Here is a 56627-nt window from a genome sequence, read left to right as displayed (position 1 = left end):
CGTAACCTGCCTTATATCCTGCTGATCCCGCTGGCGGTGATCGGCCTGCTTGAGCGTCACGGGCTGAAAGAGCGCGCCCAGGCGTGGATCGCGAAGATCCGCAGCGCCACCTCGGGCCGCCTGCTGATCGTCTACCTCTTTGTGCGCGAAGCCTCTGCCGCGATGGGATTGACCAGCCTTGGCGGTCATCCACAAATGGTGCGACCGCTGCTGGCGCCGATGGCGGAAGGAGCGGCTGAGCAGAAGTACGGCGAGCTGCCGGGTGCCGTGCGTTATCGTCTGCGCGCCATGTCGGCCGCGACTGACAACGTCGGGCTGTTCTTCGGAGAAGACATTTTTGTCGCCTTCGGGGCCATCATCTTTATGCACAACTTTATGCTGGAGTCCGGAGGGATTCAGACCGAGCCGCTGCACATTGCCTTGTGGGGGATCCCGACCGCGATCTGCGCCTTTGTGATCCATGCTACCCGTCTGTGGCGTCTGGATAAACACCTTGAGCGCGAGCTGGCAAAAACCCTCCGCACGCCGGGAGGTGCCAAATGAATTTCCAGCAAAGCTATCTTTACTGGCTTGCCGGCCTGGTGCTGATTATCGTCGCCTTGATGTCATTTCGCGATAAAGCCAACCCACGCCGTATCACTACCGGGTTGTTCTGGGGCATCTATGGCCTGATGTTCCTGCTCGGTGACTGGACCTATCAGCTGGTGGGCGACAAACGCACGGTGCACATTGCCGTGGGGGCAGCGGTGGTGGCGTTGGCGCTGATTGCCGGCTTCGGTGGCGTGCGTCTGGGAAGCTATCATCAGCGTAAACCGGAAGAGCGCGAAGCCAGCGCCAAACGACTCGGCAACCGGCTCTTCTATCCGGCACTGGCGATCCCGGTGGTGACGGTGGTAGGCGTGCTGATGTTTAACCATATTCCGGGCCTTCAGGAAGCGCTGTTCGGGCCTGGCAACCACTCCACGCTGGTGACGCTCTTCTCGATGACCGTCGGTTCGCTGATTGGCCTGGGCATGGCGGTTAAAATGACCCATGAGAAGGTGCATCAGCCGATTCAGGAGGCGCGCCGTCTGCTGGACTCCATCGGCTGGGCCTTTATTTTGCCGCAAATCCTCGCCACGCTGGGGCTGCTGTTCACCGCGGCGGGCGTTGGGGAGGGGATCTCCTGGCTTACCCAGACCTATCTGGCTGTCGATAGCCGCTTTATCGCCGTGGCGGTCTACGCCATCGGGATGGCGCTGCTGACCATGGTCATGGGCAATGCCTTTGCCGCCTTCCCGATCGTGACGGCAGGGATTGGTATTCCGATCCTGGTACTGCAGCACGGCGGTAACCCGGCGGTAATGGCGGCGATCGGGATGTTCTCTGGCTACTGCGGTACTCTGATGACGCCGATGGCGGCAAACTTCAATATCGTGCCGGCGGCGCTGCTGGAGTTGCCAGATAAAAATGCGGTGATTAAGGCGCAGGTGCCGACAGGCGTGCTGCTGTTGATTGCCAACGTTTTCTTACTCTACTTCCTGATGTTCTTGTAAGGAGAGACCATGCAAACCGTATTAGTGACCGGTTTCGAACCCTTTGGCGGCGAGACCGTAAACCCTTCCTGGGAAGTGGTAAAACAGCTTGAAGGGATGACCATTGAGCACTGTCGCGTGGTGACGCGGCAGTTGCCGTGCGTGTTTGGCGAGTCGCTGGCGGTGCTGAACGCGGCCATTGATGAACTGCAACCGTCGGTGATTCTGGCGATAGGGCAGGCGGGTGGCCGCGTGGACATTACCGTAGAACGGGTGGCGATCAACGTCGATGACGCGCGCATTCCTGATAATAAAGGTCAGCAGCCCGTTGACGTGGCGATTGTGCCAGACGGCCCGGCGGCATGGTTTAGTTCTCTGCCAATCAAAGCGATGGTGGCAGCCCTGCGTGAGGCAGGCGTTCCTGCTTCGGTTTCCCAGACGGCGGGCACTTTCGTCTGTAATCATGTGATGTACGGCCTGCTGAATACTATCGCTAAGCGGCCCGGCGTGAAGGGCGGGTTTATCCACATCCCTTATCTGCCGGAACAGGCCGCCGCCCATATAGGGGCTCCGAGCATGGCGGCACACACGGTACAGCGAGGCCTTGAGGTTGCCATTGCGGTGGCTATTCGCCAGCAGGTTGACAGTAAAATTACCGGCGGTGCGACACATTAACTAAGGACGATATTATGCCAGAAGGCCCGGAGATCCGCCGTGCGGCGGATAACCTGGAGGCGGCGATCAAAGGTAAACCCCTCACCGGAGCGTGGTTTGCCTTCCCGCAATTGAAGCCCTATGAGTCCCGGCTGCTGGGGCAGACGATCACCCATATCGAAACGCGCGGGAAAGCGTTGCTGACCCATTTCTCTAATCAGCTGACGCTCTACAGCCATAATCAACTGTACGGCGTATGGCGGGTAGTGAAAACCGGCGAAACGGTGCAGACCAACCGCGTGCTGCGGGTCAAACTCCAGAGCGCCGAGAACACCATTTTGCTCTACAGCGCCTCGGATATAGAGATGCTCACCCCCGAACAGCTCACCACCCATCCGTTTTTACAGCGCGTAGGGCCCGATGTGCTGGATCCGCGGTTGACGGTGGAGGTGGTGAAAGCCAGGCTGCTCTCTCCTGCGTTTCGTAATCGGCAGTTTTCCGGGCTGTTGCTCGATCAGGCGTTTCTTGCCGGGCTGGGAAATTACCTGCGGGTGGAGATCCTCTGGGAAGTGGGGCTGGCGGCGCAGCGCAAAGCGTCGCAGCTCAGTGAACCCCAGCTTGATGCGTTATCCCGGGCGCTGCTGGCGATACCGCGGCTCTCTTACCAGACGCGCGGCGTGGTGAATGAGAACAAGCATCATGGGGCGTTGTTCCGCTTTAAGGTCTTTCATCGGGATGGGAAACGGTGCGAGCGCTGCGGCGGGGTGATTGAGAAGACGACGGTCTCATCGCGGCCATTTTACTGGTGTCCTTACTGCCAGAAATAAAAAACGCGCCCGGAGGCGCGTTTTTAACATCCTTTGCAGATTACTGCTCAGTGATGTCAGATTTAAAATCACGCTGCTCGTAGCCGGTATACAGCTGACGAGGACGGGCGATTTTCATGCCTTCGCTGTGCATTTCGTTCCAGTGTGCAATCCAGCCCACGGTACGTGCCATGGCGAAGATCACGGTGAACATGGAAGACGGAATACCCATCGCTTTCAGGATGATGCCTGAGTAGAAGTCGACGTTCGGGTAGAGTTTCTTCTCGATGAAGTACGGGTCGTTCAGCGCGATGTGTTCCAGCTCCATCGCCACTTCCAGCAGGTCATCTTTGGTACCCAGCTCTTTCAGCACTTCGTGGCAGGTTTCACGCATTACGGTGGCGCGCGGGTCGTAGTTTTTGTAAACACGGTGACCGAAGCCCATAAGGCGGAAGGAGTCATTCTTATCCTTCGCACGGCGTACGAATTCCGGAATGTGCTCAACGGAGCTGATCTCTTCCAGCATTTTGAGCGCCGCTTCGTTCGCGCCGCCGTGCGCCGGTCCCCACAGGGAGGCGATGCCCGCAGCGATACAGGCGAACGGGTTTGCGCCCGAAGAGCCCGCGGTACGTACGGTAGAGGTCGATGCGTTCTGCTCGTGGTCAGCGTGCAGGATCAGAATACGATCCATGGCGCGTTCCAGTACCGGGTTCACTTCGTACTCTTCACACGGCGTGGAGAACATCATGCGCAGGAAGTTACCCGCGTAGGAGAGGTCGTTACGCGGATAAACGAACGGCTGACCGATGGAGTACTTGTAGCACATCGCGGCCATGGTTGGCATTTTGGACAGTAGACGGAATGCCGCGATATCACGGTGACGTGGGTTATTCACGTCCAGTGAGTCGTGGTAGAACGCTGCCAGCGCACCGGTAATCCCGCACATCACCGCCATTGGGTGAGAGTCACGACGGAACGCATGGAACAGACGGGTAATCTGCTCATGGATCATGGTATGACGGGTTACGGTAGTTTTGAATTCATCGTATTGCGCCTGCGTCGGTTTTTCGCCGTTCAGCAGGATGTAGCACACTTCCAGATAATTGGAGTCGGTAGCTAACTGATCGATGGGGAAACCGCGGTGTAACAGGATACCTTCATCACCGTCGATAAAGGTGATTTTGGACTCGCAAGATGCGGTAGAGGTGAATCCAGGGTCAAAGGTGAATACCCCTTTAGAACCCAGCGTACGGATATCAATAACATCCGGACCGAGTGTGCCTTTTAGCACATCCAGTTCAATAGCATTATCACCACCCAGGGTGAGCTTTGCCTTTGTATCAGCCATTTACGGTCTCCTTAGCGCCTTATTGCTTAAGACCACGGTTTACCGGATTTGCATTCTGCTGATTTAACACCGTTACCAGTTTGTTATTTGGCTTACCGCTCAGCTCACGAGGAGAAACCAGGGTACAGAGCTATGGCGCCTTGCAGGTAATGAGTTGAAAAATCAGTGAAACAACAGCAAATCAGTGTCTTCGCGGTCCGAATTATTCAAACCTGTATATCACTAATAACTGTCCTGATAACTTCGGTCAATACCACCACACTGTTACATAACTTATTCTCAGGTGAAAGCAAGACCTCATAACTTTTGCGCATTATATGCCTTTTCTGGTGATGTTTGTAACAATAATGTTTAACATTTGTCAAATCAGATGATTAAAATTTAAAAAGATGTTGTTATCGTGACCCTGATCACTGTTCGGCATAAAACCCGACAAACTATATGTAGGTTAATTGTAATGATTTTGTGAACGCCCTATACTGCGGCCAGGTCTCCGGAAAACCCTGCAATCCCGAGCCACCCAGCGTTGTAATGTGTCATTTGAACATCTGGAAGCAATGTTTTACATGACGCACAGTTATAGAAAAGGCACGCTGTCTGACCCGCAAGCAGTCCGGAGGAAGGAAACAATAAGAACAGCATGTGGGCGTTATTCATGATAAGAAATGTGAAAAAACAAAGACCTGTCAATCTGGATCTTAAAACGATCCGATTCCCCGTAACGGCAATAGCGTCCATTCTCCACCGTGTATCCGGTGTGATTACGTTTGTGGCGGTAGGCATTCTGCTGTGGTTGCTGGGTACCAGCCTCTCTTCCCCGGAAGGATTCCTCCAGGCGTCTGCCATCATGGGCAGCTTCTTCGTGAAATTTATCATGTGGGGCATTCTCACCGCACTGGCGTATCACGTTGTCGGTGGTGTTCGCCATATGCTGATGGATTTCGGCTATCTGGAAGAGACCTTCGAAGCGGGTAAACGTACTGCCAATATTTCATTTGTGATTACTGTCGTGCTTTCACTTCTTGCAGGAGTTCTCGTATGGTAAGCAACGCCTCCGCATTAGGACGCAACGGCGTACATGATTTCATTCTGGTTCGCGCTACCGCCATCGTCCTCACCCTCTACATCATCTATCTGATCGGTTTCTTCGCCACCAGCGGCGACCTGACGTGGGAAATCTGGAGCGGATTCTTCGGCTCGGCTTTCACCAAAGTCTTCACCCTGCTGGCCCTGTTCTCCATTCTGATCCACGCCTGGATTGGTATGTGGCAGGTACTGACCGATTACGTTAAACCTCTGGCAATTCGTCTGCCGCTGCAGCTGGCTATCGTTGTGGCGTTAGTGGTTTACGTTATTTATGGATTCGTTGTGGTGTGGGGTGTGTGATGAAACTGCCAGTCAGAGAATTTGATGCTGTCGTAATTGGTGCGGGTGGCGCAGGTATGCGTGCCGCACTGCAAATTTCCCAGAGCGGCCAGACCTGTGCGCTGCTCTCTAAAGTGTTCCCGACCCGTTCCCATACCGTTTCAGCCCAGGGTGGCATCACCGTGGCGCTGGGTAATACCCATGAAGATAACTGGGAATGGCACATGTACGACACGGTGAAAGGTTCCGATTATATCGGCGACCAGGATGCCATCGAATATATGTGTAAAACCGGCCCGGAAGCGATTCTGGAGCTGGATCATATGGGTCTGCCATTCTCCCGTCTGGAAAATGGCACTATCTATCAGCGTCCGTTTGGCGGCCAGTCGAAAGATTTCGGCGGCGAGCAGGCGGCACGTACCGCGGCGGCGGCTGACCGTACCGGTCACGCCCTGCTGCATACTCTGTACCAGCAGAACCTGAAAAATCACACCACCATCTTCTCCGAGTGGTATGCGCTGGATCTGGTGAAAAACGCCGATGGCGCAGTGGTAGGTTGTACCGCACTGTGCATCGAGACCGGCGAAGTGGTCTACTTCAAAGCCCGTGCAACCGTGCTGGCGACCGGCGGTGCAGGCCGTATTTATCAGTCCACCACTAACGCCCACATCAACACCGGTGACGGCGTTGGTATGGCTATCCGCGCGGGCGTGCCGGTGCAGGATATGGAGATGTGGCAGTTCCACCCAACCGGCATCGCTGGCGCGGGCGTTCTGGTAACAGAAGGCTGCCGTGGTGAAGGTGGCTACCTGCTGAACAAACACGGCGAGCGCTTCATGGAGCGTTATGCCCCGAATGCGAAAGACCTGGCGGGTCGTGACGTGGTGGCGCGTTCCATCATGATCGAAATCCGCGAAGGCCGCGGCTGCGATGGCCCATGGGGTCCACACGCGAAGCTGAAGCTCGACCACCTGGGTAAAGAGGTACTGGAATCCCGCCTGCCGGGCATTCTGGAGCTGTCCCGTACCTTTGCTCACGTTGACCCGGTTAAAGAACCTATCCCGGTTATCCCAACCTGCCACTACATGATGGGCGGTATTCCGACCAAAGTGACCGGTCAGGCATTGACCGTGAACGCGCAGGGCGAAGATGTGGTCATCCCAGGCCTGTTCGCCGTCGGCGAAATCGCCTGCGTCTCCGTGCACGGTGCAAACCGTCTGGGCGGCAACTCCCTGCTGGACCTGGTGGTATTTGGTCGTGCGGTGGGTCTGCATCTGCAGGAATCCATTGCCGAGCAGGGTGACCTGCTTGACGCCACCGACGCTGAAATCGATGCCTCCCTCGAGCGCCTCAACCGCTGGAACGGCAACCGTAACGGCGAAGATCCGGTGGAAATCCGTAAAGCGCTGCAAGAGTGCATGCAGCATAACTTCTCGGTCTTCCGCGAAGGTGACGCGATGGCGAAAGGGCTTGAGCAGCTGAAAGCGATCCGTGAGCGTCTGAAAAACGCCCGTCTGGACGATACCTCCAGCGAGTTCAACACCCAGCGCGTTGAGTGTCTGGAGCTGGATAACCTGATGGAGACCGCATTCGCGACTGCGATGTCGGCAAACTTCCGTACCGAGAGCCGTGGCGCGCATAGCCGCTTCGACTTCCCGGATCGTGACGACGAAAACTGGCTGTGCCATTCCCTGTATCTGCCAGAGTCGGAAACCATGACGCGTCGTAGCGTGAACATGGAACCGAAACTGCGTCCGGCGTTCCCGCCGAAGATTCGTACTTACTAATGCGGAGACAGGACAATGAAACTCGAATTCTCAGTTTATCGTTATAACCCGGATGTAGATGATGCCCCGCATATGCAGGATTACACCCTGGAAGCGGAAGAAGGCCGTGACATGATGCTGCTGGATGCCTTAATGCAGCTGAAAGAAAAAGATCCGACACTGTCATTCCGTCGCTCTTGCCGTGAAGGGGTGTGTGGCTCCGACGGCCTGAACATGAATGGCAAAAACGGTCTGGCCTGTATTACCCCAATCTCTGCGCTCAATCGTCCTGGCCAAAAGATTGTGATCCGCCCGCTGCCAGGCCTGCCGGTCGTGCGCGATTTGGTGGTGGACATGGGGCAATTCTATGCACAATATGAGAAGATTAAGCCTTACTTGTTGAATAATGGGCAAAATCCACCTGCTCGCGAGCATTTACAGTCGCCAGAGCAGCGTGAAAAACTCGATGGTCTGTATGAGTGTATTCTCTGTGCATGTTGTTCGACCTCGTGCCCGTCGTTCTGGTGGAACCCGGACAAGTTTATCGGCCCGGCCGGCCTGCTGGCCGCGTATCGCTTCCTGATCGACAGCCGCGATACTGAAACCGATAACCGTCTGGAAGGGTTGAGTGATGCTTTCAGCGTATTCCGCTGCCATAGCATTATGAACTGCGTCAGTGTATGTCCTAAGGGGCTGAACCCGACGCGCGCCATCGGCCATATTAAGTCGATGCTGTTGCAACGCAGTGCGTAAGTAATGAGAGAGGGGAGTGCTGTTCCCCTCACCCTAACCCTCTCCCAAAGGGAGAGGGAATAGATTGCAGGAAATCTTTAAAAACTGCCGACGACATTCCCCCTCTCCTGTGGGAGAAGGTCGGGGTGAGGGGAAACCCTTAAGACAGTTTCTAAAGGTTCCTTCGCGAGCCAACAAGAGCTCGCAGGTGAACCCCGGCACGTACACGAAGTGTGCGTGGTAGTTTCTACGGCGAAAGTAAGCATAAAAATGCTTAAGGGATCACGATGCAGAACGGCGCTTTGAAAGCCTGGCTGGACTCTTCTTACCTTTCTGGTGCGAACCAGACCTGGATAGAACAGCTCTATGAAGACTTCTTAACCGATCCTGACTCAGTGGACGCAAACTGGCGTTCTATGTTCCAGCAATTACCAGGAACAGGGGTCAAACCGGATCAATTCCACTCCAAAACACGTGATTATTTCCGTCGTCTGGCGAAGGATGCCTCACGTTACTCTTCTGCTATTTCCGACCCTGACACCAATGCGAAGCAGGTTAAAGTCCTGCAGCTTATCAACGCTTATCGCTTCCGTGGTCACCAGCATGCGAATCTCGATCCGCTGGGACTGTGGCAGCAAGATCGCGTAGCGGATCTCGATCCGGCTTACCACGATCTGACCGAGGCCGATTTCCAGGAGAGCTTTAACGTAGGTTCATTTGCCATCGGCAAAGACACGATGAAGCTGGGCGATCTGATTGATGCCCTCAAGCAGACCTACTGCGGCTCCATCGGCGCGGAATACATGCACATCACCTCGACAGAAGAGAAACGCTGGATCCAACAGCGTATTGAGTCCGTGGCGGGCCACGCGACCTTCTCCCCTGAAGAGAAAAAACGCTTCCTGGGCGAACTGACTGCAGCAGAGGGCCTTGAGCGCTATCTGGGCGCGAAATTCCCGGGTGCGAAGCGCTTCTCGCTGGAAGGCGGCGACGCATTAGTCCCAATGCTCAAAGAGCTGATTCGTCATGCTGGTAAAAGCGGTACCCGTGAAGTGGTACTGGGTATGGCGCACCGTGGCCGTCTGAACGTGCTGGTCAACGTCCTGGGTAAAAAACCGCAGGATCTGTTCGACGAATTCGCGGGTAAACATAAAGAACACCTCGGCACTGGCGACGTGAAGTACCACATGGGCTTCTCATCGGATATCGAAACCGAAGGCGGGCTGGTGCATATGGCGCTGGCGTTTAACCCGTCTCACCTGGAAATTGTTAGCCCGGTGGTTATCGGTTCCGTGCGCGCGCGTCTGGATCGTCTGGACGAGCCGAGCAGTAACAAAGTGCTGCCAATCACCATCCACGGTGACGCGGCCATTACCGGTCAGGGCGTGGTTCAGGAGACCCTGAACATGTCCAAAGCGCGGGGTTACGAAGTGGGCGGTACCGTTCGCATCGTGATCAACAACCAGGTGGGCTTCACTACCTCTAACCCGCTGGACGCGCGTTCTACGCCGTACTGTACTGATATCGGTAAGATGGTACAGGCGCCAATCTTCCACGTTAACGCGGACGATCCGGAAGCAGTGGCCTTCGTTACCCGTCTGGCGCTGGACTATCGTAATACCTTCAAACGTGACGTGCTGATTGACCTGTTCTGCTACCGCCGTCACGGCCACAACGAAGCTGATGAGCCAAGTGCAACCCAGCCGTTGATGTATCAGAAAATCAAAAAACACCCGACGCCGCGCAAGATCTATGCCGACAGGCTGGAAGGCGAAAACGTGGCGACGCTGGAAGATGCGACCGAGCTGGTCAATCTTTACCGCGACGCGCTGGACGCGGGTGAATGCGTTGTGAAAGAGCTGCGTCCGATGAATATGCACTCCTTTACCTGGTCGCCGTACCTCAACCACGAGTGGGATGAGAGCTACCCGAACAAGGTCGAGATGAAGCGCCTGCAGGAGCTGGCAAAACGCATCAGCACCGTGCCTGACGCTATCGAGATGCAGTCTCGCGTGGCAAAAATTTACGCTGACCGTCAGTCCATGGCGGCAGGCGACAAGCTGTTCGACTGGGGCGGCGCCGAGACGCTGGCCTACGCCACGCTGGTAGACGAAGGCATTCCGGTTCGTCTGTCCGGTGAAGATGCGGGCCGTGGTACTTTCTTCCACCGTCATGCGGTTGTGCACAACCAGTCAAACGGTTCAACCTACACTCCGCTGCAGCACGTACATAACGGCCAGGGCCAGTTTAAGGTCTGGGACTCCGTTCTGTCTGAAGAAGCGGTACTGGCATTTGAGTACGGCTACGCCACCGCGGAACCGCGCACCCTGACCATCTGGGAAGCGCAGTTCGGTGACTTTGCTAACGGCGCTCAGGTGGTGATTGACCAGTTCATCTCTTCTGGCGAACAGAAGTGGGGCCGTATGTGTGGTCTGGTGATGCTGCTGCCGCACGGTTACGAAGGCCAGGGTCCGGAGCACTCCTCCGCGCGTCTGGAACGTTATCTGCAACTCTGCGCTGAGCAGAACATGCAGGTCTGCGTGCCGTCTACCCCGGCTCAGGTGTATCACATGCTGCGTCGTCAGGCGCTGCGCGGTATGCGTCGTCCGCTGGTGGTCATGTCACCGAAATCCCTGCTGCGCCATCCGCTGGCGGTCTCCAGCCTCGATGAACTGGCTAACGGCACCTTCCTGCCAGCCATCGGTGAGATTGACGAGCTGGATCCGAAAGGCGTTAAGCGTGTCGTAATGTGTTCTGGTAAGGTTTATTACGACCTGCTGGAACAGCGCCGTAAGAACGATCAGAAAGATGTCGCCATCGTGCGTATCGAACAGCTCTATCCATTCCCGCATCAGGCGATGCAGGAAGTGCTGAAACAATATGCTCACGTCCATGATTTTGTCTGGTGCCAGGAAGAGCCGCTCAACCAGGGCGCATGGTACTGCAGTCAGCATCATTTCCGTGAAGTGATTCCATTTGGGTCTGCTCTGCGTTATGCAGGTCGCCCGGCCTCCGCCTCTCCGGCGGTAGGGTATATGTCCGTTCACCAGAAGCAGCAACAAGATCTGGTTAATGACGCGCTGAACGTCGATTAATTAAAGGATAAATAATGAGTAGCGTAGATATTCTTGTTCCCGACCTGCCTGAATCCGTAGCAGATGCGACCGTCGCGACCTGGCACAAAAAACCGGGCGATAGCGTTAAGCGCGATGAAGTGCTGGTAGAAATCGAAACTGACAAAGTGGTACTGGAAGTACCGGCATCGGCGGATGGCATTCTGGACGCAGTGCTGGAAGATGAAGGGACCACCGTGACCTCTCGCCAGATCCTGGGTCGCCTGCGTGAAGGCAACAGTGCGGGCAAAGAGTCCAGCGCTAAATCTGAAGAGAAAGCCTCTACGCCGGCCCAGCGCCAGCAGGCTTCTCTGGAAGAGCAGTCTAACGACGCGCTCAGCCCGGCGATCCGTCGCCTGCTGGCTGAACACAGCCTCGATCCGGCGGCCATCAAAGGCACCGGCGTGGGCGGCCGTCTGACCCGCGAAGATATCGATAAGCATCTGGCAAAAGCGCCTTCTGAAGCGAAAGCTGAGGCCAAAGCCCCTGCGGCAGCGCCAGCAGCGCAGCCTGCACTGGGCGCACGCAGCGAAAAACGCGTGCCGATGACCCGCCTGCGTAAGCGTGTGGCTGAGCGTCTGCTGGAAGCGAAAAACTCCACCGCGATGCTGACCACCTTCAACGAAGTGAACATGAAGCCAATCATGGACCTGCGTAAGCAGTACGGTGACGCGTTTGAAAAACGTCACGGTATCCGTCTGGGCTTTATGTCCTTCTATGTGAAAGCGGTGGTTGAAGCGCTGAAACGCTACCCGGAAGTGAACGCTTCCATCGACGGCGATGATGTGGTTTATCACAACTACTTCGACGTGAGCATGGCCGTTTCTACGCCGCGCGGTCTGGTGACTCCGGTCCTGCGTGACGTAGACACCCTGGGCATGGCTGACATCGAAAAACGCATTAAAGAGCTGGCGCTGAAAGGCCGTGACGGCAAGCTGACCGTAGAAGATCTCACCGGTGGTAACTTCACCATTACCAACGGCGGCGTCTTCGGTTCGCTGATGTCCACCCCGATCATCAACCCGCCACAGAGCGCGATCCTGGGCATGCACGCCATCAAAGATCGTCCAATGGCCGTTGACGGTAAAGTCGAAATTCTGCCGATGATGTATCTGGCGCTCTCCTACGATCACCGTCTGATTGATGGCCGTGAGTCCGTGGGCTTCCTGGTCGCCATTAAAGAGCTGCTGGAAGATCCGACTCGTCTGCTGCTGGACGTGTAGTTTCGCACCATTGCCCGGCGGTCTCCCGCCGGGCCTACAAAAGCATGATCTAACGATTACCTGAAGGATGGATAGAACACATGAACTTACATGAATATCAGGCCAAACAGCTGTTTGCCCGGTATGGCTTACCGGCTCCGGTGGGTTATGCCTGTACTACCCCGCGTGAAGCAGAAGAAGCCGCATCAAAAATCGGTGCTGGCCCGTGGGTAGTTAAATGTCAGGTTCACGCTGGTGGCCGCGGTAAAGCGGGCGGTGTGAAGGTAGTCAACTCTAAAGAAGAGATCCGCGCTTTTGCGGAACATTGGCTGGGCAAACGCCTGGTGACCTACCAGACAGACGCGAACGGCCAGCCGGTTAACCAGATTCTGGTTGAAGCGGCGACCGATATCGCAAAAGAGCTGTACCTGGGCGCGGTAGTAGACCGTAGCTCCCGTCGCGTGGTGTTCATGGCCTCTACCGAAGGCGGCGTGGAAATCGAAAAAGTGGCGGAAGAGACCCCGCACCTGATCCACAAAGTGGCTATCGATCCGCTGGCCGGCCCTATGCCGTACCAGGGTCGCGAACTGGCGTTCAAACTGGGTCTGGAAGGTAAACTGGTTCAGCAGTTCACCAAGATCTTTATGGGCCTGGCGACCATCTTCCTGGAGCGCGACCTGGCGCTGATCGAAATCAACCCGCTGGTGATCACTAAGCAGGGCGACCTGATCTGCCTCGACGGCAAACTGGGTGCCGACGGCAATGCCCTGTTCCGCCAGTCCGATCTGCGTGAAATGCGCGACCAGTCTCAGGAAGATCCGCGTGAAGCGCAGGCTGCACAGTGGGAACTGAACTACGTAGCGCTGGATGGCAACATCGGCTGTATGGTTAACGGTGCGGGCCTGGCAATGGGCACCATGGACATCGTTAAACTGCACGGCGGCGAACCGGCCAACTTCCTTGACGTGGGCGGCGGCGCAACCAAAGAGCGCGTGACCGAAGCGTTTAAAATCATCCTCTCTGACGACAACGTGAAAGCCGTTCTGGTGAACATCTTTGGCGGTATCGTACGTTGCGACCTGATCGCAGACGGCATTATCGGTGCGGTAGAAGAAGTGGGTGTTAACGTTCCAGTGGTTGTGCGTCTGGAAGGTAACAACGCTGAACTCGGCGCGAAAAAACTGGCTGACAGCGGCCTGAATATTATTGCAGCGAAAAGTCTGACGGATGCAGCTCAGCAGGTTGTTGCCGCAGTGGAGGGGAAATAATGTCCGTTTTAATTAATAAAGATACCAAGGTTATCTGCCAGGGCTTCACCGGTAGCCAGGGGACTTTCCACTCCGAACAGGCGCTGGCCTACGGTACGCAAATGGTTGGCGGCGTGACGCCGGGTAAAGGCGGCACTACGCACCTGGGTCTGCCGGTGTTCAACACCGTGCGCGAAGCGGTCGAAGCGACCGGCGCAACCGCGACCGTGATCTACGTTCCTGCGCCGTTCTGCAAAGATTCCATTCTGGAAGCCATCGATGCAGGCATCAAACTGATCATCACTATCACTGAAGGCATCCCGACGCTGGACATGCTGACCGTGAAAGTGAAGCTGGATGAAGCCGGCGTGCGCATGATCGGCCCGAACTGCCCGGGTGTTATCACCCCAGGTGAGTGCAAAATCGGTATTATGCCAGGCCATATCCATAAGCCAGGTAAAGTGGGCATTGTTTCCCGCTCTGGTACCCTGACCTATGAAGCGGTTAAACAGACCACTGACTACGGTTTCGGCCAGTCTACCTGCGTGGGCATCGGCGGTGACCCGATTCCAGGTTCTAACTTCATCGACATCCTGAAGCTGTTCCAGGAAGACCCGCAGACCGAGGCGATCGTAATGATCGGTGAAATCGGCGGTAGCGCAGAAGAAGAAGCGGCCGCTTACATCAAAGATCACGTGACCAAGCCGGTAGTAGGCTACATCGCGGGTGTTACCGCGCCGAAAGGCAAGCGTATGGGCCACGCTGGCGCCATCATCGCAGGCGGTAAAGGTACTGCTGATGAGAAATTTGCTGCGCTGGAAGCAGCGGGTGTGAAAACCGTTCGCAGCCTGGCTGATATCGGCGAAGCACTGAAATCCATCATTAAGTAAATCCTCTCTGCTCCCCGTGCGGGGAGCTTTGACATAATAAATGTCCGTTTCGACATGGTTGGCCATCGTAAGATGGCCTTTTTTTTATGCGAGGGGAGGGGAGACGATGCGCCAAAAACAGGCGCCAGTCAGTGAGGGAAAGGGGATAATCCAGCGGTCGGCTATTTCGCTTTCACTTTATAGTAACAATGCGGTGTTAATTTACGGATTGTGAAAAGTAAAATATTTGTAATAGATTTCTTTTCTGTGAGTAAGATAAAAAATTAACGTCCCCAGGATATTGGGACTAATTTGCCTTAATAAAAAAATTCTCTTCCAGCCTGGTTAATTTAAATGACTATTATTCATGGTATGTCGTTTAATTGATAACTAATGCCCGCCAATTTATACATATCATTAACATGGTTTTTACTATGTTTACCGCTAAGATACACAGTTAACAACTGAGCTTAATATTGATTTAAATCAATATTTAATACCTGGAAAAGAGCGTGAAAAACCGTTAAATTGTTCGCGATCAAACTGGTCTAAAAGTGGTAAATTCGCCATATATTGATCGCTGTCGTAAAACGTAAATCTGATTCAATAAAAACCTGTTTATTGTAAGGATTTTACGGCGTAATATATTGCAGGATCAATTTGGTGTTTTAATTAACGTATCTGCAACCTTTCATCATGGCTTTTTTCTCCAGCGAAGAATAAGTAAGGAAGAAAGGATGCTGAAAACTTTTTTATTGGGGCATGCGGGTGAGTCCTTTCTAACGGGACTTACTCTCGAGGTCTTCATGCGATGAGCAAGGAGTCATGATGTTAGATATAGTCGAACTGTCGCGCTTACAGTTTGCCTTGACCGCGATGTACCACTTCCTGTTTGTGCCACTGACGCTCGGTATGGCGTTCTTGTTGGCCATCATGGAAACGGTGTACGTCCTCTCCGGCAAACAGATTTATAAAGATATGACCAAGTTCTGGGGCAAGTTGTTTGGTATCAACTTTGCGCTGGGCGTGGCTACCGGTCTGACCATGGAGTTCCAGTTCGGGACTAACTGGTCTTATTACTCCCACTACGTTGGGGATATTTTCGGTGCGCCGCTGGCCATTGAAGGTCTGATGGCCTTCTTCCTCGAATCCACCTTTGTAGGTCTGTTCTTCTTCGGCTGGGATCGTCTGAGTAAAGTTCAGCACATGGCGGTAACCTGGCTGGTCGCCCTCGGCTCCAACCTCTCTGCACTGTGGATCCTGGTGGCAAACGGCTGGATGCAGAACCCTATCGCCTCTGATTTCAACTTCGAAACCATGCGCATGGAGATGGTGAGCTTCTCTGAGCTGGTGCTGAACCCGGTCGCGCAGGTGAAATTCGTGCACACCGTGGCTTCGGGTTATGTCTGCGGCGCGATGTTCGTGCTGGGTATTAGCGCCTACTATATGCTGCGTGGCCGCGACTTTGCTTTCGCAAAACGCTCCTTCGCCATTGCGGCGAGCTTCGGTATGGCAGCCATCCTCTCTGTTATCGTGCTGGGTGATGAATCCGGTTACGAGATGGGTGACGTGCAGAAAACCAAGCTGGCGGCAATTGAAGCAGAATGGGAAACGCAGCCGGCTCCGGCGGCCTTTACCCTGTTCGGTATTCCGGATCAGGATGCGCAGGAAAACCGCTTCGCCATTCAAATTCCTTACGCGCTGGGCATTATTGCTACCCGCTCCGTGGACACGCCGGTCATTGGCCTTAAAGACCTGCTGGTTCAGCATGAAGAGCGTATCCGTAACGGGATGAAAGCCTATTCCCTGTTAGAGCAGCTGCGTGCGGGCTCAACCGATCAGGCCGTTCGCGACCAGTTCAACGACGTGAAGAAAGACCTGGGTTATGGTCTGCTGCTGAAACGCTATACCCCGAACGTCTCTGACGCGACGGAAGCGCAAATTCAGATGGCGACCAAAGACTCCATTCCACGCGTTGCGCCGTTGTATTTCGCGTTCCGTATCATGGTCGGGAGCGGCATCATTATGCTGCTGATCATTGCTGCCTCCTTCTGGTCGGTTATTCGTAACCGTATCGGCGAGAAAAAATGGCTGCTGCGTACGGCGCTGTACGGTATTCCGCTGCCATGGATTGCCATCGAATCCGGTTGGTTCGTTGCGGAGTATGGCCGTCAGCCGTGGGCTATCGGTGAGGTGTTACCAACGGCTGTGGCGAACTCGTCGCTGACCGCAGGCGACCTTATCTTCTCCATGTTGCTGATTTGCGGTCTGTACACCCTGTTCCTGGTGGCTGAGCTGTTCCTGATGTTCAAGTTCGCTCGCCTCGGCCCAAGCAGCCTGAAAACCGGTCGCTATCACTACGAGCAGTCCTCCGTGGCTTCTCAGCCGGCACGCTAAGACAGGAGTCGTCAAATGATCGATTATGAAGTATTGCGTTTTATCTGGTGGCTGCTGGTTGGCATTCTGCTGATTGGCTTTGCTGTCACCGACGGGTTCGACATGGGGGTGGGCATGCTCACCCGTTTCCTCGGTCGTAACGACACCGAGCGTCGTATCATGATTAACTCCATCGCTCCTCACTGGGACGGTAACCAGGTGTGGCTGATCACCGCAGGCGGCGCGCTGTTTGCTGCCTGGCCGATGGTCTACGCCGCGGCGTTCTCCGGCTTCTATGTGGCGATGATTCTGGTGCTGGCCTCTTTATTCTTCCGTCCGGTAGGCTTTGACTACCGTTCCAAGATTGAAGATACCCGCTGGCGTAACATGTGGGACTGGGGCATCTTCATCGGTAGCTTTGTGCCACCGCTGGTGATTGGCGTGGCCTTTGGTAATCTGCTGCAGGGCGTACCGTTCCACATCGACGAGTACATGCGTCTTTACTACACCGGTAACTTCTTCCAGCTGCTGAACCCGTTTGGTCTGCTGGCAGGTGTGGTGAGCGTGGCGATGATCATTACTCAGGGCGCGACCTATCTGCAGATGCGTACTGTGGGTGAACTGCACCTGCGCTCTCGCGCAACGGCGCAGGTTGCTGCGCTGGTGACGCTGGTCTGCTTTGCCCTGGGCGGTGTCTGGGTAATGTATGGTATTGATGGCTACGTTGTGACCTCTGCGATCAACCACGCTGCGCCGTCTAATCCATTGACGAAAGAAGTGGCGCGTCAGGCAGGTGCATGGCTGGTGAACTTCAACAATATGCCTGCGCTTTGGGCTATCCCCGCGCTGGGCGTGCTGTTGCCGCTGCTGACCGTGCTGACCTCTCGTCTGGAAAAAGGCGCGCTGGCGTTCGTCTTCTCGTCACTGACCCTGGCGTGCATTATCCTGACTGCCGGAATCGCGATGTTCCCGTTCGTGATGCCATCAAGCACCATGATGAATGCAAGCCTGACCATGTGGGATGCGACCTCCAGTCAGCTGACGCTTAATCTGATGACCTATGTTGCGGGTGTGTTCGTACCCATTATTCTGCTGTACACCTCCTGGTGTTACTGGAAAATGTTTGGTCGTCTCACCAAAGAACATATCGAAAGTAATACCCACTCTATGTACTAAGTAAGGAGCTGAATATGTGGTATTTCGCATGGATTTTAGGGACGCTTCTTGCCTGTGCATTTGGGGTGATTACCGCCCTGGCGCTGGAGCACGTTGAAGCGTCCAAAGCCGGTGAAGAAAAACACTGATGGAAATTATCGCGACCCTCTATCGCGTAATGGACAAGCGCCCGTTAAGGGCGCTTTCCCTTGTGATGGCATTAGTGTTGGCAGGATGCGTATTTTGGGATCCGGCGCGCTTTGCTGCCAGAACCAGTACGCTCGAGATCTGGCACGGGTTTCTTATTATGTGGGCCGTCTGTGCGGGGGTGATCCACGGCGTCGGTTTTCGTCCGAAAGCCCCTCTCTGGCAGGGCATTTTTTGTCCGCTGGTGGCCGACCTGGTGCTGTTCGCTGGCCTGATTTTCTTTTTCAATTGAATAAGAACCCTCCGTTAATATTATGGGCTTACCAGGGCCCATAAAAATTTACTCTCCGTTTACTTTCCCCCATTCCAAACCATCATTCCCGCGCGTATAGTAGCGAAGTTTAAAAGCGCTAACTTTTGTTGCATTACCGGGATGTAAAGTGAATACAACGCTGTTTCGATGGCCGGTTCGTGTCTACTACGAAGACACCGACGCCGGGGGTGTGGTTTACCACGCCAGCTACGTTGCCTTTTATGAACGAGCACGCACTGAGATGCTGCGCCATCATCACTTTAGCCAGCAAGTGCTGTTGGCTGAGCGAGTTGCCTTTGTGGTACGCAAGATGACGCTGGAGTATTTTGCGCCCGCCAGACTCGACGATATGCTCGAAGTCCAAACGGAAATTACATCAATGCGCGGAACCTCGCTGGTTTTCACGCAGCGTATCGTCAACGCAGAGAACACTGTACTGAACTCAGCAGAAGTACTGATTGTCTGTGTTGATCCAACCATAATGAAGCCTCGTGCGCTTCCTAAGTCTATTGTCGCGGAGTTTAAGCAGTGACTGACATGAATATCCTTGATTTGTTCCTGAAGGCTAGCCTTCTGGTTAAACTTATCATGTTGATTTTGATTGGTTTTTCTATCGCATCCTGGGCCATTATCATCCAGAGAACGCGTATCCTTAACGCCGCAAGCCGCGAAGCCGAAGCCTTTGAAGACAAGTTCTGGTCCGGTATCGAACTGTCTCGCCTGTATCAGGAGAGCCAGGGCCGTCGCGATAACCTTTCCGGTTCTGAACAGATTTTCTACAGCGGGTTTAAGGAATTTGCGCGCTTACATCGAGCGAATAGCCACGCGCCGGAAGCGGTTGTTGAAGGGGCATCCCGTGCGATGCGTATCTCAATGAACCGCGAGCTTGAGACGCTGGAAACGCATATTCCATTCCTCGGCACCGTCGGCTCCATCAGCCCGTATATCGGCCTGTTTGGTACCGTGTGGGGGATTATGCACGCCTTTATCGCGCTGGGCGCGGTGAAACAGGCCACGCTGCAGATGGTCGCTCCGGGGATCGCTGAAGCGCTGATCGCGACGGCAATCGGTCTTTTCGCCGCCATTCCTGCGGTAATGGCTTATAACCGTCTGAACCAGCGCGTGAATAAACTGGAACTGAATTACGACAACTTTATGGAAGAGTTCACCGCGATTCTGCACCGTCAGGCGTTTACCAGCACCGAGAGTAACAAGGGGTAAACCATGGCCAGACAGCGTGGACGAGGTCGTCGCGAACTCAAGTCCGAAATCAACATTGTACCGCTGTTGGACGTACTGCTGGTGCTGTTGCTGATCTTTATGGCAACGGCTCCCATCATTACGCAGAGCGTAGAGGTTGATCTGCCGGATGCGACAGAGTCGCAGGCTGTGAGCACCAATGATGACCCGCCGGTCATCATTGAGGTGTCAGGGGTCGGGCAATACAGCGTGGTGGTGGAAAAAGATCGTCTGGATCAACTTCCGCCGGAGCAGGTTATTGCTGAAGCACAACGCCGCCTACAGTCAAATCCGAAAACGGTCTTCTTAATCGGTGGTGCGAAAGATGTGCCTTACGATGAAATCATTAAAGCGCTGAACCTGCTGCATAGCGCGGGTGTTAAGTCGGTCGGCTTGATGACGCAGCCAATTTGATTATCTGCGTACACAAAAAAGTTTTTGGGAACCAATAGTGTCAAAGGCAACCGAACAAAACGATAAGCTTAAACGGGCGATTATTATCTCGGCGGTGCTGCATGTCATTCTGTTTGCAGTACTGATCTGGAGTTCGTTCGACGAGCATATAGATGCATCAGCAGGTGGCGGTGGGGGATCCTCCATCGACGCCGTTATGGTGGATCCCGGCGCCGTCGTTCAGAACTATAATCGTCAGCAGCAACAGCAGGCGAGTGCAAAACGTGCTGAAGAGCAGCGAGAAAAACAGGCGCAACAGCAAGCTGAGGAACTGCGTGAAAAGCAGGCCGCAGAGCAAGAGCGTCTGAAGCAGCTTGAAAAAGAGCGTTTGCATGCGCAGGAAGCGGCGAAAGAGCAGGCACAGCAGCAGAAACAGGCGGAAGACGCGGCGAAAAAAGCCCAGGAGCAGCAGAAGCAGGCTGAAGAGGCTGCAGCCAAAGCGGCCGCAGACGCGAAAGCAAAAGCGGATGCTCAGGCTAAAGAAGCCGCAGAAGCCGCGAAGAAAGCTGCTGCAGACGCGCAGAAACAAGCTGAAGCCGAGGCGGCGAAAGCGGCCGCAGATGCGAAGAAGAAAGTAGAAGCGGAAGCGGCAAAGAAAGCCGCCGCAGAAGCACAGAAGAAAGCTGAAGCAGAAGCTGCGAAGAAAGCTGCACAGGAAGCCGAGAAAAAAGCGGCGGCTGACGCGGCGAAGAAAGCGGCTGCTGCCGAGAAGGCCGCGGCTGAAAAAGCGGCTGCCGCTGAAAAAGCTGCAGCTGATAAAAAAGCGGCTGCCGAGAAAGCTGCCGCAGATAAAAAAGCGGCAGCCGAAAAAGCCGCTGCCGATAAAAAAGCTGCCGCTGAAAAAGCGGCTGCCAAAAAGGCCGCTGCTGAAAAAGCCGCTGCAGCTTCGGGCGTTGACGATCTCCTGGGCGATCTAAGCTCTGGTAAGAATGCGCCGAAAACGGGCGGAGGGGCGAAAGGAAATAATGCTGCCCCGGCCGGAAGCGGTAACACTAAGAGTAACGGTGCCTCAGGCGCTGAGATCAACGGTTATGCCCAGCAGATTAAAGCTGCTATTGAGAGCCGATTTTATGATGCGTCTTCCTATACAGGCAAAACCTGTACGCTGCGTATAAAACTGGCTCCAGACGGCATGCTGCTTGATATTCAGTCCGAAGGTGGCGATCCAGCCTTATGTAATGCTGCTCTGGCAGCTGCGCGTCAGGCCAGAATGCCTAAGCCGCCGTCTCAGGCTGTGTATGAAGTCTTTAAAAATGCGCCGCTGGATTTCAAACCTTAAGGAAAATTTTCCTCGTGAAAACGGGGAAAATAGACCAGGTTTAGTCACAGGGTTCTGGTAGTGTTGTCTATTTGGGTTTGTTAATATTCTGCTAAATTATCGCGGGTAATGTTACCCAGGTAAGGGAGATATGATGAAGCAGGCATTACGTGTAGCATTTAGTTTCTTAATGCTGTGGGCAGCCGTGCTGCACGCAGAAGTACGTATCGAGATCACCCAGGGGGTGGACTCGGCACGTCCGATTGGCGTTGTTCCATTCCAGTGGGCTGGCCCTGGAGCCGCGCCTGAGGATATCAGCGGCATTGTTGCGGCTGACCTGCGTAACAGCGGTAAATTCAACCCACTGGATCGCTCTCGCCTGCCACAGCAGCCGGGTACAGCACAGGAAGTACAGCCTGCTGCCTGGTCTGCGCTGGGTATTGACGCGGTCGTCGTCGGTCAGGTAACGCCTGCGCCGGACGGTGGCTATAACGTCGCTTACCAGCTGGTGGATACCGGCGGTGCGCCAGGTACCGTACTGGCTCAGAATACTTACAAAGTGAACAAGCAGTGGCTGCGTTATGCGGGCCACACCGCAAGTGACGAAGTGTTCGAGAAGCTGACTGGCATTAAGGGTGCCTTCCGCACGCGTATCGCCTATGTCGTACAGACTAACGGCGGCCAGTTCCCGTATGAGCTGCGTGTGTCTGATTACGATGGCTACAACCAGTTCACCGTTCACCGTTCACCACAGCCGCTGATGTCTCCGGCCTGGTCACCGGACGGTTCTAAACTGGCTTACGTAACCTTCGAAAGCGGCCGTTCTGCGCTGGTTATCCAGACGCTGTCTAACGGTGCTGTGCGTCAGGTGGCTTCGTTCCCACGTCACAACGGTGCTCCAGCCTTCTCGCCGGACGGTTCTAAACTGGCCTTTGCCCTGTCTAAAACAGGCAGCCTGAACCTGTACGTGATGGATATTGGCTCGGGTCAGATCCGCCAGGTGACCGACGGTCGTAGCAACAACACCGAACCGACCTGGTTCCCGGATAGCCAGAATCTGGCCTTCACCTCTGACCAGGCCGGACGTCCGCAGGTTTATAAAGTCAACGTTAACGGCGGTGCGCCGCAGCGTATTACCTGGGAAGGTTCACAGAACCAGGATGCTGACGTCAGCACAGACGGTAAATTTATGGTGATGGTGAGCTCGGCCGGTGGTCAGCAACACATTGCTAAACAGGATCTGGTAACGGGTGGCGTACAAGTTCTGTCGTCAACGTTCCTGGATGAAACGCCAAGTCTGGCACCTAACGGCACTATGGTAATCTACAGCTCTTCTCAGGGGATGGGATCTGTGCTGAATCTGGTTTCTACAGATGGGCGTTTCAAAGCGCGTATTCCGGCAACTGATGGACAGGTAAAATCACCTGCCTGGTCGCCGTATCTGTAAATAATAATTAATTGATTACTAAAGGAATCATAGAAATGCAACTGAACAAAGTGCTGAAGGGGCTGATGATCGCTCTGCCTGTAATGGCAATCGCGGCATGTTCTTCTAACAAGAACGCCAGCAATGACCAGAGCGGCGAAGGCATGATGGGTGCCGGCACCGGTATGGACGCGAACGGCAATGGCAACATGTCTTCTGAAGAGCAAGCGCGTCTTCAGATGCAGCAGCTGCAGCAGAACAACATCGTTTACTTCGATCTGGATAAATACGACATCCGTTCTGACTTCGCTGCGATGCTGGATGCTCACGCTAACTTCCTGCGTAGCAACCCGTCTTACAAAGTCACCGTAGAAGGTCACGCGGACGAACGTGGTACCCCGGAGTACAACATCTCCCTGGGCGAGCGTCGTGCTAACGCTGTTAAAATGTACCTGCAGGGTAAAGGCGTTTCTGCTGACCAGATCTCCATCGTTTCTTACGGTAAAGAAAAACCTGCAGTACTGGGCCACGACGAAGCGGCTTACTCCAAAAACCGTCGTGCCGTACTGGTTTACTAAGAGAATTGCATGAGCAGTAACTTCAGACATCATTTGATGAGTCTGTCGTTACTGGTTGGAATAGCGGCCCCCTGGGCCGCTTTTGCTCAGGCACCAATCAGTAGTGTCGGCTCAGGCTCGGTTGAAGACCGGGTCACCCAACTCGAGCGTATCTCTAATGCTCACAGCCAGCTTTTAACGCAACTCCAGCAGCAACTTTCTGACAACCAAAACGATATTGATTCTCTCCGTGGTCAGATCCAGGAAAGTCAGTATCAGCTAAACCAGGTTGTGGAACGTCAGAAGCAGATTTTGCTGCAGATGGATAGCCTGAATAACGGCGGTGCGGCAGCACAGCCAGCAGCAGGCGATCAGAGTAGCGCGACGCCGGCAGCACCAGCCCCTTCCGCAGATGCGTCCACCTCGGGTGGCGCGCCTGTACAGAGCGGTGATGCCAATACAGACTACAATGCGGCAATTGCCCTGGTGCATGACAATGCGCGTCAGGACGATGCCATTGCGGCTTTTCAGAACTTCGTGAAGAAGTACCCTGATTCAACCTATCAGCCTAATGCTAACTACTGGCTGGGACAGTTGAATTATAACAAGGGGAAAAAAGACGATGCGGCGTTCTATTTTGCCTCCGTGGTGAAAAATTACCCGAAATCACCAAAAGCGCCGGATGCTATGTTTAAGGTCGGCGTGATCATGCAGGACAAAGGCGACACCGCGAAAGCGAAGGCCGTTTACCAGCAGGTAGTTGCGAAGTACCCCGGTACCGATGGTGCCAAACAAGCGCAAAAACGTCTTGGGTCGATGGGATGATTACCGCATGACCAGAAAACGCGTTATTTCTGGTCGTGCAGCATGAATCGTAAGCAGTTAAGTGATCTCTATCGAAATTTTTGTTGCGCAGAATTCTTAAATCAGTAATATATGCCGCCGTTGCCACGGGATATCACACTCCGTGAAAACAGCGTGAAAGTGGGTCGTTAGCTCAGTTGGTAGAGCAGTTGACTTTTAATCAATTGGTCGCAGGTTCGAATCCTGCACGACCCACCAATAATTAGGTGGACGCAGTAGTAAAGGGTGAAGGATAGCGTTGCTTTAGCAACGACCCGTAGGGCGAGGCAAAGCCGAGTCATCCTGCACGACACACCACTTAAAGTAGTTCCGGCAGTACAGAGTGGGTGATTAGCTCAGTTGGTAGAGCATCTCCTTTACACGGAGGGGGTCGGCGGTTCGAGCCCGTCATCACCCACCACTCGGGTCGTTAGCTCAGTTGGTAGAGCAGTTGACTTTTAATCAATTGGTCGCAGGTTCGAATCCTGCACGACCCACCAATTTTAATATCTTACTCAGATGTTAAACGTGTAGGATAACGTTGCGTCAGCAACGGCCCGAAGGGCGAGGCGAAGCCGAGTCATCCAGCACGACCCACCGATTTGTTGATGGGTACCGAGTAAAATCTTCGAAGTCAGCACCCGAATGGGTCGTTAGCTCAGTTGGTAGAGCAGTTGACTTTTAATCAATTGGTCGCAGGTTCGAATCCTGCACGACCCACCACTTCGAAGAGAAAGCAGTAAATCCCGCAAGGGGTCGTTAGCTCAGTTGGTAGAGCAGTTGACTTTTAATCAATTGGTCGCAGGTTCGAATCCTGCACGACCCACCAATTTTAATGTCTTACTCAGATGTTAAACGTGAAGGATAACGTTGCGTCAGCAACGGCCCGAAGGGCGAGGCGAAGCCGAGTCATCCTGCACGACCCACCCATGTAAAAAGGCGCCCTAAAGGCGCCTTTTTGCTATCTGCTATTCCATAACGCCTTCTTCTTTAAAATGCGCCTGGCAGGGTTTCCCATTTATCAATAACGCGCACCGTTGACGGTGACTTTTATTCTCAATTTCGCTATCTTGTTTAGTATACAAAACGCAATTGTCTCTCCTTCGCTTTCACACGCATATCAGAGGCAAAATTGTTAAGCCAGTAAAACGAGAAGCCATAATGAGCGTGATGTTTGATCCAGAAGCCGCAATCTATCCGTTTCCGCCTAAGCCTGCCCCGCTGACGCTGGACGAAAAACAGTTTTACCGTGAGAAAATCAAGCGTCTGCTGAAAGAGCGTGATGCGGTGATGGTCGCACACTATTATACCGACCCTGAAATCCAGCAACTGGCGGAAGAGACCGGCGGCTGTATTTCAGACTCACTTGAGATGGCGCGTTTTGGAGCCAAACATTCCGCTTCCACGCTACTGGTAGCGGGGGTGCGCTTTATGGGTGAAACTGCAAAAATATTAAGCCCCGAAAAAACTATTCTCATGCCGACCCTACAGGCGGAATGTTCGCTCGATTTAGGCTGCCCAATCGATGAATTTACGGCCTTTTGCGATGCCCATCCGGACAGGACAGTGGTGGTCTATGCCAATACCTCTGCTGCGGTTAAGGCGCGAGCTGACTGGGTCGTCACCTCAAGCATTGCCGTTGAACTGATTGAACACCTCGACAGCCTGGGCGAGAAAATCATCTGGGCACCGGACCGGCATCTGGGCAATTATGTACAGAAACAGACCGGGGCCGATGTGCTCTGCTGGCAGGGGGCCTGTATCGTACATGATGAATTCAAAACGCAGGCGCTGGTACGTATGAAGGCCCTCTATCCCCAGGCGGCTATCCTGGTACACCCGGAATCACCCCAGGCCATCGTAGATATGGCTGATGCGGTAGGCTCTACCAGCCAACTGATTGCTGCAGCAAAAACATTGCCACAGCAACAACTTATTGTGGCAACCGATCGTGGGATCTTTTATAAGATGCAGCAGGCGGTACCGGAAAAAGCGCTGTTCGAAGCGCCTACCGCCGGAGAAGGGGCGACGTGTCGCAGTTGCGCTCACTGTCCATGGATGGCCATGAACGGGCTGAAAGCCATTGCAGAGGGGCTGGAATCAGGTGGCGCGGCACATGAGATTCATGTTGATGCTGCGCTGCGTGAAGGCGCGCTGAAGCCGCTTAACCGCATGCTGGATTTTGCGGCTACACTTCGTCCTTAAGCATTACATTCATAACGATACGCTCAGGGGAAAAGATGGACTTTTTTAGCACGCAAAACATTCTGGTACATATACCGATTGGGGCTGGCGGCTACGATTTGTCATGGATTGAGGCGGTAGGCACCATTGCTGGTCTGCTTTGCATCTGGCTGGCCAGTCTGGAGAAGATTGTTAACTACGCGTTTGGGCTGGTTAACGTCACACTCTTTGCCATCATCTTCTTTCAAATTCAGCTCTATGCCAGTCTGCTACTGCAGCTCTTTTTCTTTGCTGCCAATATCTATGGCTGGTATGCCTGGTCCCGGCAAAACAGCCAGCAGCAGGCGGAACTGCAGATCCGCTGGTTGCCCTTGCCAAAAGCCCTTGCCTGGCTTGCGGCCTGCGTGGTGGCGATTGGTCTGATGACGGTCTGGATCGATCCGGTGTTTGGTTTCCTCACCCGCGTAGCCGTATCGGTAATGAGCAGCATCGGCCTGAATGTCTCTATGCCTGAGCTTCAGCCGGATGCTTTCCCGTTCTGGGACTCCTGCATGATGGTGTTGTCGATCGTGGCCATGATCCTGATGACCCGCAAATATGTCGAAAACTGGCTCTTGTGGGTCATCATTAACATTATCAGCGTAGTGATTTTCGCCCTGCAGGGGGTCTACGCCATGTCGCTGGAGTACCTGATCCTCACCTTCATTGCTCTGAATGGCAGCCGTATGTGGATGAACAGCGCACGTAAACGGGGTTCCCGCGCGCTTTCTCATTAATGGTGGTGATGATGCTCATGACCGGTCTGCGCCTCATTGAGGCGGCATTCCGGTCCGCTACAGGGGCGGTACTCCATCTGGATGGTGGCGTGTGATATCTGGTAATGCTCTTCAAGGAAGTGCTGAATGCGTTCCAGCAACGCATCATGATCGTGCGGGGGAATAACCTGCACGTGCAGGGTCATAATCGGTTTCTCACCCACCATCCACACATGCACATGGTGCACATTTCTCACCTCCGGGATGGAGCGGCACAGGTTGCGCTTCAGTGCAGCGATATCCAGCGAGGCTGGCGCGCCTTCCAGCAGTTCATTTACGCTCTCTTTTAACAGTTGCCAGGCGCTACGCAACACCAGGCAGGAGACCAGCACCGAGAGGATAGGGTCTATTGGCGTCCAGCCCGTCCACAGAATTACCAGCGCCGCCAGAATCGCCCCAACCGAACCCAGCAGATCGCCCAGTACGTGCAACGCCGCCGCGCGAACGTTAAGATTTTTTTCTGCGCTACCGCGATGCAGGATCCAGAACGCCAGAATATTGGCCACCAAACCGGCCACTGCCACTCCCATCATCGTCGCGCCGGCGACCGGTTGCGGGTGATAAAAGCGCTGGATTGCCTCCCAGACGATAAGTGCGGTAATGCCCACCAGCGCCAGCGCATTGACGAACGCAGCGAGCGTCGTCAGGCGCAACCAGCCGAAAGTCCGTCCTTTGCCAGCAGGCTTATGGGAAAACTGGACTGCCAGCAGTGCAAACAGCAACGCGGCGGCATCGGTGAGCATATGGCCTGCATCCGCCAGCAGCGCCAGCGAGCCAGAAACCAACCCGCCAATCACCTCAATAACCATAAAGGTGGCAGTGACTCCGAACGCTAGCATGAGTCGTTTAGCGTTATCGTCCTTTGGAGCGTGAGAGTGGGCGTGCGCCATGAAATATGTCCTGTTACTTTAATCCGGGAAGTGTAATGTTTTTAACATGATGCCCAAAAAAGAGGCACAAAAAAGGAGAGCTTTCGCTCTCCTTTTTTAGCCGCTGGCTATCTATTACTGCGAAGTACCGTCGGTTTTACGTTCCTCAGTACTCATGTTCGGTTCAACTTTCGTGTTGGTGTCCGGACATTTGCCATCTTTACACATTGAGTTTTTGTGCACTTCATCTTTACTCATATGCTCGCCAGTCGCGGAAGTACTATTGCTGTTGGAGTGAGACATAGTGCCGCTAGCGCCGGTGTTAGTATTGCCCGTATTAATGTTGCTGTTATCAACATTATTTGGCGCAATATTCTGATGAGCATCAGGGGCAACCTGGCCTGCTTCAGCGGCGGCGTTTGCCTGGCCATTACCGCCATCGGAAGCGCTATCCGCTGCAAGCGCTGCACCGCTTGCCATTGTCAGGGTTGCTGTCAGGAATAAGGTTGCCAGTTTAGTCATTTTCATAGTGCTGCTCCTGTTCTGGTCGTTATTTGCTGGATAACTTCTTCCAACAGTGCATTCGCGAAATAAAGATTCGAATTAATGGTGAAAGATTCCAACATCACTATTTAGGTCAGTATGGAATTTTGCAAAATCTCTTCAAGAGAGTGTTTACAATTAAAAAGTCTAGGGCAGATCTCATTTTTCGCTAGATTGTGGCGTTTTTTTAGTAAATTCCAGGATTTATCTGTGCGTAGTGTAAAAGCGTGTTTACACTTCTCCACAGCCGGGATAGATTGAAGGGATTGCATTCAATACCAAAAATATGTCTAGCGGAAAGAAAATGAATTATCAGAATGACGATTTACGTATTAAAGAGATCAATGAGTTACTGCCCCCTGTAGCGCTTCTGGAGAAGTTTCCCGCCACTGAAAATGCTGCCAATACCGTTTCGCACGCGCGTAAAGCGATCCATAAAATCCTGAAAGGTAACGACGATCGCCTGCTGGTTGTTATCGGACCCTGTTCCATTCACGATCCGGTGGCAGCGAAAGAGTATGCAGCTCGCCTGCTGACGCTGCGGGAGGAGTTAAAGGATGAACTGGAAATCGTCATGCGCGTCTACTTCGAAAAACCGCGTACCACCGTGGGCTGGAAGGGGCTGATTAACGATCCGCATATGGATAACAGCTTCCAGATTAACGACGGCCTGCGTATAGCCCGTAAGTTATTGCTGGATATCAATGACAGCGGATTGCCTGCGGCGGGTGAGTTCCTGGACATGATCACCCCTCAGTACATGGCCGATCTTATGAGCTGGGGTGCCATTGGCGCCCGCACTACCGAGTCTCAGGTGCACCGTGAATTGGCCTCCGGTCTCTCTTGCCCGGTTGGCTTCAAAAACGGTACCGACGGCACCATTAAAGTGGCGATCGATGCCATCAACGCTGCCGGGGCACCGCACTGTTTCCTGTCTGTGACCAAATGGGGCCACTCGGCCATCGTCAACACCAGCGGTAATGGCGATTGCCATATCATTCTGCGTGGCGGTAAAGAGCCGAACTACAGTGCCAAACATGTGGCGGAGGTGAAAGCCGGTCTGGAAAAAGCAGGCCTGCCTGCACAGGTAATGATTGATTTCAGCCATGCCAACTCCAGCAAGCAGTTTAAGAAGCAGATGGAAGTGGGGGCAGATGTGTGCCAGCAGATCGCCGGCGGCGAAAACGCGGTCATTGGCGTGATGATTGAAAGCCACCTGGTGGAGGGGAATCAGAACCTCGAAAGCAGCGAACCGCTGGTCTACGGTAAAAGCGTTACCGACGCCTGCATCGGCTGGGAAGACACCGACACCATCCTGCGTCAACTGGCGAATGCAGTGAAAGCGCGCCGCGGCTAAGCCCTCAGCGCCAATAAAAAAGCGCGGAATGCTCCGCGCTTTTTTTACGTCTGGCGAAAATTATTTCGCTTTACCCTGGTTCGCTACTGCCGCTGCTTTTGCTGCGATTTCGTCAGCGTTGCCCAGATAGTAATGTTTGATAGGTTTGAAGTTTTCGTCGAACTCATACACCAGCGGTACGCCCGTTGGGATGTTCAGTTCGAGGATCTCATCTTCGCCCATGTTATCCAGATATTTCACCAGCGCACGCAGAGAGTTACCGTGAGCGGCAATAATGACGCGCTCACCGCTCTTCAGGCGTGGCAGAATGGTTTCGTTCCAGTAAGGCACAACACGATCGATGGTCAGCGCCAGGCTTTCGGTGGTTGGCAGCTCTGCATCAGTCAGTTTCGCATAGCGCGGGTCATGGCCTGGGAAACGCTCATCGTCTTTGGTCAGCTCTGGCGGGGTCACAGCAAAGCCGCGGCGCCACTGTTTAACCTGCTCGTCACCGTATTTCTCAGCGGTTTCTGCTTTGTTCAGACCCTGCAGCGCACCGTAGTGACGCTCGTTCAGCTTCCAGGATTTCTCAACCGGCAGCCATGCCTGGTCCAGTTCATCCAGAACGTTCCACAGGGTATGGATGGCACGTTTCAGCACAGAGGTATAAGCAAAATCGAAGCTAAAGCCTTCGTCTTTCAGCAGTTTACCGGCCGCTTTTGCTTCGCCAACGCCTTTCTCAGACAGGTCCACATCATACCAACCGGTGAAGCGGTTTTCGTTGTTCCACTGGCTTTCGCCGTGACGCACCAGAACCAGCTTAGTTACAGCCATATTTCACTCCTCACGAGCATTAATTGAATGATAACAATTCTCATTATATTGCCGTGTTCATGTCAGCGGCAATCCTTAACCCTAACCATAGCGAAAATAGTCTCTCAGTGTAAGCTGCTTGTGAATTGAGGGTTATGATTTTGTCGGCAAGTGGCGCTATTTTCAGCAAAATGAGCAAAAAAAAGCCCTCCGTCAGGAGGGCCAGAATCAGTGGGCGATAAACTGATATTCCGTCATGCTACGCCAGGTTTGGCCAGGGCGTAATACGCAGTCTGGCTGCGGCCATTCGGGGTGGTTCGGACTGTCGGGTAACAGTTCGCTCTCCAGCGCCAGGCCCTGCCAGTCGCTGTATTCGCCGTGTTCACGCGCCGGCGTACCCGCCAGGTAATTACCGGAGTAGAACTGCAGGGCAGGGGCAGTGGTGTAAACCGTCATCTGCAGCTTTTTATCTTGCGACCAGAGGTGAGCGGCTGGTTGCGTGACGTCGCCCTGCGCCTGCAACAGGAAAGCGTGATCGTAGCCTTTAACCTTACGCTGATGGTCGTCGCTGAGGAAATCCTGAGCGATAACCTTTGCATCACGGAAATCGAAGCTGGTGCCCGCGACGGATTTTAATCCTTCTTGCGGAATGCCCATCTCATCCACCGGCAGATAGGTATCAGCCAGCAGCTGGAGCGTGTGATGACGCACATCACTCTGATCGCCATCGAGGTTGAAGTAAGCGTGGTTAGTCAGATTCACCGGGCAGGGTTTATCGACCGAGGCGCTGTATTCAATGGCAATGCGGTTATCTTCTGTCAGGCGGAAATGGGCGCTGGCAGAGAGATTTCCTGGGAAGCCCTGATCGCCGTCGATGGAATCCAGAGCAAAGATGGCTTCCGCGTCGTTTTGCTGCACAATGCGCCAACGTCGTTTGTCGAAGCCTTCCGGGCCGCCATGGAGTTGATTCTCTCCCTGGCTTGGCAGCAACGCATAGCGCACGCCGTCCAGCTCGAAGCTGCTTTTAGCAATACGGTTCGCGTAACGGCCTACCGAGGCGCCAAGATAGGCGTTCTGGGTAATATATTGCTCCGGTGACGCGCATCCCAGCAGGGTTTCACGTACGCAACCGTCAGACATACGAACGCGCGCTGACAGTAAGGTGGCGCCCCAGTCCATCAGCGTTACCACCATACCTGCGTTGTTACGCAGGGTGATCAGGCGGTACGGCAGTCCATCCGGGGCGAGGGTGGGGGTTTCATTTAGCACTGGCCCGCTCCTTGTGAGGCATTACAGACGTAAAAGGTCTCTTTGATACCGGTTTTGGCTTCGTACTGCTCTTCAACCGCTTTTTGCACCGCAGGCACTAAGGCTTCAGGTACCAGCGCTACGATACAGCCGCCGAAGCCGCCGCCGGTCATACGTACACCGCCCTGTTCGCCGATAGCAGATTTAACAATCTCCACCAGGGTGTCAATTTGTGGAACAGTGATCTCAAAGTCGTCACGCATTGAGGCATGCGATTCCGCCATCAGCTCACCCATACGTTTCAGGTTACCCTCGGCCAATGCGGAGGCTGCTTCAACGGTGCGGGCGTTCTCGGTAAGCACGTGACGTACACGTTTCGCGACCACCGGATCCAGCTCGTTCGCCACTTTGTTGAACTCTTCCAGGGAGACATCACGCAGCGCGGACTGCTGGAAGAAGCGAGCGCCGGTTTCACACTGCTCGCGTCGGGTGTTGTATTCGCTGCCCACCAGAGTGCGTTTGAAATTACTGTTGATAATCACCACCGCCGCGCCTTTTGGTAGGGGAACGGCTTTGGTTCCCAGCGAGCGGCAATCGATCAGCAGGGCATGATCCTTTTTACCTAGCGCAGAGATCAATTGATCCATAATGCCGCAGTTGCAGCCTACGAACTGATTCTCTGCTTCCTGGCCGTTCAGGGCAATTTGCGCCCCGTCCAGCGGCAGATGGTAAAGCTGCTGGAAAACAGTACCTACTGCGACCTCCAGAGAGGCCGAGGAGCTAAGACCGGCACCCTGAGGCACATTACCGCTGATCACCAGGTCGGCACCGGCGAAGTCCTTGTTACGTTTTTGCAGGTGTTTCACTACGCCACGAACATAGTTAGACCACTGCTGGTCCGGATGCGCCACAATCGGCGCATCGAGGGAAAATTCATCGCTCTGATTATCGTAATCGGCCGCAATAACACGCACTTTCTGGTCATCACGTTTTGCACAGCTGATTACCGTCTGGTAATCGATGGCGCAGGGCAAGACAAAACCGTCGTTGTAGTCGGTATGCTCACCGATCAGGTTTACGCGGCCCGGAGCCTGGATGACGTGAGTGGCCGGATAGCCAAATTTTTCAGCAAACAGGGCTTGGGTGTTCTCTTTCAGACTCATTGTTATTCTCCAGATTCGCGAAAATGGACATCACTCACTGCACGCAGGCGTTCTGCGGCCTGTTCTGCGGTCAGGTCACGCTGGGTTTCCGCCAGCATCTCATAACCCACCATAAATTTGCGCACGGTTGCCGAGCGCAGCAGTGGCGGATAGAAATGGGCGTGCAGTTGCCAGTGCGCGTTCTCTTCGCCGTTGAAAGGTGCGCCGTGCCAGCCCATGGAGTACGGGAAAGAGCACTGGAACAGGTTATCGTAACGGCTGGTCAGTTTTTTCAGCGCCAGCGCTAAATCGCTGCGTTGTTCCTCACTGAGTTCGGTAATGCGCAGGACGTGCGTCTTAGGCAGCAGCAGAGTTTCGAATGGCCATGCTGCCCAGTAAGGCACCACGGCCAGCCAGTGTTCGGTTTCCACAACGGTACGGCTGCCGTCGGCCAGCTCGCGCTGAACATAGTCCAGCAGCATTGGGCTGTTCTGCTCTGAATAATAGGTTTTCTGCAGGCGATCTTCGCGCTCAACCTCGTTAGGCAGGAAGCTATTCGCCCACACCTGACCGTGCGGATGCGGATTGGAGCAACCCATCGCCGCACCTTTATTTTCAAAGACCTGTACCCAGGGATACGTCTGACCCAGCTCGGCGGTCTGCGTCTGCCAGGTTTTGACCACCTCAGAAAGTGCCTCTACGCTGAGTTCGGGCAGCGTTTTGCTGTGATCGGGGGAAAAACAGATCACCCGGCTGGTACCGCGTGCACTTTCACAGCGCAGCAGCGGGTCGTCACTCTGCGGCGCGTCCGGTGTATCAGTCATCAGGGCGGCAAAGTCGTTCGTGAAAACGTAAGTGCCGGTGTAATCGGGGTTTTTATCACCCGTCACGCGAGTATTGCCCGGACACAAGAAACAGTCCGGGTCGTGCTGTGGCAGCGTCTGTTTGGCAGGGGTTTCTTGCGCCCCCTGCCAGGGACGCTTGGCGCGATGCGGGGAAACCAGAATCCATTGCCCGGTTAATGGGTTATAGCGACGATGCGGATGATCGACGGGATTAAATTGGGTCATGACAGATCCTTAGTCTGGATACCCCTGGGGGTGGCGAGACTGCCAGCGCCAGGTATCCTGTGCCATTTCATCAAGCGTGCGAGAAACACGCCAGTTAAGCTCTTTATCTGCTTTGGTCGCGTCTGCCCAGTAGGCTGGCAGGTCGCCTTCGCGCCGCGGGGCGAAGTGGTAGTTCACCGGTTTGCCGCAGGCATTGCTGAAGGCATTAACCACGTCCAGCACGCTGCTGCCCACACCCGCACCGAGGTTGTAGATATGTACGCCCGGTTTTCCGGCAAGCTGCTGCATGGCAGCGACGTGGCCATCGGCCAGATCCATGACGTGGATGTAATCACGCACGCCGGTTCCGTCCGGGGTAGGGTAGTCATTACCAAACACCGCCAGCGAATCGCGACGACCTACGGCAACCTGCGCGATATACGGCATCAGGTTATTTGGAATACCCTGCGGATCTTCACCCATATCTCCAGACGGATGGGCGCCGACCGGGTTGAAATAGCGCAATAGGGCGATACTCCACTCCGGCTGTGCTTTCTGCAGGTCAGTGAGGATCTGCTCCACCATCAGCTTGCTTTTGCCATACGGGCTTTGCGGTGTACCCGTAGGGAAGCTTTCAACGTAAGGAATTTTTGGCTGGTCGCCGTAAACGGTAGCAGAGGAGCTAAAGATAAAGTTCTTCACGCCGGCAGCGCGCATGGCTGAAACCAGGCGCAGAGTGCCGTTGACGTTGTTATCGTAATACTCCAGCGGCTTTGACACGGATTCACCCACCGCTTTCAGGCCGGCAAAATGGATCACCGTATCGATGGCGTGATCGTGAAGAATTTCGGTCATCAGCGCTTCGTTGCGGATATCACCTTCCACGAAGGAGGGCTGTTTGCCACCCAGACGCTCAATCACGGGTAGCACGCTGCGCTTACTGTTGCACAGATTATCGAGGATGATGACATCGTGGCCGTTTTGCAGCAGTTGCACACAGGTATGACTTCCTATGTAACCGCTACCACCTGTTACCAGAACTCGCATATATCGCTCCATTAGGCTTATGGTATGTAATAAACATAGCATAACAGAGACGCAAAAAGTGTGACATGGGATAAAATAGTGGAATCGTTTACACTGCTGCGTTTTCACCGTTCAGCTGTCGTTCAGACGATTGTAAATCAATAAGATAGGTTTGTATTGATGCAGGTTATCTGAAAAAGCAGGGGGCAGTGCCCCCTGGAAGAGGGGGTCAGACTGGACCAATGGCGTAGCGATAGCTCTCGCCATCCGGCACAAACTCCAGCCTGTGAGTAATACAGGAGGGTGCATCTTCCGCATGATGAGAAACAAACAGCAACTGCGTTTCCCCTTCGCTGATCAGGATATCGACAAAGCGGCGAATTAACTGGCGGTTCAGCGGATCCAGCCCCTGTAAGGGTTCATCCAGAATCAGCAAGGTAGGGTGTTTAACCAGCGCGCGGACAATCAACGCCAGCCGCTGCTGCCCCCAGGAGAGGCTGCTGAACGGGGCATCCGCCATCCGGTTATCCATACCAAGAATATCGAGCCATGACTGTGCCAGCTTGTGCTGCCTGTCAGATACCGCCTGATAAATGCCAATGGAGTCAAAATAACCCGACAGAATCACGTTGCGCACCGTGGTGCTGACGCGGTAATCCAGATGCAGGCTGCTGCTGACATAGCCGATATGCTTTTTGATATCCCAGATGGTTTCACCGCTACCGCGGCGGCGGCCAAACAGGGTGAGATCGTTGCTGTAGCCCTGCGGATGATCGCCGGTAATCAGGCTGAGCAGGGTTGATTTACCGGCACCGTTTGGCCCGGTTATCTGCCAGTGTTCGCCGGGGTTTACCGTCCAGCTGAGGTCGTTGAGGATAGGGCGGTCGTTATAAGAGACGACGCCGTGATTGAGCACAATGCGTGGTCGATCGTGCGCCAGCTCCTGGCGGGCTGCAGGGGCGTCCGGCTCAGGCAGTGTCAGGTTGTTCAGATTCTCACTATGTGCCAGCTGGGCAATAAGGGCCTGTTGCAGGAGCTCGGCTTTCGCGCCGACGTCGGTCAGGGTGCAATCGGCCAGCACGCCCGCAAATTGCACAAACGCCGGGATTTCATCAAAGCGATTGAGCACCAGCACGATGGTGTACCCCTGCCGATTCAGCGAGGCCAGCAGAAGGGCAAGCTGTTCGCGTGATTTCACGTCCAGGCCGTCAAAGGGTTCATCCAGAATCAACAGTTCCGGCTCGGCCATCAGGGCCTGACAGAGAAGGGTCTTGCGGGTTTCGCCCGTGGAGAGGTATTTGAAGCGGCGTTCCAGAAGCGCCGTTATCCCAAATTGCTCGGCCAGCAGGCGGCAGCGCGCCTCGTCTTTAACCTCATCCTGAATAATCTCGGCAGTGGTGCGGCCGGTATCCTCTTCGCCGGGGCTGAGGAGATCGGTATTGTTACGCTGCCACTCGTCACTGACCAGCTTTTGCAACTGTTCGAAGGAGAGACGTGTCAGACGGGTAAAGGTAGAACGTCTCTCGCCTTGCAGCTGCGTCAGCTCGCCTGCCAGCGCGCGTGCCAGAGCAGATTTACCGCTGCCGTTACTGCCAACAAAAGCCCAGCTTTCGCCAGCGTTGAGCGTGAAATCGGCAAGAGTAAGTTTACGTGTATCGCTAAGACGAAACGTGCCTTGCGAAATTTGCAATGATGACATGATGTATCCCGTTTTGTGCAGCAATTACCCTCAGGGATACTCATTGGGAAGACGAATGTCAATGCGCTTAGCACAACGTGGCGATAATCACCCGGTCAGCATTAAAATATGCGGTCACCTCAGTACCTTCCTCTAGATTCACTGCCTGGGAGTGAGGCAGCGTGGCGCAAAGGGTCTGACCATCGGGCAGCGCCATCAGCACTTCGCACTGTTCATCACCCCGGTCAATATGGGTGACGACGCCCTGAAGCTGATTATCGGCCTGAAGCGCGTCTGTCGGATCCCGGGTGATATTGACCCAGGGTGCTTTTAGCAACACCAGCACCTCCTTTCCTTCCTCCAGAGCCAGGCGTTTGCCGCTCTGGGCCGTAATAGCCACCTTCAGCCGCGTGGTGCCATCAGCGAGTAAAATCGCCACATGCTGCTGGACAGGATCGTGATCGCGAGCGGTAACGGTGCCAAACCATTGATTGCGGGCGCTGGTCTGCAGTGAGAAGCGTGAAATGGCGGCAAGAAGGCTATCGAGAGGCAGGGCATCGTCATGGCTCAGCACGTCAAAGGCTTTTTGCTGGATCTGCCCCAGCAGTTCATAAAGCTCAATTAAGCGTTGACCATAGCGCGTAAGATGGGCCCCGCCGCCGCCTTTACCGCCGGTGGCGCGTTCAACCAGCATCTGCTCGCTCAGGGCGTTCATCTCATTGATGGCATCCCAGGCACTTTTATAACTGATCCCCGCATTCTTCGCGCCCTGGCTAATAGAGCCGGTTTGCGCTATCTGTTTAAGCAGAGCAATACGGCGTGGATCGGCAAAAAGTTTTTGCTGAAGACGTAGGGTGAGAAGAATTTCGGCCTGCATAACAGTGTCCTGGCAAAAAGCGTATTGTGACGCAATTCAGGGGAGTCGCAAACTGTACCGCACAAAAGGGGATGTATTTCTCGCTTTAACGGTTAGAATATGGCAATTCACATTGTCTGGAGAAACCCATGTTAGAGTTGTTGAAAAGTCTGGTGTTCGCCGTGATCATGGTACCAGTGGTGATGGCTATCATCCTCGGTGCAATCTACGGCCTGGGTGAAGTGTTCAACGTGTTTTCCAACATCGGACACAGAAAGCAGCCTAAAAAACAGCATTAATTCCCGTTAAAACGCCCGGCTTGTCCGGGCGTTTTGCTCTCAAGTTTGCCTCTTCCACGCCGATATTATCTTTAGCATCACATTCATTTACTCATTAAGCGGTACGATTTAAGGCTGGGAAAACCCTGTGGCAATCGTTATATTCTTAAGTATATAACGACATGCAAAAGGAGTTACAGATGGCACGTACAGGCTTAGGCTTTTTCGCAGGGGCAGCGCTGGTATTAACCGTAAGCGGACATGCACTGGCAGACGAAGGTAAAATTACCGTTTTCGCTGCCGCTTCGCTAACGAATGCCATGCAGGATATTGCTGCTGAGTATAAAAAAGAGAAAAACGTCGAGGTGGTTTCATCCTTTGCCTCTTCCTCAACGCTGGCCCGCCAGATTGAGGCGGGCGCGCCTGCGGATCTCTTTATCTCTGCGGATCAGAAATGGATGGACTATGCGGTGCAGAAGAAATCAATCGACACCGCCAGTCGGACAACGTTACTGGGGAATAGCCTGGTCGTCGTGGCGCCTAAAACAAGCCCACAGGGCGATATGACAATCAATAAAGAGACGCCCTGGGCCAGCCTGCTGAAAGACGGACGTCTGGCGGTTGGCGATCCGGAACATGTTCCTGCGGGTATCTACGCGAAAGAGGCGCTGCAGAAACTGGGCGCATGGGATACGCTCTCGCCAAAGCTGGCGCCGGCGGAAGATGTTCGTGGCGCACTGGCGCTGGTGGAGCGTAACGAAGCGCCCCTGGGCATTGTTTATGGCTCCGATGCCGTTGCCGGTAAAGGGGTAAAAGTCGTCGGGACCTTCCCGGAAGACTCGCACAAAAAAGTGGAATATCCTGTTGCCATCGTTGATGGACATAAAAACGCGACGGTCAGCGCCTTTTACGATTATCTGAAAGGGCCGCAGGCGTCGGCAATCTTTAAACGCTATGGATTTACGACTCACGAATGATTTTGACCGATCCCGAATGGCAGGCCGTGCTGCTGAGCCTGAAAGTCTCCTCCCTCGCGGTTGTGTTTAGTCTGCCCTTTGGGATCTTCTTTGCCTGGCTACTGGTTCGCTGCACCTTTCCCGGTAAGGCGCTTCTCGATAGCCTGATCCATCTGCCGCTGGTGTTACCGCCCGTGGTTGTGGGCTATTTACTGCTCATTGCGATGGGCCGACGCGGCATCATTGGTGAATGGCTATATGACTGGTTTGGGCTGACCTTCGCCTTCAGCTGGCGCGGTGCGGTGCTGGCGGCGGCGGTGATGTCCTTCCCGTTGATGGTCCGCGCCATCCGTCTGGCGCTGGAGGGGGTGGATCGTAAACTGGAGCAGGCCGCCTGTACTCTGGGGGCCGGACGCTGGCGAGTTTTATTCACCATCACGCTCCCCCTGACCCTGCCCGGAATTATCGTCGGCACGGTACTGGCCTTTGCGCGTTCGCTGGGCGAGTTTGGTGCCACCATCACTTTCGTTTCCAATATTCCAGGTGAAACCCGCACGCTGCCGTCTGCCATGTATACCTTAATCCAGACGCCAGGTGGCGAAGGTGCCGCCGCGCGACTCTGTATTATCTCCATTGTGCTGGCTATTGTCTCGCTGCTGGTGTCGGAATGGCTGGCACGTTTGAGCCGTGAACGGATGGGGAACTGAAATGCTGGAACTTAATTTTAGCCAGACGCTGGGCGAACACTGTCTGACCATCAACGAAACCCTGCCAGCACGGGGTATTACGGCGATTTTTGGTGTGTCGGGGGCGGGCAAAACCTCGCTGATTAACGCCATCAGCGGCCTGACACGACCTCAGAGCGGGCGCATTGTGCTGAATGATCGGGTGCTCAACGACGCAGAACAGCGTATCTGGTTGTCACCGGATAAGCGCCGTATTGGGTACGTTTTCCAGGATGCCCGGCTCTTTCCGCACTATAAGGTTCGGGGCAATTTGCGCTACGGCATGGCGAAAAGCATGGCCGGACAGTTCGATAAACTGGTTGCGCTGCTGGGAATTGAGCACCTGCTCGACCGTCTACCCTCCTCTTTATCGGGGGGCGAAAAACAGCGTGTGGCCATCGGTCGCGCATTGCTCACCGCGCCGGAACTGCTCCTGCTGGACGAGCCGCTGGCCTCTCTCGATATTCCGCGTAAGCGCGAACTGCTACCCTATCTGCAGCGACTGGCGCGTGAAATCAATATCCCGATGCTCTACGTCAGCCACTCGCTGGAGGAGATCCTCCACCTGGCCGATAACGTGCTGGTGCTGGAAAACGGTAACGTGAAGGCGTTTGGTCCTCTGGAGGAGGTGTGGGGCAGTAGCGTCATGCATCCGTGGTTGCCGGCAGAACAGCAGAGCAGCATTCTGAGGGTCAGCGTTCTTGAACATCACCCGCACTATGCCATGACCGCGCTGGCGCTCGGCGATCAACACCTCTGGGTGAATAAGCTAGATAAACCGCTACAGGCCAATTTGCGCATCCGCATTCAGGCTTCAGACGTCTCGCTGGTCCTGCAACCGCCGGTACAGAGCAGTATTCGTAATATCCTGCGAGCAAAAGTCGCCCAATGCTATGACGATAACGGGCAGGTAGAAGTGCAGCTGGAGATTGCCGGTAAGACGCTCTGGGCGCGTATCAGCCCCTGGGCCAGGGATGAACTTAGCATTAAGCCTGGCCTGTGGCTGTACGCGCAGATTAAGAGCGTGTCGATTACAACCTGATCAAATCAGGTTGCTGTAAATAAACTGGGCGATGCTGTCGCGCGTGTTATCGCCGATAACGACGTTGGCGCGCGCCTTCACCGCCTCGTCAGCATTGCCCATCGCCACACCGGTGCCTGCAGCTTCTAACATGCTGATGTCGTTATAATTATCGCCAAAGGCAATAACATCCTGCATCGACCAGCCCTGGGACTCGACATACTGCGTCAGGCGCTTACCTTTGCTGTTGCCTTTGCGGGCAATATCCACCTGATCGTGCCAGGACCACTCACACTCCAGCCCCAGCGTGTTTTCAACGAGTTTAGCAAAATCATTCAGCTTGATGGTGTCTTCATCGGTCAGGGCAAATTTCCAGATGGCAGAGACCTCCCGGGCCGCCTGCGCCAGCGAAGCTACCTGCGTAAACACCGGGCGTTGCGCCTCTGGCAGAGATTGCGCCCAGGCACGGGTGCGAATCACGTGGCCGGTAGGGCGCTCATACAGCATGGCTTCGTCAACGTACATCAGACCGTGAACGTTATGTTCATCAAGCAGTGTAATCAGCTGTTGTGCCTGCGCAACCGGGAGCGGATCCGATTCGAGAACCTTTTTTGCATGATAATCATACAAATAAGTGCCATTACAACAAATTGCAGGTGTATCTAAAGCCAGTGCCTGATAAAAAGGATGAATAGCAACGTGATGACGACCCGTCACAATAATGAGTTGATAACCCGCTTCGCGCGCGCGTTGTAGCGCTTCGAGCGAAGAGGGGAGCAGGGTTTTTTGCGGGGTAAGTAACGTACCGTCTAAATCCAGTGCAATCACGCGAGAGGTCATTTGTTATTCCGGTTAATGATGAAAAACAGATTGCTGAGATGGTACACCGCGAGACGATCGCTGCAAAATTCCTGGCTAAAATTCAGCATCTACCGTTAAACGATCATCCTTGTACATTACTTTCACGCGCAGTGAGGAAGGAGCATTCATGAAACAAACCGTTTATACCGCCAGTCCTGAAAGCCAACAGATCCATGTCTGGCGTCTGAACCCTGAAGGGTCACTCACCCTTGTTCAGGTTGTCGATGTGCCGGGGCAGGTTCAGCCGATGGTAATCAGTCCGGATAAACGTTTCCTGTACGTGGGTGTGCGTCCGGAATTCCGCGTGCTGGCCTACCGTATTGCACCTGAAGATGGTGCTCTTACCTATACCGCCGAAGCGGCACTGCCGGGCAGCCCGACGCATATCTCCACTGACCTGGAAGGGCGCTTCATCTTTAGCGGCTCCTATAACGCCGGTTGCGTCAGCGTGACGCGCCTGAACGACGGTATCCCGGGCGAAAGCGTAGACATGGTTGATGGGCTGGAAGGTTGCCACTCTGCCAATATCTCGCCAGATAATAAAACGCTGTGGGTGCCGGCGCTGAAGCAGGATCGAATCTGTCTTTTCACCCTGGGTGACGACGGTAAACTGGCGGCACAAAATCCGGCGGAAGTGACCACTGTGGAAGGTGCAGGCCCGCGTCATATGGTCTTCCACCCGAATCAGAAGTTCGCTTATGTGGTGAACGAGCTGAACGGCTCGGTAGACGTCTGGGCGCTGAGTGATGCCCACGGCAATATCGAATGTATCCAGACGCTGGATATGATGCCTGCAGATTTTACCGATACCCGCTGGGCGGCCGATATCCACATCACACCGGATGGACGTCACCTCTATGCCTGTGACCGTACGTCCAGCCTGATCACCATCTTCAGCGTGTCTGAAGATGGCAGCGTGCTGGCCGTGGAAGGTTTCCAGCCGACGGAAACTCAGCCGCGTGGCTTCAATATCGATCACACGGGCAAGTACCTGATCGCGGCGGGGCAGAAATCGCATCACATTGCGCTGTATGAAATTCAGGGTGAGCAGGGGCTGCTGGAAGAGAAAGGACGCTATGCCGTCGGCCAGGGCCCAATGTGGGTAGTGGTTAACGCGCAGTAACGCGTTAGAACGTCGCAATAAAAAAACCTCGCCAGTGCGAGGTTTTTTTATACCCGGTGGTGGCCGGATGTGCACATCAGCAAATACCAACCCGGTCATCGTAGTCTCATGAGTGAGTAAAGTAAAATAGTGCAAGCCAGGCGCTAAAAGCAGGTGTGGGTGCTACTGAATTGAATTGATTGCTATTTTTTCAATGAGTTTGATGAATTCTGATTTTGAGCTGGACTGTTTTTATATACAGATATTTATCGCTACAATCGCTGGGTTGGTGAGATGTGTAGCAGATCCGCAAAACAGGCACCTTTTTAAGTCCTGGCTGGCGGGTGGTGCCGTCAGTGCCTTAGCTGTGGAGCACATCAGCAAGCACCAACACCCACTGGCGACAGGCAGCGGAAAGGTAAGTCAGTGGCAGTGCTCCTGACCAAAGGAGTGGCGTGTGAGCTTTACAGGATGGTGTATTCTGATCCTGCAACTCATGGTTGCGATACTGCAACTGCTGGACGCGTATCTACAGACGGTTGCCTGACGCTTCCAGGCGCAGCATAAAGGGGGAGTTGCTCCCCCTTTTTGCTAATACCGCCGTTACTGCTTCGGTTCGGTGACGATTTTGCTACCTACACCGCGGTTGTTGTATTCCCACATGCGATTGAAGTTAGCGTCGTTCAGGTTGCGCTGTACATTGCCTTTATCATCAACGGTACCCGTGTTGCCAGCATAAGGGCGCTGAGAGATCGCCGCATTAGCCCAGGGTTTCGCCATGTTGAAGCCTTCGTTGATGACGCTATCGCGAATGACGACCTGGCCATTCGAGTTGGCATCGGCATCCAGAGCGCGGCCGAGCTGCGCGACGCCGTCCCCGGCAGCCGTAAAGCGACTATTTACCGCCAGGAAGCCATAGAACATGTTCGACAGGGTGGCTGGGGCAAAGACGTAACCCTCTTTTTGGGTACGGGAATTCACCACGCGGAAGTCGGTGTTATCAAACACGACGGCGCCACGGCCTGCAACGATATCTACGTCACCTTCAATATAGCTATTGGTCACCAGCGTACGGGTCAGGCGGGTGTTCTGCAGCGTATTTTGCACACCGCTATTGGTCACAAAGAAGGTGTTCTGGCGACCCAGAATGTTCACCTTATCGATCTGCACCTGGTCGCCATCGCTACGCAGCGCCACGGCCTGGTGATTACCTGCATCTACGCTGTCGCCCAGATTGTTTTCGATGGTCAGGTTTTGCAGCTGCAGGCCATTGTTCTGTGACCAGAATACCGCAGAGCACATCACGCCAACGGTGGCGCTTTGCTTGCTCTGGCAGCGATCAAACATATACCACGCCGGTTTACCTGGCATGTATTTACCGCCCGGATTCACCAGATGGCGCCAGGTGGCGGTGTCGATTTCAGAATCGATCGGCAGGCCAATTTTCACATCAGCAGGTTTTTCACCCATACCGTACAGCGTCACGCTGCCCGGCGCAGCCGGAACATAGACGGTCCCTTCGTACTCGCCAGGCATGATGGCGATGTACTGACGAGAGCTGCTGTGTTTGGCAATGGCAGCATCAACGGCGGCCTGAATAGAGGTATGAGTCACCCCCTGAGTTCCCGCCGGGCCTACCACGAAATTCGGTTGTGCTGGCAGACGAATGGCATACGGCTTCCACGGCGCGGCATCAGGATTCATGGCGGTGAAATAGCGCGCCTGCTGGAAGTTCTTCGCTTCTTCAGCAGAGAGAACAGGACGGGAAGCGGTGCCAGGGGCCGCCTGTTCAGACGGAAGCTGGTCTGGTGGCGTTGAGCTACATGCGGACAAGGTCATGCCAAAAGCCAGTGCCAGCGCCAGACGGTAGTGGCTGGAAATATTCAAGGGAAAGCTCCTTGCTGTGCGAATCAAATGGGGATAACGGAAATAGCCTGCTTTTTTATACTAAGTTGGGCGAAACGGGAAGATGAAACGGCAAAAATTGACTTTTTATTCCCAGGCTTAGCGGGAAAATCGTCACAAACTGATAACAATATCGGTAAAGGCGATTGACAGTGGGCCGGGAATGAAAATAAATGTCTATACAACCCATGACAAGTGGAAGCCTGATGTTGCAACTTCATCCTGACGACGTCATCTTGCGTAACGCGCGCCTCGCTACCCTGGATCCCGATAAGCCAGCCCCTTATGGCCTGATGGAAAAGCAGGCGTTAATCCTCCGCGGCGAAACGATTCTGGCGCTGATCCCGGACGCTGACCTGCCGGCTCATCTGCCTGGTCAGCATGACATGCAGGGGAGGCTGGTCACGCCGGGCTTAATCGACTGTCATACCCATCTAATCTTTGGCGGCAATCGTGCGGCGGAGTGGGAGCAGCGCCTGAACGGTGTCTCTTACCAAAGCATCAGCGCACAGGGCGGCGGGATTAATGCCACCGTGACCGCTACCCGCGACAGCACCCCGGAAGTGCTCTTCCAGCTTGCGCAGGCGCGACTTGTGCGCATGATGCGCGAAGGCGTAACGACGCTTGAGATTAAATCGGGGTACGGTCTGAACGATGAAGCCGAAGAGAAGCTCCTGCGCGTGGCGCAACGGCTTGCTCAACATCATCCCATTGAAATCAGCCCAACGCTGCTGGCGGCCCACGCGGTTCCGCAGGAATATCGCCAGCATCCCGACGGTTGGATTGACCACATCTGTCAGCACACGCTCCCCACGCTATGGCGAAAAGAGCTTTTCGAGGCGGTTGATGTTTTCTGTGAAACGGTCGGTTTCACCCCTACGCAAACTGAGCGGCTGTTCCAGGCGGCACAGCGGCTTGGGATACCGGTAAAAGGCCATGTCGAGCAGTTGTCGAATCTGGGTGGTACGGCGCTGGTGAGCCGCTATCACGGCTGGTCAGCGGATCATATCGAGTATCTGGACGAAGCCGGCGTGGCGGCGATGGCGCAAAGCGGCACCGTCGCCGTGTTGCTTCCGGGAGCATTCTATTTTCTGCAGGAGCGCCAGCGTCCCCCTGTCGAGCGGCTGCGCCAGCACGGCGTTCCCATGGCCGTCGCCACGGATTACAACCCGGGTACCAGCCCTTTCGCCAGCCTGCATCTGGCCATGAACATGGCCTGCGTCCAGTTTGGCCTGACCCCGGAAGAAGCCTGGGCAGGCGTGACGCGAAATGCCGCCCAGGCGTTAGGGCGTGGTTCTACACAGGGTCAGCTGAAAGCTGGATATAAAGCCGATCTGGCTATCTGGGACGCTGAAAGCCCCGTTGAAATGATCTACGAACCTGGCCGTAACCCGCTCTGGCAGAGGATATTCAGAGGACAAATACAATGAAGCTCTGGCAGCCTGTTTCCCCGGATATCTGGCAAGGGCGCGACGATCGTGCCGAGGCCAGCAACGCGCTGCGCCTGTTTCAAACCGTGCAGCAGAGCCCGACTTTCCAGCCAGGCCGGGAGGGGATTGCGCTGTTGGGTTTTTGCTGTGATGCCGGGGTTAAACGCAATCAGGGCAGGCCGGGCGCAGCAGAGGGGCCAAACGTCCTGCGTGCCGCACTGGCCAATATGGCGAGCTATGGCGGTCACGATCGTCTGACCGATCTGGGGAATATCACCGTAGAAGCCGATGCGCTGGAAGCGGCACAGCAGGCGCTCAGTGAGGCAGTGACCACCTGTCAGCAGGCGGGAATGCGCACTCTGGTGCTGGGGGGAGGACACGAAACCGCCTGGGGCCACGGCAAAGGGGTGCTGGACGCCTTCCCCAATGAGCGAGTGGTGATTGTGAATCTCGACGCCCATCTCGATTTACGCCAGGCAAGCCGCGCGACCTCGGGTACGCCGTTTCGCCAGTTGGCCCGTTACTGCAAGGCGCAGCAGCGCGATTTTGTCTATGCCTGCCTGGGTGCCAGTCGGGCAGCGAACACACAGGCTCTGTGGGACGAAGCGGCTCGTCTGAAGGTAACAGTGGTAGAAGATCTTGATTTTCAGCACGCGGCGTCAGACGCCGTGTCAAACCTGATTCAGCAGGCAGATCGTCTCTACCTGACGCTCGATCTCGATGTGCTGCCCGCCGGCGAAATGCCTGCGGTATCAGCGCAGGCAGCGCTGGGCGTGCCTGCGCGGGATCTGCTGCGGGTAATCGAACCGATTTGCCGCAGTGGCAAGCTGCAGGCGGTGGATCTGGTGGAGTTTAGCCCGCGTTTTGATCGCGAGGGGCAGGGGGCAAAGCTCGCGGCGCGGCTGGCGTGGCAAATTGCTCACTGGTGGGCGTAATACGCGGATATACTCGACATTTTTACGGCTTAAGGAATGGTTATGTTCACACGCGCTTCGCAGCGGCAAACTAACGCCCCGGCACCTTTTTACGAAAAGGTGAAACAGGCGATCAGCCATCAAATCGCCACGGGCGTCTGGCGGGCACACGATCGTATTCCATCCGAGGCGGAGCTGGTGGCGCAGTTCGGATTTAGTCGTATGACCATTAACCGCGCATTGCGGGAGCTTACCGACGAAGGGTTACTGGTCCGTCTGCAGGGTGTTGGCACCTTTGTGGCCGAACCTAAAGGGCAGTCGGCACTGTTTGAGATCCGCAGCATTGCCGACGAAATTGCCGCCCGTCAGCATCAGCACCGCTGTGAGGTGCTGCTGCTGGAGGAGACGCAAGCCTCTGCCCAGCAGGCCATGGCCCTGGATGTGAAAGAGGGCACGGCAATTTTTCACTCTCTGATGCTGCACTTCGAAAACGACGTCCCGGTGCAGATTGAGGATCGCTGCGTCAATGCGCTCAGGGTGCCGGCCTATTTAGAGCAAGATTATACCGCTACCACGCCGCATGCTTATCTGTCGCTGATTGCCCCGCTCACCGAAGGGGAACACATTGTCGAGGCTGTCCGTGCGACCCGGCAGGAGTGCGAACTGCTGCGCATCAAAGAACACGATCCCTGTCTGATGATCCGTCGACGGACCTGGTCGGCATCGAACATTGTCTCTCATGCGCGCCTGCTCTTCCCGGGCGACCGCTACCGGCTGCAAGGCCACTTTATGTCATAAGTTTTAAAAGCGTGATTGCTGACGCAATATAATAAAAATGTATATTTTTTGTTAAATCTCGCCTTGTGCGCACTTGTCTATACAAGTATATCTAATTGTATATTCTCTCCCCAATGAGGAGCACATCATGTCGACAGACAAGTATCGCCAGCAGACGGTGCGCGCACCCCGCGGCACCACCTTAACCGCAAAAAGCTGGCTCACCGAAGCCCCGCTGCGTATGTTAATGAATAACCTCGACCCCGATGTGGCCGAAAATCCGAACGAGCTGGTGGTTTACGGCGGTATCGGCCGCGCAGCGCGCAACTGGGACTGCTACGACGCTATTGTTGAGGCACTCACGCAACTCGACGCAGACGAAACCCTGCTGGTGCAATCCGGCAAGCCGGTAGGGGTATTCAAAACCCATTCCAACGCGCCACGTGTGCTGATTGCCAACTCCAACCTGGTACCCCACTGGGCGACCTGGGAACACTTTAACGAGCTGGATGCAAAAGGGCTGGCCATGTACGGCCAGATGACGGCGGGCAGTTGGATCTATATCGGCAGCCAGGGGATCATCCAGGGCACCTGGGAAACCTTCGTTGAAGCCGGACGCCAACACTATAACGGCTCCCTGAAAGGGCGCTGGATTCTTACCGCCGGACTGGGGGGAATGGGCGGGGCGCAGCCGCTGGCCGCCACCCTGGCAGGGGCCTGCTCACTCAATATTGAGTGTCAGCAGAGCCGCATCGATTTCCGTGTGCGTACCCGCTATGTGGATGAGCAGGCCGACACGCTGGACGACGCCCTGGCGCGCATCAAAAAATATACCGAAGAGGGCAAAGCCGTTTCGATCGCACTGTGCGCCAACGCGGCGGAGATCCTGCCTGAACTGGTGGCGCGCGGCGTGCGCCCGGACATGGTCACCGACCAGACCAGCGCCCATGACCCGCTGCACGGCTACCTGCCGAAAGGCTGGCGCTGGGATGAGTATCAGCAAAAAGCGCAGCAGGATCCCCAGGGCACCGTGCGGGCCGCGAAGCTCTCCATGGCAGAGCACGTCAACGCAATGCTGGCCTTCAGCCAGCAGGGCATCCCCACATTTGATTACGGCAATAACATCCGCCAGATGGCGAAGGAGATGGGTGTACAAAACGCCTTTGATTTCCCGGGCTTTGTCCCTGCCTATATTCGTCCACTTTTCTGCCGGGGTATCGGCCCGTTCCGCTGGGTGGCGCTCTCCGGCGATCCGCAGGATATCTATAAAACCGACGCCAAAGTGAAAGAGATTATCGCTGACGATGTCCACCTGCATCATTGGCTGGATATGGCCCGGGAACGTATTAACTTTCAGGGGCTTCCGGCGCGTATCTGCTGGGTCGGGCTGGAGTGGCGCCAGAAACTCGGCCTCGCGTTTAACGAAATGGTACGGAGCGGTGAAGTCTCCGCCCCTATCGTTATTGGCCGCGATCATCTCGATTCTGGCTCGGTTGCCAGCCCGAACCGCGAAACCGAAGCCATGCGTGACGGCTCCGACGCGGTCTCCGACTGGCCGCTGCTTAACGCATTACTGAACACGGCCAGCGGAGCGACCTGGGTCTCGCTGCACCACGGCGGCGGGGTGGGGATGGGCTTCTCCCAGCATGCCGGGATGGTCATCGTCTGTGACGGCAGCGATGACGCGGCCGCCCGTATCGCCCGCGTCCTGCATAACGATCCGGCCACGGGCGTGATGCGTCATGCAGACGCCGGATACGACATTGCGATTGATTGCGCCAGAGAGCAGGGACTCAACCTGCCGATGATCACCGCTCAACGAGGAGAGCACCGATGAATGCCTTTACGCTTAACCCCGGTACGCTAACTCTGGCCCAGCTTCGTCAGCTCTGGGGAAGCCCGATGCAGCTCACGCTCAGCGAGGCGGCATTTGGCGCCATTAATGAGAGCGTCGCCTGCGTTGAGGCGATTGTGGCAGAAGGGCGCACCGCCTATGGCATCAACACCGGTTTTGGCCTGTTGGCCCAGACGCGAATTGCCACGCATGACCTGGAAAACCTTCAGCGTTCGCTGGTGCTATCTCACGCCGCCGGCGTGGGGGAACCGCTCGACGATGCGATCGTGCGCCTGATGATGGTGCTAAAAATTAACAGCCTTGCCCGGGGATTTTCCGGTATCCGTCTCAGCGTGATTCAGGCGTTGATTGGGCTGGTCAATGCCGGCGTGTACCCGTGGATCCCGGCGAAGGGATCGGTGGGGGCCTCCGGCGATCTGGCCCCGCTGGCGCATATGTCGCTCACGCTACTGGGCGAGGGGAAAGCGCGTTACCGGGGAGAGTGGCTGCCTGCCCGCGAAGCATTGCAACAAGCAGGCCTGACGCCGGTGACGCTCGCGGCGAAAGAGGGGCTGGCGCTGCTTAACGGCACTCAGGCCTCCACCGCGTTTGCGCTGCGCGGCCTGTTTGAAGCAGAAGATCTCTTTGCCTCAGCGGTCGTCTGTGGCGCGCTCACCACCGAAGCGGTGCTCGGCTCGCGGCGTCCGTTTGATGCCCGTATTCACGACGTGCGTGGCCAGCGCGGGCAAATTGACGCCGCAGCGCTATACCGTCACCTCCTGACGGACACCAGCGCCATCGCTGAGTCGCACCATAACTGCGACAAAGTGCAGGATCCGTACTCCCTTCGCTGTCAGCCGCAGGTGATGGGCGCCTGCCTTACCCAGCTGCGTCAGGCGGCGGAGGTAATGCTGGTCGAGGCGAATGCGGTGTCCGATAACCCGCTGGTCTTTGCGCAGGAGAACGAGGTGGTCTCCGGAGGCAATTTCCACGCCGAGCCGGTGGCGATGGCCGCAGACAATATTGCTCTGGCGATTGCCGAAATCGGTGCGCTGGCTGAGCGGCGGATCGCGCTGATGATGGATAAACACATGTCGCAGTTGCCGCCCTTCCTGGTGCGCAACGGCGGGGTGAATTCCGGATTTATGATTGCCCAGGTAACCGCGGCGGCGCTGGCCAGCGAAAACAAAGCCTTGTCACACCCGCACAGCGTGGACAGTCTGCCCACCTCAGCGAATCAGGAAGATCACGTTTCAATGGCGCCTGCCGCAGGGCGGCGTTTATGGGAGATGGCCGGTAACACCCGTGGCGTGCTGGCAGTAGAGTGGCTGGCGGCCTGCCAGGGGATGGATCTGCGGGAGGGCTTAACGTCCAGTCCGCTGCTGGAGCAGGCACGACATACCCTGCGCGAGCAGGTGGCGCACTATGATGACGATCGGTTTTTTGCGCCAGACATTGATGCGGCGATTACGCTGCTGAGCCAGCGCAGCCTGGTGGGGCTGCTTCCGGCCATATTGTAACGATAAGCCCGGCGCAGAGCCGGGCAGATTTTTAGACATACATCGCCGTGATCGACGCGCTGCCCAGCGTGTGGAAATGCACGTTAAAGCCTACCATCGCGCCGCTTGCGCCTTCATCGACCTCGATTCGCTCTACGTCCAGCGCATGCACCGTGAAAATATAGCGGTGGGTTTCGCCCTTCGGCGGTGCCGCGCCGCCATAGCCCGCTTTACCAAAATCGGTACGGGTTTCAACTGCGCCTTCCGGCAGGGCCACCAGCGATGAGCCCGACCCCTGCGGCAACACGCGTGTATCGGCAGGCAGATTCGCCACGATCCAGTGCCACCAGCCTGAACCGGTAGGTGCATCCGGGTCATAGCAGGTGACTACAAAACTCTTCGTGCCCGCCGGCACCTCATCCCAGGCCAGGTGGGGGGAGATGTTATCGCCCTGATAACCCATGCCGTTAAAGACATGACGCTCCGGGAGTTTTTCGCCGTCGCGCAGATCCTGACTGATTAACTTCATACCGTTTCTCCGTAGTGAACTCTGCAAAAAGTGTAATGCAAAACGAGAGTACAAAACGTAACGCTATGGATTAAATCGCAAAATGTGCGGGATTGTGTACGGCATCCACCACCGCCGTGGTGAGCTTTTGCAACTGTTCAGGGCTGATCAGGTACGGCGGCATCAGATAGATGAGCTTACCAAACGGTCGGACCCACACGCCCCGTGCCACAAAGAAGCGTTGCAGCGCCGCCATATTGACCGGATGGTGCGTTTCAACCACGCCGATGGCGCCCAGCACCCGCACGTCAGCCACGTATTCGGACTCACGCGCCGCCGCCAGCGCTTGCGAAAGCTGCGTCTCGATAGCCGCAACCTGTGCTTGCCACTCGCCGCTCTCCAGCAGGGCCAGACTTTCACTCGCCACCGCACAGGCCAGTGGATTACCCATAAATGTCGGGCCGTGCATAAAGCAGCCCGCCTCACCCTCGCTGATGGTGTCGGCCACCTGACGGGTCGTAAGGGTGGCAGAAAGCGTCATGGTACCGCCGGTTATCGCCTTGCCCAGACAGAGAATATCCGGCGCGATCCCGGCATGGTCGCAGGCAAAGAGCTTACCGGTGCGGCCAAAGCCGGTGGCGATCTCATCGGCAATCAGCAAGATCCCCTCCCGGTCACACATTTTGCGAATACGTTTAAGCCATTCGGGATGATACATCCGCATACCGCCAGCGCCCTGGACGATAGGTTCGAGGATCACGGCGGCAATCTCATGACGGTGCGCCGCCATCAGGCGAGCAAAGCCGACCATATCTGCCTCATCCCATTCGCCATCGAAACGGCTTTGCGGGGCGGGTGCAAAGAGGTTTTCCGGCAGATAACCCTTCCACAGGCTGTGCATTGAGTTATCAGGATCGCAGACCGACATCGCGCCGAAGGTATCGCCGTGATAGCCGTTGCGGAAGGTGAGGAAACGCTGACGCGATTCGCCTTTGGCGTGCCAGTATTGCAGCGCCATTTTCATCGCCACCTCTACCGCCACCGAGCCGGAGTCGGCAAGAAACACGCACTCCAGCGCCTGCGGGGTCATGGCCACCAGCCGACGACAGAGATCCACGGCGGGCTGGTGGGTAATACCGCCGAACATGACATGAGACATCTGATCGATCTGCGCCTTCATCGCCGCGTTCAGACGCGGGTGATTGTAGCCATGAATGGCCGCCCACCAGGAAGACATTCCGTCCACCAGCAGCTCGCCGCTGGCGAGTTTCAGTTCGCAACCCTGCGCCGAGGCGACCGGGTAAACCGGTAACGGCTGGGTCATGGAGGTGTAAGGGTGCCAGATGTGGCGCTGATCGAAAGCGAGATCGTCCGTTGTCATAATCGACTTGTAAACCATTTTGAAAACATTTAGGTTTACAAGTATAAACCGAACCCACCCTGAACTAAACCCCTTTTGGAGATGCCCCATGGCTCACCAGACACGCTGGACGATGTCGCAAGTTACTGCATTATTTGAAAAACCCCTCCTTGAACTGCTGTTTGAAGCCCAGCAAATTCATCGTCAGCACTTCGATCCGCAGCAGGTGCAGGTCAGCACCTTGCTGTCGATTAAAACCGGCGCCTGCCCGGAAGATTGCAAATACTGCCCGCAAAGTGCGCGCTACAAAACTGGCCTGGAATCTGAACGTCTGATGGAAGTTGAACAGGTTCTGGAGTCAGCCCGTCAGGCGAAAAACGCAGGCTCCACCCGCTTCTGCATGGGGGCCGCCTGGAAGAACCCTCACGATCGCGATATGCCTTATCTGGAGCAGATGGTACAAGGCGTGAAGGCGATGGGGATGGAGGCCTGTATGACGCTGGGTACGCTGAACGAAACCCAGGCTCAGCGCCTGAGCGCGGCGGGGCTGGATTACTACAACCACAACCTCGACACCTCCCCGGAGTTTTACGGCAATATCATCACCACTCGCACCTATCAGGAGCGTCTCGACACCCTCGACAAGGTGCGCGATGCGGGCATCAAAGTCTGCTCGGGCGGGATCGTCGGTTTAGGCGAAACGGTGAAAGATCGTGCAGGTCTGCTGCTGCAGCTGGCCAACTTACCGACGCCGCCAGAGAGCGTGCCTATCAACATGCTGGTGAAGGTAAAGGGCACCCCGCTGGCCGATAACGATGACGTCGATGCGTTCGACTTTATCCGCACTATTGCCGTGGCGCGCGTGATGATGCCGACCTCCTGGGTACGTCTGTCCGCCGGTCGCGAGCAGATGAACGAACAGACCCAGGCGATGTGTTTTATGGCAGGGGCGAACTCCATCTTCTACGGCTGCAAGCTGCTGACCACCCCGAACCCGGAAGAGGACAAAGACGTTCAGCTGTTCCGTAAGCTGGGGCTCAATCCGCAGCAGACCGCGGTAGCCACGGGTGATATTGAGCAACAGCATCAGCTGGAGCAACAACTTTTCAACGCCGACACTGAACAGTTCTACAACGCGGCAACGGTATGACCTGGCAGCAACGGATCACCGCCGCCCTGGACGCACGCCGGGCGGCAGACGCGCTGCGCGTGCGCACGGTGGTAGAGAACGGCGCGGGCCGGTTTCTCACCCGCGACCAGCAGCGCTACTGCAACTTCTCCAGCAATGACTACCTCGGGCTGAGCCAACATCCTGAGGTTATTCGTGCCTGGCAGCAGGGGGCTGAGCAGTACGGTGTCGGCAGCGGCGGCTCGGGCCATGTCAGCGGCTATACCCGTGCGCATCAGGCACTGGAAGAACATCTGGCTGGCTGGTTAGGCTATCCACGTGCGCTGCTGTTTATCTCGGGCTTTGCGGCGAATCAGGCTCTCATCGCGGCCCTGCCGGGCAAAGCGGATCGGATCCTTGCCGACCGTCTGAGCCATGCTTCGCTGCTGGAGGCGGCCAGCCTCAGCCCGGCGCAGTTACGCCGCTTTGCGCACAACGATCCTGCGCAGCTGGCCGAATTGCTGGATAAACCCTGCGCCGGCCAACAGCTGGTTGTGACCGAGGGGATTTTCAGCATGGATGGCGACAGCGCGCCCTTAGCGGCGCTGGCCTCAGCTACCTGGCAGAGACAGGGCTGGCTGCTGGTGGACGATGCCCATGGGATCGGCATCACCGGCCCGGAAGGGCGGGGCAGCGCGGCTTGTCAGCAGGTCAAACCGGACCTGCTGGTCGTCACCTTCGGTAAAGGGGTGGGCGTCAGCGGCGCGGCGGTGCTGTGCAGCGAAGAAGTTGCCGATTATCTGCTGCAGTTTGCACGTCATCTCATCTACAGCACCAGCATGCCGCCTGCCCAGGCGGTCGCGCTGCTGACGGCGTTTAATCTCATTCGGGGTGAAGAGGGCGATGCCCGGCGACAAAAACTGGCACAGCATATTCAACAGTTCCGCCGTGGTGTGAAGGGTTTGCCGCTGCAGGTGACCCACTCGCACAGTGCCATTCAACCGCTTATTGTCGGCGAGAATGGCCGGGCGCTGAATCTGGCGCAGCAGCTCAGAAGCCAGGGCATTTGGGTGACGGCGATCCGACCGCCTACGGTGCCTGCGGGCACGGCGCGTTTGCGCCTGACCCTCACCGCCGCCCATAAAGCGGCAGATATCACGACGCTTCTGGAGGCGCTCCATGCCGCAAGTGAATAAACAGGCGATTGCCGCTGCCTTTGGCCGCGCGGCCCAGAGCTATGCTAACCATGACACGCTGCAGCGACACAGCGCGCAGGGGCTGCTTGCCCTGTTGGGGGACATCGCCCCCAGCCGGGTGCTGGATGCAGGCTGCGGTCCGGGCGGGAATAGCCGCGTTTGGCGCAGTCGGGGCTGCCACGTGACGGCGATGGATCTCAGCGCACCGATGCTTGAACAGGCCCGCAGCAACGAGGCCGCAGACGCCTACCTGCTGGGGGATATCGAGGCTATCCCGCTGGCGGATGCCGGTTTCGATCTGGTCTGGAGCCACCTGGCGGTACAGTGGTGCGCCAGCCTGCCGCAGGCGCTCGCCGAGCTCTACCGGGTGACGCGTCCTGGAGGGCAGGTGGCATTTACCACACTTCTGAACGACTCCCTGCCGGAGCTGAATCAGGCCTGGCGAGCGATAGATGACCGCGCCCACGCTAACCGCTTTTTAACGGCGCAGCAGCTCACAGAAGCCCTCTCTGGCTGGCGTTGCCGGGTAAAGCGTCAGACGGTCACTTTGCCGTTTGATGATGCCCTGCAGGCGATGCGCTCCCTGAAGGGGATTGGGGCCACCCATTTGCACGAAGGGCGTGCCGGTAAACTGCTGACCCGTAGAGCGTTACAGCAGTTAGCGCTGGCCTGGCCGCAGCAGAACGGAAAATTTCCGCTAACTTATCAACTCTTTCATGGAATTATCGAACGTGATTAACCGCTTTTTCGTCACCGGCACCGACACTGAGGTAGGCAAAACCGTTGCCAGCACCGCGCTGTTACAGGCAGCTTCCGCCCTGGGGTACCGTACGGCAGGTTACAAACCGGTTGCGTCGGGCAGCGAGATGACCGCAGAGGGGCTTCGTAACAGCGATGCGCTGGCATTACAGCACAACAGCAGCGTGGCGCTGCCCTACGATCGGGTGAACCCTTACACCTTTGCGGAGCCGACTTCCCCGCACATCGTCAGCGCTGACGAAGGGCGCCCCATCGATTTTTCGATCCTCTCTGCCGGCTTGCGTACCCTTGAACAGCAGGCCAACTGGGTGCTGGTAGAGGGGGCCGGGGGGTGGTTCACGCCACTCTCAGAGACACAGACTTTTGCCGACTGGGTAGTGACTGAGCAGTTGCCGGTGATCCTGGTGGTAGGGGTGAAACTGGGCTGTATTAACCACGCCATGCTGACCGCG

56 protein-coding genes and 5 tRNA genes (2 of these 61 running past the window's edge) are annotated in these 56627 nt (G+C 55.5%); 46 read left to right on the top strand and 15 right to left on the bottom strand.

Annotated features, from left to right (window positions below; all coding sequences use genetic code 11):
- The 4 genes in view from B3B59_RS18405 to nei are tightly spaced (at most 14 nt apart) and all read left to right on the top strand, a layout consistent with a single transcriptional unit that may run on beyond the window.
- Positions 1-543, top strand: partial view of a DUF969 domain-containing protein gene (locus tag B3B59_RS18405; protein ID WP_286809688.1) — the 3' portion only. It extends 177 nt beyond the left edge of the window; 543 of the gene's 720 nt are visible here — the last part of the coding sequence; its start codon lies off the left edge, out of view; its stop codon occupies positions 541-543.
- A complete protein-coding gene (locus B3B59_RS18400) occupies positions 540-1535 on the top strand; it encodes a DUF979 domain-containing protein (protein WP_046886575.1) in 996 nt (331 codons plus the stop codon). The genes B3B59_RS18405 and B3B59_RS18400 overlap by 4 nt, the downstream gene beginning before the upstream one ends.
- Before the next feature lie 9 nt (positions 1536-1544).
- Positions 1545-2189: a pyroglutamyl-peptidase I gene (gene pcp / locus B3B59_RS18395; RefSeq protein WP_207293244.1), complete on the top strand. Its 645-nt coding sequence runs from the start codon at positions 1545-1547 to the stop codon at positions 2187-2189.
- A gap of 14 nt (positions 2190-2203) precedes the next feature.
- Complete coding sequence (gene nei / locus B3B59_RS18390; protein WP_286809687.1) at positions 2204-2995, top strand: endonuclease VIII; 792 nt, start codon at positions 2204-2206, stop codon at positions 2993-2995.
- Positions 2996-3035: 40 nt separating this feature from the next.
- On the opposite strand, the gene gltA is transcribed toward nei, so the two are convergent.
- Positions 3036-4322, bottom strand: coding sequence for a citrate synthase (gene gltA, locus B3B59_RS18385; RefSeq protein ID WP_207293245.1), 1287 nt, complete (start codon positions 4320-4322; stop codon positions 3036-3038).
- A 206-nt stretch (positions 4323-4528) separates the two neighbouring features.
- On the bottom strand, positions 4529-4636 hold the full coding sequence (locus tag B3B59_RS20555) for a hypothetical protein (RefSeq protein WP_419395273.1): 108 nt from the start codon (positions 4634-4636) through the stop codon (positions 4529-4531).
- Positions 4637-4962: 326 nt separating this feature from the next.
- Here B3B59_RS20555 and sdhC point away from each other — a divergent pair, with 326 nt between their 5' ends.
- From sdhC to pnuC, 26 genes are all read left to right on the top strand, one after another.
- Positions 4963-5367 carry a succinate dehydrogenase cytochrome b556 subunit gene (gene sdhC, locus B3B59_RS18380; RefSeq protein ID WP_040076531.1) on the top strand — a complete coding sequence of 135 codons (405 nt, stop codon included), beginning with the start codon at positions 4963-4965 and terminating at the stop codon, positions 5365-5367.
- A complete protein-coding gene (sdhD, locus tag B3B59_RS18375) occupies positions 5361-5708 on the top strand; it encodes a succinate dehydrogenase membrane anchor subunit (protein ID WP_040076530.1) in 348 nt (115 codons plus the stop codon). The genes sdhC and sdhD overlap by 7 nt, the downstream gene beginning before the upstream one ends.
- Positions 5708-7474 (top strand): succinate dehydrogenase flavoprotein subunit, encoded by a 1767-nt coding sequence (gene sdhA, locus B3B59_RS18370; protein ID WP_040076529.1) that lies wholly within the window; start codon positions 5708-5710, stop codon positions 7472-7474. Before sdhD ends, sdhA begins: the two co-directional genes overlap by 1 nt.
- Positions 7475-7489: 15 nt before the next feature.
- Positions 7490-8206 carry a succinate dehydrogenase iron-sulfur subunit SdhB gene (gene sdhB, locus B3B59_RS18365; protein WP_039029333.1) on the top strand — a complete coding sequence of 239 codons (717 nt, stop codon included), beginning with the start codon at positions 7490-7492 and terminating at the stop codon, positions 8204-8206.
- 266 nt (positions 8207-8472) lie between these two features.
- Positions 8473-11280, top strand: a complete 2808-nt coding sequence (gene sucA / locus B3B59_RS18360; RefSeq protein WP_040076528.1) for a 2-oxoglutarate dehydrogenase E1 component — start codon at positions 8473-8475, stop codon at positions 11278-11280.
- A gap of 14 nt (positions 11281-11294) precedes the next feature.
- Positions 11295-12521 (top strand): 2-oxoglutarate dehydrogenase complex dihydrolipoyllysine-residue succinyltransferase, encoded by a 1227-nt coding sequence (gene odhB / locus B3B59_RS18355; RefSeq protein ID WP_040076527.1) that lies wholly within the window; start codon positions 11295-11297, stop codon positions 12519-12521.
- 80 nt (positions 12522-12601) lie between these two features.
- Positions 12602-13768, top strand: coding sequence for an ADP-forming succinate--CoA ligase subunit beta (sucC, locus tag B3B59_RS18350; RefSeq protein WP_040076526.1), 1167 nt, complete (start codon positions 12602-12604; stop codon positions 13766-13768).
- Positions 13768-14637 carry a succinate--CoA ligase subunit alpha gene (gene sucD / locus B3B59_RS18345; protein ID WP_040076525.1) on the top strand — a complete coding sequence of 290 codons (870 nt, stop codon included), beginning with the start codon at positions 13768-13770 and terminating at the stop codon, positions 14635-14637. The genes sucC and sucD overlap by 1 nt, the downstream gene beginning before the upstream one ends.
- Before the next feature lie 807 nt (positions 14638-15444).
- Positions 15445-17013, top strand: a complete 1569-nt coding sequence (gene cydA, locus B3B59_RS18340; protein WP_046886975.1) for a cytochrome ubiquinol oxidase subunit I — start codon at positions 15445-15447, stop codon at positions 17011-17013.
- Between the two features lie 15 nt (positions 17014-17028).
- Positions 17029-18168 carry a cytochrome d ubiquinol oxidase subunit II gene (gene cydB, locus B3B59_RS18335; RefSeq protein ID WP_046886974.1) on the top strand — a complete coding sequence of 380 codons (1140 nt, stop codon included), beginning with the start codon at positions 17029-17031 and terminating at the stop codon, positions 18166-18168.
- A gap of 14 nt (positions 18169-18182) precedes the next feature.
- A complete protein-coding gene (cydX, locus tag B3B59_RS18330; RefSeq protein ID WP_006177208.1) occupies positions 18183-18296 on the top strand; it encodes a cytochrome bd-I oxidase subunit CydX in 114 nt (37 codons plus the stop codon).
- A complete protein-coding gene (gene ybgE, locus B3B59_RS18325; protein WP_172657834.1) occupies positions 18293-18586 on the top strand; it encodes a cyd operon protein YbgE in 294 nt (97 codons plus the stop codon). The genes cydX and ybgE overlap by 4 nt, the downstream gene beginning before the upstream one ends.
- Positions 18587-18734: 148 nt before the next feature.
- On the top strand, positions 18735-19139 hold the full coding sequence (gene ybgC, locus B3B59_RS18320; protein ID WP_003858593.1) for a tol-pal system-associated acyl-CoA thioesterase: 405 nt from the start codon (positions 18735-18737) through the stop codon (positions 19137-19139).
- Complete coding sequence (gene tolQ, locus B3B59_RS18315) at positions 19136-19828, top strand: Tol-Pal system protein TolQ (protein WP_082035716.1); 693 nt, start codon at positions 19136-19138, stop codon at positions 19826-19828. The genes ybgC and tolQ overlap by 4 nt, the downstream gene beginning before the upstream one ends.
- Before the next feature lie 3 nt (positions 19829-19831).
- Positions 19832-20260, top strand: coding sequence for a colicin uptake protein TolR (gene tolR, locus B3B59_RS18310; protein ID WP_032617094.1), 429 nt, complete (start codon positions 19832-19834; stop codon positions 20258-20260).
- Positions 20261-20297: 37 nt separating this feature from the next.
- Positions 20298-21578 carry a cell envelope integrity protein TolA gene (tolA, locus tag B3B59_RS18305; protein WP_286809685.1) on the top strand — a complete coding sequence of 427 codons (1281 nt, stop codon included), beginning with the start codon at positions 20298-20300 and terminating at the stop codon, positions 21576-21578.
- A gap of 133 nt (positions 21579-21711) precedes the next feature.
- The gene (gene tolB, locus B3B59_RS18300) at positions 21712-23004 is read left to right on the top strand and encodes a Tol-Pal system beta propeller repeat protein TolB (protein ID WP_286809863.1); all 1293 of its coding nucleotides are present in this window, start codon (positions 21712-21714) and stop codon (positions 23002-23004) included.
- 35 nt (positions 23005-23039) lie between these two features.
- Positions 23040-23561 carry a peptidoglycan-associated lipoprotein Pal gene (gene pal, locus B3B59_RS18295; RefSeq protein WP_003858578.1) on the top strand — a complete coding sequence of 174 codons (522 nt, stop codon included), beginning with the start codon at positions 23040-23042 and terminating at the stop codon, positions 23559-23561.
- A 9-nt stretch (positions 23562-23570) separates the two neighbouring features.
- The gene (gene cpoB / locus B3B59_RS18290; RefSeq protein WP_286809684.1) at positions 23571-24365 is read left to right on the top strand and encodes a cell division protein CpoB; all 795 of its coding nucleotides are present in this window, start codon (positions 23571-23573) and stop codon (positions 24363-24365) included.
- A 161-nt stretch (positions 24366-24526) separates the two neighbouring features.
- Positions 24527-24602, top strand: a tRNA-Lys gene (locus tag B3B59_RS18285).
- Positions 24603-24728: 126 nt separating this feature from the next.
- A tRNA-Val gene (locus B3B59_RS18280) sits at positions 24729-24804 on the top strand.
- A 3-nt stretch (positions 24805-24807) separates the two neighbouring features.
- Positions 24808-24883 (top strand) — tRNA-Lys (locus B3B59_RS18275).
- A 147-nt stretch (positions 24884-25030) separates the two neighbouring features.
- Positions 25031-25106 (top strand) — tRNA-Lys (locus B3B59_RS18270).
- A 30-nt stretch (positions 25107-25136) separates the two neighbouring features.
- Positions 25137-25212 (top strand) — tRNA-Lys (locus B3B59_RS18265).
- Positions 25213-25544: 332 nt separating this feature from the next.
- Positions 25545-26588: a quinolinate synthase NadA gene (nadA, locus tag B3B59_RS18260; protein ID WP_286809683.1), complete on the top strand. Its 1044-nt coding sequence runs from the start codon at positions 25545-25547 to the stop codon at positions 26586-26588.
- Positions 26589-26623: 35 nt separating this feature from the next.
- Positions 26624-27343 carry a nicotinamide riboside transporter PnuC gene (pnuC, locus tag B3B59_RS18255; RefSeq protein WP_046886968.1) on the top strand — a complete coding sequence of 240 codons (720 nt, stop codon included), beginning with the start codon at positions 26624-26626 and terminating at the stop codon, positions 27341-27343.
- Here the strand turns inward: pnuC and zitB are convergent.
- Both zitB and B3B59_RS18245 read right to left on the bottom strand, forming a co-directional pair.
- Positions 27340-28272, bottom strand: a complete 933-nt coding sequence (gene zitB, locus B3B59_RS18250; RefSeq protein ID WP_046886967.1) for a CDF family zinc transporter ZitB — start codon at positions 28270-28272, stop codon at positions 27340-27342. The genes pnuC and zitB overlap by 4 nt on opposite strands.
- 114 nt (positions 28273-28386) lie before the next feature.
- Positions 28387-28779, bottom strand: coding sequence for a YbgS-like family protein (locus B3B59_RS18245; protein ID WP_046886966.1), 393 nt, complete (start codon positions 28777-28779; stop codon positions 28387-28389).
- A 319-nt stretch (positions 28780-29098) separates the two neighbouring features.
- Between B3B59_RS18245 and aroG the strand changes: the two genes are divergently transcribed.
- The gene (gene aroG, locus B3B59_RS18240) at positions 29099-30151 is read left to right on the top strand and encodes a 3-deoxy-7-phosphoheptulonate synthase AroG (RefSeq protein ID WP_040076513.1); all 1053 of its coding nucleotides are present in this window, start codon (positions 29099-29101) and stop codon (positions 30149-30151) included.
- 60 nt (positions 30152-30211) lie between these two features.
- Here aroG and gpmA read toward each other — a convergent pair whose 3' ends face one another.
- The 7 genes from gpmA to modE all read right to left on the bottom strand — a co-directional run bounded on the left by gpmA (position 30212) and on the right by modE (position 37963).
- Positions 30212-30964 carry a 2,3-diphosphoglycerate-dependent phosphoglycerate mutase gene (gene gpmA / locus B3B59_RS18235; protein WP_040076512.1) on the bottom strand — a complete coding sequence of 251 codons (753 nt, stop codon included), beginning with the start codon at positions 30962-30964 and terminating at the stop codon, positions 30212-30214.
- A 207-nt stretch (positions 30965-31171) separates the two neighbouring features.
- Complete coding sequence (gene galM / locus B3B59_RS18230; RefSeq protein WP_286809681.1) at positions 31172-32212, bottom strand: galactose-1-epimerase; 1041 nt, start codon at positions 32210-32212, stop codon at positions 31172-31174.
- Complete coding sequence (gene galK / locus B3B59_RS18225) at positions 32206-33354, bottom strand: galactokinase (RefSeq protein ID WP_263617285.1); 1149 nt, start codon at positions 33352-33354, stop codon at positions 32206-32208. The genes galM and galK overlap by 7 nt, the downstream gene beginning before the upstream one ends.
- Positions 33355-33356: 2 nt before the next feature.
- Entirely contained in the window at positions 33357-34403 is a 1047-nt protein-coding gene (gene galT, locus B3B59_RS18220; RefSeq protein WP_286809680.1) for a galactose-1-phosphate uridylyltransferase, read from the bottom strand.
- A gap of 9 nt (positions 34404-34412) precedes the next feature.
- Positions 34413-35429, bottom strand: coding sequence for a UDP-glucose 4-epimerase GalE (galE, locus tag B3B59_RS18215; protein WP_046886962.1), 1017 nt, complete (start codon positions 35427-35429; stop codon positions 34413-34415).
- Between the two features lie 208 nt (positions 35430-35637).
- Positions 35638-37107: a molybdate ABC transporter ATP-binding protein ModF gene (gene modF / locus B3B59_RS18210; protein ID WP_286809679.1), complete on the bottom strand. Its 1470-nt coding sequence runs from the start codon at positions 37105-37107 to the stop codon at positions 35638-35640.
- Positions 37108-37174: 67 nt separating this feature from the next.
- On the bottom strand, positions 37175-37963 hold the full coding sequence (gene modE, locus B3B59_RS18205) for a molybdenum-dependent transcriptional regulator (protein WP_286809677.1): 789 nt from the start codon (positions 37961-37963) through the stop codon (positions 37175-37177).
- Between the two features lie 128 nt (positions 37964-38091).
- Between modE and B3B59_RS18200 the strand changes: the two genes are divergently transcribed.
- The 4 genes from B3B59_RS18200 to modC all read left to right on the top strand — a co-directional run bounded on the left by B3B59_RS18200 (position 38092) and on the right by modC (position 40943).
- Complete coding sequence (locus tag B3B59_RS18200; protein ID WP_040076505.1) at positions 38092-38241, top strand: AcrZ family multidrug efflux pump-associated protein; 150 nt, start codon at positions 38092-38094, stop codon at positions 38239-38241.
- A gap of 179 nt (positions 38242-38420) precedes the next feature.
- Positions 38421-39197 carry a molybdate ABC transporter substrate-binding protein gene (modA, locus tag B3B59_RS18195; protein ID WP_046886959.1) on the top strand — a complete coding sequence of 259 codons (777 nt, stop codon included), beginning with the start codon at positions 38421-38423 and terminating at the stop codon, positions 39195-39197.
- Positions 39194-39883 (top strand): molybdate ABC transporter permease subunit, encoded by a 690-nt coding sequence (gene modB / locus B3B59_RS18190; RefSeq protein WP_046886958.1) that lies wholly within the window; start codon positions 39194-39196, stop codon positions 39881-39883. The genes modA and modB overlap by 4 nt, the downstream gene beginning before the upstream one ends.
- Before the next feature lies 1 nt (position 39884).
- Positions 39885-40943: a molybdenum ABC transporter ATP-binding protein ModC gene (gene modC / locus B3B59_RS18185; protein ID WP_046886957.1), complete on the top strand. Its 1059-nt coding sequence runs from the start codon at positions 39885-39887 to the stop codon at positions 40941-40943.
- Here the strand turns inward: modC and B3B59_RS18180 are convergent, their stop codons facing one another.
- A complete protein-coding gene (locus B3B59_RS18180; RefSeq protein ID WP_286809676.1) occupies positions 40944-41762 on the bottom strand; it encodes a pyridoxal phosphatase in 819 nt (272 codons plus the stop codon). It abuts the gene before it with no gap.
- A gap of 148 nt (positions 41763-41910) precedes the next feature.
- On the opposite strand from B3B59_RS18180, the gene pgl reads away from it, so the two are divergent.
- Both pgl and B3B59_RS18170 read left to right on the top strand, forming a co-directional pair.
- Entirely contained in the window at positions 41911-42906 is a 996-nt protein-coding gene (gene pgl, locus B3B59_RS18175; protein ID WP_040076500.1) for a 6-phosphogluconolactonase, read from the top strand.
- A 436-nt stretch (positions 42907-43342) separates the two neighbouring features.
- Complete coding sequence (locus B3B59_RS18170) at positions 43343-43432, top strand: hypothetical protein (protein WP_154298954.1); 90 nt, start codon at positions 43343-43345, stop codon at positions 43430-43432.
- A 56-nt stretch (positions 43433-43488) separates the two neighbouring features.
- On the opposite strand, the gene B3B59_RS18165 is transcribed toward B3B59_RS18170, so the two are convergent.
- Positions 43489-44772, bottom strand: a complete 1284-nt coding sequence (locus B3B59_RS18165; protein WP_286809674.1) for a putative acyl-CoA thioester hydrolase — start codon at positions 44770-44772, stop codon at positions 43489-43491.
- Between the two features lie 224 nt (positions 44773-44996).
- Here B3B59_RS18165 and hutI point away from each other — a divergent pair, with 224 nt between their 5' ends.
- From hutI to hutH, 5 genes are all read left to right on the top strand, one after another.
- Positions 44997-46220, top strand: coding sequence for an imidazolonepropionase (gene hutI / locus B3B59_RS18160; protein ID WP_286809673.1), 1224 nt, complete (start codon positions 44997-44999; stop codon positions 46218-46220).
- Positions 46217-47155, top strand: a complete 939-nt coding sequence (hutG, locus tag B3B59_RS18155; RefSeq protein WP_286809672.1) for a formimidoylglutamase — start codon at positions 46217-46219, stop codon at positions 47153-47155. Before hutI ends, hutG begins: the two co-directional genes overlap by 4 nt.
- Before the next feature lie 42 nt (positions 47156-47197).
- On the top strand, positions 47198-47932 hold the full coding sequence (locus B3B59_RS18150; RefSeq protein ID WP_263617890.1) for a histidine utilization repressor: 735 nt from the start codon (positions 47198-47200) through the stop codon (positions 47930-47932).
- Positions 47933-48059: 127 nt separating this feature from the next.
- Positions 48060-49748, top strand: a complete 1689-nt coding sequence (gene hutU / locus B3B59_RS18145; RefSeq protein WP_286809671.1) for a urocanate hydratase — start codon at positions 48060-48062, stop codon at positions 49746-49748.
- Positions 49745-51265, top strand: coding sequence for a histidine ammonia-lyase (gene hutH / locus B3B59_RS18140; RefSeq protein ID WP_286809670.1), 1521 nt, complete (start codon positions 49745-49747; stop codon positions 51263-51265). Before hutU ends, hutH begins: the two co-directional genes overlap by 4 nt.
- A 31-nt stretch (positions 51266-51296) precedes the next feature.
- Here hutH and B3B59_RS18135 read toward each other — a convergent pair whose 3' ends face one another.
- Positions 51297-51773, bottom strand: coding sequence for a kinase inhibitor (locus B3B59_RS18135; protein WP_046886949.1), 477 nt, complete (start codon positions 51771-51773; stop codon positions 51297-51299).
- A 70-nt stretch (positions 51774-51843) separates the two neighbouring features.
- Positions 51844-53133, bottom strand: coding sequence for an adenosylmethionine--8-amino-7-oxononanoate transaminase (gene bioA / locus B3B59_RS18130; protein WP_414671911.1), 1290 nt, complete (start codon positions 53131-53133; stop codon positions 51844-51846).
- An 88-nt stretch (positions 53134-53221) separates the two neighbouring features.
- Here bioA and bioB point away from each other — a divergent pair, with 88 nt between their 5' ends.
- The 4 genes in view from bioB to bioD are tightly spaced (each overlapping or abutting the next) and all read left to right on the top strand, a layout consistent with a single transcriptional unit that may run on beyond the window.
- On the top strand, positions 53222-54262 hold the full coding sequence (bioB, locus tag B3B59_RS18125; protein ID WP_040076491.1) for a biotin synthase BioB: 1041 nt from the start codon (positions 53222-53224) through the stop codon (positions 54260-54262).
- A complete protein-coding gene (gene bioF, locus B3B59_RS18120; protein ID WP_040076490.1) occupies positions 54259-55416 on the top strand; it encodes an 8-amino-7-oxononanoate synthase in 1158 nt (385 codons plus the stop codon). Before bioB ends, bioF begins: the two co-directional genes overlap by 4 nt.
- Positions 55400-56155 (top strand): malonyl-ACP O-methyltransferase BioC, encoded by a 756-nt coding sequence (gene bioC, locus B3B59_RS18115; protein WP_286809669.1) that lies wholly within the window; start codon positions 55400-55402, stop codon positions 56153-56155. The genes bioF and bioC overlap by 17 nt, the downstream gene beginning before the upstream one ends.
- Positions 56148-56627, top strand: partial view of a dethiobiotin synthase gene (gene bioD, locus B3B59_RS18110; RefSeq protein WP_212477374.1) — the 5' portion only. It continues 237 nt past the right edge of the window; 480 of the gene's 717 nt are visible here — the first part of the coding sequence; it begins with the start codon at positions 56148-56150; its stop codon lies off the right edge, out of view. The genes bioC and bioD overlap by 8 nt, the downstream gene beginning before the upstream one ends.

It is taken from the genome of Leclercia sp. UBA2479 (genome assembly GCF_002341985.1).
Lineage (GTDB): Bacteria > Pseudomonadota > Gammaproteobacteria > Enterobacterales > Enterobacteriaceae > Enterobacter > Enterobacter pneumoniae.
This window is presented reverse-complemented; position numbering and strand designations above follow the sequence as displayed.

What these genes read in the sequence shown, in the direction of transcription:
- B3B59_RS18400 (WP_046886575.1), top strand. Translation starts at nt 540, where the DNA reads ATGAATTTCCAGCAAAGCTATCTTTACTGGCTTGCCGGCCTGGTGCTG.
- pcp (WP_207293244.1), top strand. Translation starts at nt 1,545, where the DNA reads ATGCAAACCGTATTAGTGACCGGTTTCGAACCCTTTGGCGGCGAGACC.
- nei (WP_286809687.1), top strand. Translation starts at nt 2,204, where the DNA reads ATGCCAGAAGGCCCGGAGATCCGCCGTGCGGCGGATAACCTGGAGGCG.
- gltA (WP_207293245.1), bottom strand. Translation starts at nt 4,322, where the DNA reads ATGGCTGATACAAAGGCAAAGCTCACCCTGGGTGGTGATAATGCTATT.
- B3B59_RS20555 (WP_419395273.1), bottom strand. Translation starts at nt 4,636, where the DNA reads ATGCGCAAAAGTTATGAGGTCTTGCTTTCACCTGAGAATAAGTTATGT.
- sdhC (WP_040076531.1), top strand. Translation starts at nt 4,963, where the DNA reads ATGTGGGCGTTATTCATGATAAGAAATGTGAAAAAACAAAGACCTGTC.
- sdhD (WP_040076530.1), top strand. Translation starts at nt 5,361, where the DNA reads ATGGTAAGCAACGCCTCCGCATTAGGACGCAACGGCGTACATGATTTC.
- sdhA (WP_040076529.1), top strand. Translation starts at nt 5,708, where the DNA reads ATGAAACTGCCAGTCAGAGAATTTGATGCTGTCGTAATTGGTGCGGGT.
- sdhB (WP_039029333.1), top strand. Translation starts at nt 7,490, where the DNA reads ATGAAACTCGAATTCTCAGTTTATCGTTATAACCCGGATGTAGATGAT.
- sucA (WP_040076528.1), top strand. Translation starts at nt 8,473, where the DNA reads ATGCAGAACGGCGCTTTGAAAGCCTGGCTGGACTCTTCTTACCTTTCT.
- odhB (WP_040076527.1), top strand. Translation starts at nt 11,295, where the DNA reads ATGAGTAGCGTAGATATTCTTGTTCCCGACCTGCCTGAATCCGTAGCA.
- sucC (WP_040076526.1), top strand. Translation starts at nt 12,602, where the DNA reads ATGAACTTACATGAATATCAGGCCAAACAGCTGTTTGCCCGGTATGGC.
- sucD (WP_040076525.1), top strand. Translation starts at nt 13,768, where the DNA reads ATGTCCGTTTTAATTAATAAAGATACCAAGGTTATCTGCCAGGGCTTC.
- cydA (WP_046886975.1), top strand. Translation starts at nt 15,445, where the DNA reads ATGTTAGATATAGTCGAACTGTCGCGCTTACAGTTTGCCTTGACCGCG.
- cydB (WP_046886974.1), top strand. Translation starts at nt 17,029, where the DNA reads ATGATCGATTATGAAGTATTGCGTTTTATCTGGTGGCTGCTGGTTGGC.
- cydX (WP_006177208.1), top strand. Translation starts at nt 18,183, where the DNA reads ATGTGGTATTTCGCATGGATTTTAGGGACGCTTCTTGCCTGTGCATTT.
- tolR (WP_032617094.1), top strand. Translation starts at nt 19,832, where the DNA reads ATGGCCAGACAGCGTGGACGAGGTCGTCGCGAACTCAAGTCCGAAATC.
- tolB (WP_286809863.1), top strand. Translation starts at nt 21,712, where the DNA reads ATGAAGCAGGCATTACGTGTAGCATTTAGTTTCTTAATGCTGTGGGCA.
- pal (WP_003858578.1), top strand. Translation starts at nt 23,040, where the DNA reads ATGCAACTGAACAAAGTGCTGAAGGGGCTGATGATCGCTCTGCCTGTA.
- cpoB (WP_286809684.1), top strand. Translation starts at nt 23,571, where the DNA reads ATGAGCAGTAACTTCAGACATCATTTGATGAGTCTGTCGTTACTGGTT.
- nadA (WP_286809683.1), top strand. Translation starts at nt 25,545, where the DNA reads ATGAGCGTGATGTTTGATCCAGAAGCCGCAATCTATCCGTTTCCGCCT.
- pnuC (WP_046886968.1), top strand. Translation starts at nt 26,624, where the DNA reads ATGGACTTTTTTAGCACGCAAAACATTCTGGTACATATACCGATTGGG.
- zitB (WP_046886967.1), bottom strand. Translation starts at nt 28,272, where the DNA reads ATGGCGCACGCCCACTCTCACGCTCCAAAGGACGATAACGCTAAACGA.
- B3B59_RS18245 (WP_046886966.1), bottom strand. Translation starts at nt 28,779, where the DNA reads ATGAAAATGACTAAACTGGCAACCTTATTCCTGACAGCAACCCTGACA.
- aroG (WP_040076513.1), top strand. Translation starts at nt 29,099, where the DNA reads ATGAATTATCAGAATGACGATTTACGTATTAAAGAGATCAATGAGTTA.
- gpmA (WP_040076512.1), bottom strand. Translation starts at nt 30,964, where the DNA reads ATGGCTGTAACTAAGCTGGTTCTGGTGCGTCACGGCGAAAGCCAGTGG.
- galK (WP_263617285.1), bottom strand. Translation starts at nt 33,354, where the DNA reads ATGAGTCTGAAAGAGAACACCCAAGCCCTGTTTGCTGAAAAATTTGGC.
- galT (WP_286809680.1), bottom strand. Translation starts at nt 34,403, where the DNA reads ATGACCCAATTTAATCCCGTCGATCATCCGCATCGTCGCTATAACCCA.
- galE (WP_046886962.1), bottom strand. Translation starts at nt 35,429, where the DNA reads ATGCGAGTTCTGGTAACAGGTGGTAGCGGTTACATAGGAAGTCATACC.
- modF (WP_286809679.1), bottom strand. Translation starts at nt 37,107, where the DNA reads ATGTCATCATTGCAAATTTCGCAAGGCACGTTTCGTCTTAGCGATACA.
- modE (WP_286809677.1), bottom strand. Translation starts at nt 37,963, where the DNA reads ATGCAGGCCGAAATTCTTCTCACCCTACGTCTTCAGCAAAAACTTTTT.
- B3B59_RS18200 (WP_040076505.1), top strand. Translation starts at nt 38,092, where the DNA reads ATGTTAGAGTTGTTGAAAAGTCTGGTGTTCGCCGTGATCATGGTACCA.
- modA (WP_046886959.1), top strand. Translation starts at nt 38,421, where the DNA reads ATGGCACGTACAGGCTTAGGCTTTTTCGCAGGGGCAGCGCTGGTATTA.
- modB (WP_046886958.1), top strand. Translation starts at nt 39,194, where the DNA reads ATGATTTTGACCGATCCCGAATGGCAGGCCGTGCTGCTGAGCCTGAAA.
- modC (WP_046886957.1), top strand. Translation starts at nt 39,885, where the DNA reads ATGCTGGAACTTAATTTTAGCCAGACGCTGGGCGAACACTGTCTGACC.
- B3B59_RS18180 (WP_286809676.1), bottom strand. Translation starts at nt 41,762, where the DNA reads ATGACCTCTCGCGTGATTGCACTGGATTTAGACGGTACGTTACTTACC.
- pgl (WP_040076500.1), top strand. Translation starts at nt 41,911, where the DNA reads ATGAAACAAACCGTTTATACCGCCAGTCCTGAAAGCCAACAGATCCAT.
- hutI (WP_286809673.1), top strand. Translation starts at nt 44,997, where the DNA reads ATGTTGCAACTTCATCCTGACGACGTCATCTTGCGTAACGCGCGCCTC.
- hutG (WP_286809672.1), top strand. Translation starts at nt 46,217, where the DNA reads ATGAAGCTCTGGCAGCCTGTTTCCCCGGATATCTGGCAAGGGCGCGAC.
- B3B59_RS18150 (WP_263617890.1), top strand. Translation starts at nt 47,198, where the DNA reads ATGTTCACACGCGCTTCGCAGCGGCAAACTAACGCCCCGGCACCTTTT.
- hutU (WP_286809671.1), top strand. Translation starts at nt 48,060, where the DNA reads ATGTCGACAGACAAGTATCGCCAGCAGACGGTGCGCGCACCCCGCGGC.
- hutH (WP_286809670.1), top strand. Translation starts at nt 49,745, where the DNA reads ATGAATGCCTTTACGCTTAACCCCGGTACGCTAACTCTGGCCCAGCTT.
- B3B59_RS18135 (WP_046886949.1), bottom strand. Translation starts at nt 51,773, where the DNA reads ATGAAGTTAATCAGTCAGGATCTGCGCGACGGCGAAAAACTCCCGGAG.
- bioA (WP_414671911.1), bottom strand. Translation starts at nt 53,133, where the DNA reads ATGACAACGGACGATCTCGCTTTCGATCAGCGCCACATCTGGCACCCT.
- bioB (WP_040076491.1), top strand. Translation starts at nt 53,222, where the DNA reads ATGGCTCACCAGACACGCTGGACGATGTCGCAAGTTACTGCATTATTT.
- bioF (WP_040076490.1), top strand. Translation starts at nt 54,259, where the DNA reads ATGACCTGGCAGCAACGGATCACCGCCGCCCTGGACGCACGCCGGGCG.
- bioC (WP_286809669.1), top strand. Translation starts at nt 55,400, where the DNA reads ATGCCGCAAGTGAATAAACAGGCGATTGCCGCTGCCTTTGGCCGCGCG.